General features: G+C 69.7%; 50 protein-coding genes (2 of these 50 only partly in view). 39 read left to right on the forward strand and 11 right to left on the reverse strand.

Features of this window, described 5'->3' with window-relative positions; genetic code table 11:
* From secA to M0L44_RS03185, 4 genes are all read left to right on the forward strand, one after another.
* On the forward strand, nt 1-1,886 hold the 3' portion of the coding sequence (gene secA / locus M0L44_RS03170; protein WP_290429030.1) for a preprotein translocase subunit SecA. Its footprint begins 865 nt before the window's first position; 1,886 of the gene's 2,751 nt are visible here — the last part of the coding sequence; its start codon lies off the left edge, out of view; it ends in the stop codon at nt 1,884-1,886.
* 87 nt (nt 1,887-1,973) lie between these two features.
* Nucleotides 1,974-2,999 carry a recombination-associated protein RdgC gene (locus M0L44_RS03175; protein ID WP_252768166.1) on the forward strand — a complete coding sequence of 342 codons (1,026 nt, stop codon included), beginning with the start codon at nt 1,974-1,976 and terminating at the stop codon, nt 2,997-2,999.
* A 36-nt stretch (nt 3,000-3,035) separates the two neighbouring features.
* Complete coding sequence (locus M0L44_RS03180; protein ID WP_252768167.1) at nt 3,036-6,539, forward strand: hybrid sensor histidine kinase/response regulator; 3,504 nt, start codon at nt 3,036-3,038, stop codon at nt 6,537-6,539.
* On the forward strand, nt 6,517-7,479 hold the full coding sequence (locus M0L44_RS03185; RefSeq protein ID WP_252768168.1) for a response regulator: 963 nt from the start codon (nt 6,517-6,519) through the stop codon (nt 7,477-7,479). The genes M0L44_RS03180 and M0L44_RS03185 overlap by 23 nt, the downstream gene beginning before the upstream one ends.
* A 21-nt stretch (nt 7,480-7,500) precedes the next feature.
* On the opposite strand, the gene M0L44_RS03190 is transcribed toward M0L44_RS03185, so the two are convergent.
* A complete protein-coding gene (locus tag M0L44_RS03190) occupies nt 7,501-8,088 on the reverse strand; it encodes a hypothetical protein (protein WP_252768169.1) in 588 nt (195 codons plus the stop codon).
* A gap of 201 nt (nt 8,089-8,289) precedes the next feature.
* Here M0L44_RS03190 and urtA point away from each other — a divergent pair, with 201 nt between their 5' ends.
* The 5 genes from urtA to urtE all read left to right on the forward strand — a co-directional run bounded on the left by urtA (nt 8,290) and on the right by urtE (nt 13,984).
* The gene (gene urtA, locus M0L44_RS03195) at nt 8,290-9,555 is read left to right on the forward strand and encodes an urea ABC transporter substrate-binding protein (protein WP_252768170.1); all 1,266 of its coding nucleotides are present in this window, start codon (nt 8,290-8,292) and stop codon (nt 9,553-9,555) included.
* 112 nt (nt 9,556-9,667) lie between these two features.
* Entirely contained in the window at nt 9,668-11,254 is a 1,587-nt protein-coding gene (gene urtB / locus M0L44_RS03200) for an urea ABC transporter permease subunit UrtB (RefSeq protein ID WP_252768171.1), read from the forward strand.
* Nucleotides 11,255-11,261: 7 nt separating this feature from the next.
* On the forward strand, nt 11,262-12,392 hold the full coding sequence (urtC, locus tag M0L44_RS03205; RefSeq protein WP_252768172.1) for an urea ABC transporter permease subunit UrtC: 1,131 nt from the start codon (nt 11,262-11,264) through the stop codon (nt 12,390-12,392).
* Complete coding sequence (gene urtD, locus M0L44_RS03210) at nt 12,389-13,267, forward strand: urea ABC transporter ATP-binding protein UrtD (protein ID WP_252768173.1); 879 nt, start codon at nt 12,389-12,391, stop codon at nt 13,265-13,267. Before urtC ends, urtD begins: the two co-directional genes overlap by 4 nt.
* A gap of 24 nt (nt 13,268-13,291) precedes the next feature.
* Nucleotides 13,292-13,984, forward strand: a complete 693-nt coding sequence (gene urtE, locus M0L44_RS03215) for an urea ABC transporter ATP-binding subunit UrtE (RefSeq protein ID WP_252768174.1) — start codon at nt 13,292-13,294, stop codon at nt 13,982-13,984.
* 7 nt (nt 13,985-13,991) lie between these two features.
* On the opposite strand, the gene M0L44_RS03220 is transcribed toward urtE, so the two are convergent.
* Entirely contained in the window at nt 13,992-14,420 is a 429-nt protein-coding gene (locus tag M0L44_RS03220; RefSeq protein ID WP_252768175.1) for a hypothetical protein, read from the reverse strand.
* A 472-nt stretch (nt 14,421-14,892) separates the two neighbouring features.
* On the opposite strand from M0L44_RS03220, the gene M0L44_RS03225 reads away from it, so the two are divergent.
* Genes M0L44_RS03225 through M0L44_RS03250 form a run of 6 tightly spaced genes read left to right on the forward strand, consistent with a single transcriptional unit; the run spans nt 14,893 to nt 23,242 of the window.
* A complete protein-coding gene (locus M0L44_RS03225; RefSeq protein WP_252768176.1) occupies nt 14,893-15,771 on the forward strand; it encodes a M15 family metallopeptidase in 879 nt (292 codons plus the stop codon).
* Between the two features lie 52 nt (nt 15,772-15,823).
* Nucleotides 15,824-16,090, forward strand: a complete 267-nt coding sequence (locus tag M0L44_RS03230) for a PAAR domain-containing protein (RefSeq protein ID WP_252768177.1) — start codon at nt 15,824-15,826, stop codon at nt 16,088-16,090.
* A gap of 43 nt (nt 16,091-16,133) precedes the next feature.
* Nucleotides 16,134-17,552 (forward strand): hypothetical protein, encoded by a 1,419-nt coding sequence (locus tag M0L44_RS03235; protein ID WP_252768178.1) that lies wholly within the window; start codon nt 16,134-16,136, stop codon nt 17,550-17,552.
* A gap of 47 nt (nt 17,553-17,599) precedes the next feature.
* Nucleotides 17,600-21,454 carry a type VI secretion system membrane subunit TssM gene (gene tssM, locus M0L44_RS03240; RefSeq protein ID WP_252768179.1) on the forward strand — a complete coding sequence of 1,285 codons (3,855 nt, stop codon included), beginning with the start codon at nt 17,600-17,602 and terminating at the stop codon, nt 21,452-21,454.
* Entirely contained in the window at nt 21,451-22,443 is a 993-nt protein-coding gene (tagF, locus tag M0L44_RS03245) for a type VI secretion system-associated protein TagF (protein ID WP_252768180.1), read from the forward strand. The genes tssM and tagF overlap by 4 nt, the downstream gene beginning before the upstream one ends.
* Nucleotide 22,444: 1 nt before the next feature.
* Nucleotides 22,445-23,242 (forward strand): OmpA family protein, encoded by a 798-nt coding sequence (locus tag M0L44_RS03250; RefSeq protein WP_290429031.1) that lies wholly within the window; start codon nt 22,445-22,447, stop codon nt 23,240-23,242.
* Nucleotides 23,243-23,276: 34 nt separating this feature from the next.
* On the opposite strand, the gene tssA is transcribed toward M0L44_RS03250, so the two are convergent.
* The 6 genes from tssA to M0L44_RS03280 all read right to left on the reverse strand — a co-directional run bounded on the left by tssA (nt 23,277) and on the right by M0L44_RS03280 (nt 29,957).
* On the reverse strand, nt 23,277-24,365 hold the full coding sequence (gene tssA / locus M0L44_RS03255) for a type VI secretion system protein TssA (protein WP_252768181.1): 1,089 nt from the start codon (nt 24,363-24,365) through the stop codon (nt 23,277-23,279).
* A gap of 104 nt (nt 24,366-24,469) precedes the next feature.
* On the reverse strand, nt 24,470-24,898 hold the full coding sequence (locus M0L44_RS03260; RefSeq protein WP_252768182.1) for a hypothetical protein: 429 nt from the start codon (nt 24,896-24,898) through the stop codon (nt 24,470-24,472).
* A gap of 163 nt (nt 24,899-25,061) precedes the next feature.
* Nucleotides 25,062-25,697: a bifunctional 4-hydroxy-2-oxoglutarate aldolase/2-dehydro-3-deoxy-phosphogluconate aldolase gene (gene eda, locus M0L44_RS03265; protein WP_252768183.1), complete on the reverse strand. Its 636-nt coding sequence runs from the start codon at nt 25,695-25,697 to the stop codon at nt 25,062-25,064.
* Nucleotide 25,698: 1 nt separating this feature from the next.
* Complete coding sequence (gene edd / locus M0L44_RS03270) at nt 25,699-27,540, reverse strand: phosphogluconate dehydratase (RefSeq protein ID WP_252768184.1); 1,842 nt, start codon at nt 27,538-27,540, stop codon at nt 25,699-25,701.
* Between the two features lie 4 nt (nt 27,541-27,544).
* Entirely contained in the window at nt 27,545-29,014 is a 1,470-nt protein-coding gene (gene zwf, locus M0L44_RS03275; protein WP_252768185.1) for a glucose-6-phosphate dehydrogenase, read from the reverse strand.
* Nucleotides 29,015-29,099: 85 nt separating this feature from the next.
* Complete coding sequence (locus M0L44_RS03280) at nt 29,100-29,957, reverse strand: MurR/RpiR family transcriptional regulator (protein WP_252768186.1); 858 nt, start codon at nt 29,955-29,957, stop codon at nt 29,100-29,102.
* Nucleotides 29,958-30,009: 52 nt separating this feature from the next.
* Here M0L44_RS03280 and M0L44_RS03285 point away from each other — a divergent pair, with 52 nt between their 5' ends.
* From M0L44_RS03285 to gloA2, 9 genes are all read left to right on the forward strand, one after another.
* Nucleotides 30,010-30,699 (forward strand): response regulator transcription factor, encoded by a 690-nt coding sequence (locus M0L44_RS03285; protein WP_252768187.1) that lies wholly within the window; start codon nt 30,010-30,012, stop codon nt 30,697-30,699.
* Nucleotides 30,692-32,179 carry a sensor histidine kinase gene (locus M0L44_RS03290; RefSeq protein ID WP_252768188.1) on the forward strand — a complete coding sequence of 496 codons (1,488 nt, stop codon included), beginning with the start codon at nt 30,692-30,694 and terminating at the stop codon, nt 32,177-32,179. The genes M0L44_RS03285 and M0L44_RS03290 overlap by 8 nt, the downstream gene beginning before the upstream one ends.
* Before the next feature lie 150 nt (nt 32,180-32,329).
* Nucleotides 32,330-33,538 (forward strand): maltoporin, encoded by a 1,209-nt coding sequence (locus tag M0L44_RS03295; RefSeq protein ID WP_252768189.1) that lies wholly within the window; start codon nt 32,330-32,332, stop codon nt 33,536-33,538.
* 80 nt (nt 33,539-33,618) lie between these two features.
* Nucleotides 33,619-34,893: an ABC transporter substrate-binding protein gene (locus M0L44_RS03300; RefSeq protein WP_252768190.1), complete on the forward strand. Its 1,275-nt coding sequence runs from the start codon at nt 33,619-33,621 to the stop codon at nt 34,891-34,893.
* Between the two features lie 96 nt (nt 34,894-34,989).
* A complete protein-coding gene (locus M0L44_RS03305; protein ID WP_252768191.1) occupies nt 34,990-35,871 on the forward strand; it encodes a carbohydrate ABC transporter permease in 882 nt (293 codons plus the stop codon).
* A gap of 125 nt (nt 35,872-35,996) precedes the next feature.
* Entirely contained in the window at nt 35,997-36,767 is a 771-nt protein-coding gene (locus tag M0L44_RS03310; protein WP_252768568.1) for a carbohydrate ABC transporter permease, read from the forward strand.
* A 24-nt stretch (nt 36,768-36,791) separates the two neighbouring features.
* Nucleotides 36,792-37,910: an ABC transporter ATP-binding protein gene (locus tag M0L44_RS03315; RefSeq protein ID WP_252768192.1), complete on the forward strand. Its 1,119-nt coding sequence runs from the start codon at nt 36,792-36,794 to the stop codon at nt 37,908-37,910.
* Between the two features lie 5 nt (nt 37,911-37,915).
* Nucleotides 37,916-38,890, forward strand: coding sequence for a glucokinase (locus M0L44_RS03320; RefSeq protein WP_252768569.1), 975 nt, complete (start codon nt 37,916-37,918; stop codon nt 38,888-38,890).
* On the forward strand, nt 38,880-39,317 hold the full coding sequence (gloA2, locus tag M0L44_RS03325) for an SMU1112c/YaeR family gloxylase I-like metalloprotein (protein ID WP_252768193.1): 438 nt from the start codon (nt 38,880-38,882) through the stop codon (nt 39,315-39,317). Before M0L44_RS03320 ends, gloA2 begins: the two co-directional genes overlap by 11 nt.
* Nucleotides 39,318-39,335: 18 nt before the next feature.
* Here the strand turns inward: gloA2 and ychF are convergent, their stop codons facing one another.
* Nucleotides 39,336-40,430 carry a redox-regulated ATPase YchF gene (ychF, locus tag M0L44_RS03330; RefSeq protein WP_252768194.1) on the reverse strand — a complete coding sequence of 365 codons (1,095 nt, stop codon included), beginning with the start codon at nt 40,428-40,430 and terminating at the stop codon, nt 39,336-39,338.
* Nucleotides 40,431-40,521: 91 nt separating this feature from the next.
* Between ychF and M0L44_RS03335 the strand changes: the two genes are divergently transcribed.
* From M0L44_RS03335 to M0L44_RS03365, 7 genes are all read left to right on the forward strand, one after another.
* Nucleotides 40,522-41,631 (forward strand): FAD-dependent monooxygenase, encoded by a 1,110-nt coding sequence (locus tag M0L44_RS03335; protein WP_252768195.1) that lies wholly within the window; start codon nt 40,522-40,524, stop codon nt 41,629-41,631.
* A gap of 15 nt (nt 41,632-41,646) precedes the next feature.
* The gene (locus M0L44_RS03340) at nt 41,647-42,399 is read left to right on the forward strand and encodes a DsbC family protein (RefSeq protein ID WP_252768196.1); all 753 of its coding nucleotides are present in this window, start codon (nt 41,647-41,649) and stop codon (nt 42,397-42,399) included.
* 107 nt (nt 42,400-42,506) lie between these two features.
* On the forward strand, nt 42,507-42,983 hold the full coding sequence (locus M0L44_RS03345) for a DUF3429 domain-containing protein (protein WP_022980078.1): 477 nt from the start codon (nt 42,507-42,509) through the stop codon (nt 42,981-42,983).
* A gap of 31 nt (nt 42,984-43,014) precedes the next feature.
* The gene (locus tag M0L44_RS03350; protein ID WP_252768197.1) at nt 43,015-44,745 is read left to right on the forward strand and encodes a M61 family metallopeptidase; all 1,731 of its coding nucleotides are present in this window, start codon (nt 43,015-43,017) and stop codon (nt 44,743-44,745) included.
* 106 nt (nt 44,746-44,851) lie between these two features.
* Complete coding sequence (locus M0L44_RS03355) at nt 44,852-45,889, forward strand: DUF3108 domain-containing protein (RefSeq protein ID WP_252768198.1); 1,038 nt, start codon at nt 44,852-44,854, stop codon at nt 45,887-45,889.
* Between the two features lie 51 nt (nt 45,890-45,940).
* Nucleotides 45,941-46,729 (forward strand): enoyl-CoA hydratase, encoded by a 789-nt coding sequence (locus M0L44_RS03360; protein WP_252768199.1) that lies wholly within the window; start codon nt 45,941-45,943, stop codon nt 46,727-46,729.
* 99 nt (nt 46,730-46,828) lie between these two features.
* A complete protein-coding gene (locus M0L44_RS03365) occupies nt 46,829-47,428 on the forward strand; it encodes a protein phosphatase CheZ (protein WP_252768200.1) in 600 nt (199 codons plus the stop codon).
* A 34-nt stretch (nt 47,429-47,462) separates the two neighbouring features.
* On the opposite strand, the gene M0L44_RS03370 is transcribed toward M0L44_RS03365, so the two are convergent.
* Together M0L44_RS03370 and lysS are read right to left on the reverse strand one after the other, a co-directional pair.
* Entirely contained in the window at nt 47,463-48,023 is a 561-nt protein-coding gene (locus tag M0L44_RS03370) for a pyridoxamine 5'-phosphate oxidase family protein (RefSeq protein WP_252768201.1), read from the reverse strand.
* Nucleotides 48,024-48,111: 88 nt separating this feature from the next.
* Nucleotides 48,112-49,629: a lysine--tRNA ligase gene (gene lysS, locus M0L44_RS03375; RefSeq protein WP_252768202.1), complete on the reverse strand. Its 1,518-nt coding sequence runs from the start codon at nt 49,627-49,629 to the stop codon at nt 48,112-48,114.
* Between the two features lie 173 nt (nt 49,630-49,802).
* Here lysS and M0L44_RS03380 point away from each other — a divergent pair, with 173 nt between their 5' ends.
* The 8 genes in view from M0L44_RS03380 to M0L44_RS03415 are tightly spaced (at most 20 nt apart) and all read left to right on the forward strand, a layout consistent with a single transcriptional unit that may run on beyond the window.
* Nucleotides 49,803-51,086: a nucleotide sugar dehydrogenase gene (locus M0L44_RS03380; RefSeq protein ID WP_252768203.1), complete on the forward strand. Its 1,284-nt coding sequence runs from the start codon at nt 49,803-49,805 to the stop codon at nt 51,084-51,086.
* 16 nt (nt 51,087-51,102) lie between these two features.
* Nucleotides 51,103-52,053 (forward strand): Gfo/Idh/MocA family oxidoreductase, encoded by a 951-nt coding sequence (locus M0L44_RS03385; protein WP_252768204.1) that lies wholly within the window; start codon nt 51,103-51,105, stop codon nt 52,051-52,053.
* Between the two features lie 10 nt (nt 52,054-52,063).
* Nucleotides 52,064-52,645, forward strand: coding sequence for an acyltransferase (locus M0L44_RS03390; RefSeq protein WP_252768205.1), 582 nt, complete (start codon nt 52,064-52,066; stop codon nt 52,643-52,645).
* A gap of 2 nt (nt 52,646-52,647) precedes the next feature.
* Nucleotides 52,648-53,826, forward strand: coding sequence for a DegT/DnrJ/EryC1/StrS family aminotransferase (locus tag M0L44_RS03395; RefSeq protein WP_252768206.1), 1,179 nt, complete (start codon nt 52,648-52,650; stop codon nt 53,824-53,826).
* Nucleotides 53,827-53,846: 20 nt separating this feature from the next.
* On the forward strand, nt 53,847-55,130 hold the full coding sequence (locus M0L44_RS03400; protein ID WP_252768207.1) for a lipopolysaccharide biosynthesis protein: 1,284 nt from the start codon (nt 53,847-53,849) through the stop codon (nt 55,128-55,130).
* Nucleotides 55,127-55,732, forward strand: coding sequence for an acyltransferase (locus M0L44_RS03405; RefSeq protein WP_252768208.1), 606 nt, complete (start codon nt 55,127-55,129; stop codon nt 55,730-55,732). Before M0L44_RS03400 ends, M0L44_RS03405 begins: the two co-directional genes overlap by 4 nt.
* Before the next feature lie 2 nt (nt 55,733-55,734).
* The gene (locus M0L44_RS03410) at nt 55,735-56,811 is read left to right on the forward strand and encodes a glycosyltransferase (RefSeq protein WP_252768209.1); all 1,077 of its coding nucleotides are present in this window, start codon (nt 55,735-55,737) and stop codon (nt 56,809-56,811) included.
* On the forward strand, nt 56,808-57,174 hold the start of the coding sequence (locus M0L44_RS03415) for a glycosyltransferase family 4 protein (RefSeq protein ID WP_252768210.1). 866 nt of this gene lie beyond the right edge of the window; only the first 367 of its 1,233 coding nucleotides appear in the window; the start codon lies at nt 56,808-56,810; the stop codon falls past the right edge of the window. The genes M0L44_RS03410 and M0L44_RS03415 overlap by 4 nt, the downstream gene beginning before the upstream one ends.

Consider the following 57,174-nt stretch of genomic DNA (forward strand, 5'->3'; position numbering starts at 1 on the left):
TGCTGGCCGAGGCCGGCCTGCTGGTGGAGGGCGCCAGCCTCTACGACCCGGCCAACATCACGCTGATGCACCATGTGTACGCGGCGCTGCGGGCCCACTATCTCTACCACCGCGACCAGCACTACGTGGTGCAGAACGGCGAGGTGGTGATCGTCGACGAATTCACCGGCCGCCTGATGAGTGGGCGCCGCTGGTCCGACGGCCTGCACCAGGCTGTTGAGGCCAAGGAAGGTGTGCAGATCCAGAGCGAGAACCAGACCCTCGCCTCGATCACCTTCCAGAACTACTTCCGCATGTACGCCAAGCTGGGCGGCATGACCGGCACGGCCGACACCGAGGCCTACGAATTCCAGGAGATCTACGGCCTCGAGACGGTCGTCATCCCGCCCAACAAGCCGGTGATCCGCCAGGACGAGAACGACCTCGTCTACAAGACGGCCAAAGAGAAGTACGACGCCGTGATCGCCGACATCCGCGACTGCCACGAAAAGGGGCAGCCGGTGCTGGTGGGCACGACCTCGATCGAGAACTCCGAACTGCTGGCCCAGCTGCTCACCCAGGCCAAGCTCCCGCACCAGGTGCTCAACGCCAAGCAGCACGCCAAGGAGGCGGAGATCGTCGCCCAGGCGGGCCGGCCCGGCGTGATCACCATTGCCACCAACATGGCCGGCCGCGGTACCGACATCGTGCTGGGGGGCAACGTCGAGAAGCAGGTCCAGTTCCTGGAGGCCGACGAGGCGGTTCCCGAGGACGAGAAGGCCCGCCGCATCCAGCAGCTCAAGGACGAATGGGCCGGGCTGAATGCCCAGGTCAAGGCCGCGGGTGGTCTGCGCATCATCGCCACCGAGCGCCACGAGTCCCGCCGCATCGACAACCAGCTGCGTGGTCGTGCCGGCCGCCAGGGTGACCCGGGCGCCTCGCGTTTCTACCTGTCGCTGGACGATCCGCTGATGCGCATCTTCGCGGGTGACCGCGTGCGCGCCATCATGGACCGCCTGAAGATGCCCGAGGGTGAGGCCATCGAGGCCGGCATCGTCAACCGCTCCATCGAATCCGCCCAGCGCAAGGTCGAGGCCCGCAACTTCGACATCCGCAAGCAGCTGCTGGAGTACGACGACGTCAGCAACGACCAGCGCAAGGTCATCTACCAGCAGCGCAACGAGATCCTGGTTGCCGACAGCCTGAGCGAGCAGATCACCAACCTGCGCCAGGCCACCATGACCGAGGTGGTGCGCACCTATGTGCCGGCCGACAGCCTGGAAGAGCAGTGGGATCTGCCGGCGCTGGAGAAGACGCTGCGCGACGAGTGGCAGCTGGAAGTGCCGCTGGTGGCCATGGTCGAGGCCAGCGACAGCGTCACCGACGAGGACGTGCTGGCCAAGGTGCTGGCCGCGGCCGACGCCGCCTTCCAGGCCAAGCTGGACCTGGTGGGCGAGGCCCAGTTCAAGCCCTTCATGCGCATGGTGCTGCTGCAGTCCATCGACACCCACTGGCGCGAGCACCTGGCCGCGCTGGACTACCTGCGCCAGGGCATCCACCTGCGCGGCTACGCCCAGAAGAACCCCAAGCAGGAATACAAGCGCGAGGCCTTTGAACTCTTCGCCCAGCTGCTGGATCTGGTCAAGATGGAGGTCACCCGTGTGCTGATGACGGTGCGCGTGCAGACCCAGGAGCAGGTCAGTCAGGCGGCCGAGGCCCTGGAAGACCAGGCCGAGCGCATCAGCAACGTCAGCTACACCCATCCGACCGAGGATGGCGGTGTCAGCTCCGAGCAGGCGCCGCAGGCCGCTGTCGCTGGCGACGAGATGCCGCGCGTGGGTCGCAACGATCCCTGCCCCTGCGGCAGCGGCAAGAAGTACAAGTCCTGCCACGGCCGTCTGGCCTGAGGCCAAAGGGGCCGAGCGCCCCAACCTTTCTTCACGGCCCCGCCGCGCCCCTGGTCCGGCGGGGTTCTTCATTCAGGGACGCACACCGTGTTCAAGAATCTCATCGTCTACCGCATCGGCCCCGAGTGGGTGCCGGACCTGGCCGTGGCCGAACAGGCCCTGGCCAAGGAGCCTTTCGTGCCTTGCGCGCCTTCGCAGCCGCTGTCGCTGGGCTGGGTGCCGCCGCGCGGCGTCGAGCATGCGCCCTTTGTCGAGTCGATCGGCGGTCAGTGGCTGGTCAAGCTCAAGCTCGAGCAAAAGATGCTGCCCGCCTCGGTGGTCAAGCGCCGCACCGATGAGATCGCGACCCAGATCGAGCAGACCACCGGCCGCAAGCCGGGCAAGAAGCAGAGCAAGGAGCTGAAGGAGCAGGCCACGCACGAGCTGCTGCCCATGGCCTTCACCAAGCAGGCCCATGTGCTGGCCTGGATCGATCCCGAGCGCCGTCTGCTGATGGTGGATGCCGGCAGCACCAAGCGCGCCGAGGCGGTGGTCACCCCGCTGATCAAGGCCTGGGAACACTTCGCGCTGCGTCCGCTGCAGACCCGCCTGTCGCCCGCCGTGGCCATGGCCGCCTGGCTGACCCAGGGCGAGGCGCCGGCGGGCTTCAGCATCGACCGCGAGTGCGAGCTCAAGTCCCAGGACGAGATGAAGTCGGTGGTGCGCTATGCCCGGCATGCGCTGGACATCGACGAGGTGCGCGAGCACATCGCCCAGGGCAAGGCGCCCACGCGCCTGGCCATGACCTGGGCCGGCCGCGTCGGCTTCACGCTGACCGAGCAGGGGGTGATCCGCAAGCTGGCCTTCGAGGACGTGGTGTTCGAGGGCCGCCAGGGCTCGGCCGACCGGCCGGAGGAGGCCTTCGACACCGATGCGGCCATCGCCACCGGCGAGCTGTGCCAGCTGATCCCGGATCTGGTCGAGGCCCTGGACGGTGAGTTGCAGCCGGGTGAACTGCCCAGCGATCTGGTCGGCAGTGCCCCGGCGCCGACCCCGCCGGTTGCAGCCCCGGCGCCCGTGTCCGCCGCCCACGTCCCCGCCGCCGCCACCGACGAACTGCCGCCCTGGGCGTGAATCCGGCATGGGGCCGTGGGATGATCCGGCCCTGAGATGAACCCGTCGCCATCCGCCACCGAGCCAGCCACGCCGTCCACCTCGCTGCCTGCCTCCCAGCAGGTGGTGAAGATCCGGCGTGACTACAACCTCTGGGTGGTCAGCGAGACCATGGAGGACTACGCGCTGCGCTTCACGCCGCGCGCCTTCCGCAAATGGTCCGACTGGCGGGTGGCCAACACGGCCTTCGGCGCCGCCTCCTTCCTGGTGCTGGAGGCGGTGGGCGCCACGCTGCTGGTGCGCTACGGCTTCGTCAACGCCTTCTGGGCCATCCTGGCCACCGGGCTGATCATCTTCCTGGCCGGCTGGCCGATCAGCGTCTACGCCGCCCGCCACGGTGTGGACATGGACCTGCTGACCCGTGGCGCCGGCTTCGGCTACCTGGGCTCCACGATCACCTCGCTGATCTACGCCAGCTTCACCTTCATCTTCTTCGCCCTCGAAGCGGCGGTGATGGCCTATGCGCTGGACCTGGCCTTCGACATCCCGCCGGCCTGGGGTTACCTGGTCTGCGCGCTGGCGGTCATCCCCCTGGTCACCTACGGCGTCACCCACATCAGCCGGCTGCAGGTGTGGACCCAGCCGCTGTGGCTGGCCATGCTGGTGCTGCCCTATGTCTACGTCTTTCGCGAGAACCCGGGCCTCATCGAAGGCCTGATGCGCTACCCCGGCGAGAGTGGCCAGTTCGGCGCCTTCCACCTCCAGGCCTTCGGCGCCGCGATGACGGTGGGCGTGGCCCTCATCACCCAGATGGGCGAGCAGGTGGACTACCTGCGCTTCATGCCCGAATGCCGGCCCGGTCACCGCCTGCGCTGGTGGACGGCGGTGCTGGTGGGTGGGCCGGGCTGGGTGCTGCCGGGGGTGCTGAAGATGCTGGGCGGCGCGCTGCTGGCCTACCTCGCCATCGGCCACATGGTGCCGGTGGAGCGGGCGGTGGACCCGAGCCAGATGTACCTGGCGGCCTACGAGTTCGTCTTTCCGCACTACGGTGCGGCGGTGGCGGCCACGGCGCTGTTCGTCATCGTCTCCCAGCTCAAGATCAACGTCACCAACGCCTACGCCGGCTCGCTGGCCTGGTCCAACTTCTTCTCCCGCGTCACGCACAGCCACCCGGGTCGGGTGGTGTGGATGGTGTTCAACATCCTGATTGCCCTGATGCTGATGGAGCTGGACGTGTTCCAGGCCCTGGGCGGGGTGCTGGGCCTGTTCTCCAACATCGCCATCAGCTGGATCATGGCCGTGGTGGCCGACCTGGTCATCAACAAGCCGCTGGGTTGGAGTCCCAAGGGCATCGAGTTCCGCCGGGCCTATCTGCATGACGTCAATCCGGTGGGCGTGGGCGCGATGGCCCTGGCTTCGGCCTTGTCGATCGCGGCCCACCTGGGCGCCTTCGGGCCGACTGCCCAGGCCTTCTCGGCCCTGATCGCGCTGGTCACGGCGATGCTCACCTCGCCACTGATCGCCTGGGCCACCCAGGGGCGCTATTACCTGGCCCGCCAGCCCGAGCCGGTGCCGGCGGCGGGTCTGGGGCTGGCCGATGGCGAGGGCAGTTACCGCCGCCTGCAGCGCTGTGTGGTCTGCGAGCGCGACTACGAGACCGAGGACATGGCGCGCTGCCCGGCCTACGGGGGCTTCATCTGCTCGCTGTGTTGCACGCTGGAGGCCCGCTGCGCCGACCGCTGCAAGCCCCAGCCCCGGCTGGTGGACCAGGTCTGGGCGGCCTGGCGGCGGCTGCTGCAGCGCGCATTGCCCCGGCGCCTGGCGCCCCAGGTGGACACGGGCCTGGGCCAGTACCTGCTGCTGATGGGCGTCATCGTGCCGGCCCTGGGGGCCCTGTTCGGCCTGCTGTACCACCAGGAGATGAAGGTGCTGGCCGAGCGCGGCGCGCAGTTCGTGCCGCTGCTGGCGCCCTCGTTGCGTGCGGGGTTCATCAAGGCCTATGCGGCCCTGCTGCTGGTGGCCGGCGTGGTGGCCTGGTGGCTGGTGCTGGCCCACAAGAGCCGCCAGGTGGCGCAGGAAGAAACCTCCCGCCAGACCGAGGCGCTGATGCGGGAGATCGACTCGCACCGCCAGACCGACCTGGCCCTGCAGGCCGCCAAGCGCGCCGCTGATACCGCCAACCAGGCCAAGACGCGCTACATCACAGCCATCAGCCACGAGCTGCGCACGCCGCTCAACAGCATCCTGGGCTATGCCCAGCTGCTGGAGGAGGATGCGGCCATGCCGGCCCACCGCCGCCATGCCGTGTCGGTCATCCGGCGCGGGGGCGACCACCTGCTGGGCCTGATCGAGGGCACGCTGGACCTGGCCCGCATCGAGGGTGGCAAGCTCACGCTGGACCGCAAGCCCATGCGCTTTCGGGACTGCATGGGCGAGATCGCCGGCCTGTTCGAGCTGCAGGCGGCAGCCAAGGGCATCCGCTTCCGGGCCGAACTGGCGGCCGACCTGCCGGAGGTGGTGCGCGCCGACGAGCGGCGGCTGCGCCAGATCCTGATCAACCTGCTGGGCAACGCGGTGAAGTTCACCGCCCAGGGCGAGGTGGTGTTCCGCGTCCACTACGCGCGGGAGATGGCCCGCATCGAGATCAGCGACACCGGGCCGGGCATGACGCCCGAGGAGCTCGAACGCGTGTTCGAGCCCTTTGCCCGCGGCTCCTCGGCCGGCACAGCAGCCACCGGCGGCACCGGGTTGGGGCTGACCATCGGCAAGATGCTGACCGACCTGATGGGTGGCGAGATGACGGTGCGCAGCACGCCGGGGCAGGGCAGCACCTTCGGCCTGCGCCTGTTCCTGCCGGCGCTGCCGGCCGACACGCCCAGCGCCGCGCCGCCGCAGCGCCTGGCCCGCGGTGGCTATGCCGGGCCGCGTCGCATCATCCTGGTGGTGGACAACGAGGAGGCCGACCGCATGCTGCTGGCCGATCTGCTGCAGCCACTGGGCTTCCAGATCGAGCAGGCGGCCTCCGGCGAGGAGTGCCTGCTGCGGCTGCAGACGCTGCAGCCCGACGTGATCTTCCTGGACCTGGCCATGCCCGGCATCGACGGCTGGGAGACGCTGCGCCGCATCCGCGCCCAGGGCCTGAGCCAGGCGGCGGTGGCCATCATCTCGGCCAACGCCTTCGACAAGGGGCTGGACAACGACCTGGGCCTGCCGGCCAACGATTTCCTGGTCAAGCCGGTGCGGCTGGGCGAGTTGCTGGACTGGCTGGGCCAGCACCTGGGCCTGACCTGGCTGCCCGGCGAGGCGGCGGTGGCCGAGGCCCGGGAGGCTGCGCAGGCGGACCAGCACCTGCCCCCGCCTGCCGCACTGGCGGCCCTGCGCGAGGTGGTGGCGCTGGGCTATCCCCGTGGCGTGCAACGCCAGCTCGAGGTCATCGCCCAGGGCCACCCGGAGGCGGCGGTCTTCACCGAGCGGGCGCGCACCATGGCCCGCAACTTCCAGCTCGACACCCTCCACGACTGGTTGAAACGACTGCTCGATGAACCCCGATCTGATCGCTGATGCCCGCGACGGCGGCCTGGTGCTGATCGTCGACGACGTGCCCGACAACCTGGCGGTGCTGCACGACGCGCTGGACGAATCCGGCTACACGGTGCTGGTGGCCACGCATGGCGAGGCCGCGCTGCAGCGCGCGGCCCAGGCCCAGCCCGATGTCATCCTGCTGGATGCGGTGATGCCAGGGCTCGATGGCTTCGAGGTGGCCCGCCGGCTCAAGGCCGATCCGGTCACGGCCGGCATCCCGATCATCTTCATGACCGGCCTGACCGAGACCGACGCCGTGGTGGAGGCCTTCGCCGCGGGCGGGGCTGACTACGTGACCAAGCCCCTGCGCCCGCGCGAGGTGTTGGCCCGACTGGCCACCCATCTGCGCACCGCGCGCGACCAGCGCCAGGCCCGCAACGCGCTGGACGCCTTCGGCCATGCCACGCTGGTGGTGCGCGAGCGCGACGGCCGCCGCCTCTGGCAGACGGCGCTGGCGCGGCGGCTGATGGCCGAGGTCTTCCCGGAGATTCCCGAGCTGCTGCTGCCGGCCGAGGTCTCGGCCTGGCTGGCCCGCGAGGGTGAGCGTAGGCGCGCCGGGGGCGAGGCGACGGCGCTGCAGATCACCCGTGGCGACCGGCGCCTGGGTTTCGATCTGCACCCGATGCCGGGGGACCAAGGCAGCGAACGCGAATGGCTGTTGGTGCTGCGCGAGACCTCGGAAGCCGCGCTGACCCAGGCCCTGATGCAGGCCCTGCCGCTGACCGCCCGGGAGGCCGAGGTGCTGCACTGGGTCATCCAGGGCAAGACCAACCGCGACATCGGCGAGATCCTGGGCACCAGCCCCCGCACGGTGCACAAGCACCTGGAGCACGTCTTCGAGAAGCTGGGGGTGGAGACGCGCACGGCCGCCGCGGCCCTGGCCCTGGGCAAGCTGCGCCGGGGCGGCGAAGGCACCTGAAGACGGCGGCGCCCGTCCTGCTCAGGCGAAGCGGCGTGCCTCGGTGGGCAGAGGCGTCACCATGCGCCGCTGCCGGGCTTCCAGCACCCGCTGCACCAGCTTGCAGACCAGGCGGGCCTGGTTCTCGTCGATCTCGGCACCCTCGACCACCGACTTGCGAAAGCGCAGCCGGCAGACCTGGCCGCTAGTCGTGACGAAGCCCAGCACCAGGGTGCGGGCCATCAGCCCGTAGCCGGCGGCAAACAGCAGGCCCAGAAGGGCCACACCCACGCCCAGCAACTGGTTGGACGGCTCCACCATCAGCGGGGCGGCCACCAGGCCGAACAGCAGGGCGATGGCCACGACCATGCCCCAGGGCCGCTCGTGCCCATAGTGGCTGGAGGCGATGCTCTCCAGCGGCACGAGCATGCCCCATTGCCCCCACATCGACGATTGCGTGAGTTCCAGGCGCTCGATGCCGATGGCCAGCCGCACGGTCGGGGCCAGCCGGTGCCGAAACAGCCAACGCGACAGCAGACCGCTGCGCCGGCCCACGATGTGCACGTAATGGCCTTCGTCATCGACGGGGCGCTGGCCGCACCGCCAAGACTTGATGACATACACCCCCACGACGACCCCTTGTTGTGCCTTGTGTTGTGTTCTGGCAGCCCAGTGGCGTTGATTGTGGCAGAGGCGGGCGCCGGCGCCCGGCTACGCAGGATGGCGTATTGGTGCGCATGGACAGCGCTCCTAACCTTGCGTCAGCCCGTCAGGCACGGGACAACGCCTCGGCAAGAGGCTCGACAACCCCTCGGTTTGGAGCACCCACCCATGAAGATTTCCCGCCGTTCCGTCACCGCCCTGGCCGCTGCGGCCTGCGCGCTCGGCTTCTCCTCGCTGGCCCAGGCGGCCGACACCATCAAGGTCGGCGTTCTGCACTCGCTGTCGGGCACGATGGCAATCTCCGAGACCGTGCTGAAGGACGTGGCCCTGATGACGATCGACGAGATCAATGCCAAGGGCGGCGTGCTGGGCAAGAAGCTCGAGCCGGTGGTCGTGGACCCGGCTTCGAACTGGCCGCTGTTCGCCGAGAAGGCCAAGCAGCTGATCGACCAGGACAAGGTCGCCGTCACCTTCGGCTGCTGGACCTCGGTGTCGCGCAAGTCGGTGCTGCCGGTCTTCGAAGAGAAGAACTCGCTGCTGTTCTACCCAGTGCAGTACGAGGGTGAAGAGCTGAGCAAGAACGTGTTCTACACCGGTGCCGCGCCCAACCAGCAGGCCATTCCCGCGGTGGAATACCTGATGAGCAAGGACGGCGGCTCGGCCAAGCGCTTCGTGCTGCTGGGCACCGACTACGTCTACCCCCGCACCACCAACAAGATCCTGCGCGCCTTCCTGCACAGCAAGGGTGTGGCCGACGCCGACATCATGGAGGAGTACACCCCCTTCGGCCACGCCGACTACCAGTCCATCATCGCCAAGATCAAGAAGTTCGCTGGCGAAGGCAAGAAGACCGCGGTGGTCTCGACCATCAACGGCGACTCCAACGTGCCCTTCTACAAAGAACTGGGCAACCAGGGCCTGAAGGCGACCGACGTGCCGGTGGTGGCCTTCTCGGTGGGTGAGGAAGAGCTGCGCGGTGTGGACACCAAGCCGCTGGTGGGCCACCTGGCCGCCTGGAACTACTTCATGTCCATCAAGAACCCGACCAACGCCGCCTTCATCAAGCAGTGGTCCGAGTACGCCAAGGCCAAGAAGATCCCGGGCCAGATGGACAAGCCGCTGACCAATGACCCGATGGAGGCCACCTACATCGGCATCCATATGTGGGCCCAGGCCGTCGAGAAGGCCAAGTCCACCGACACCGACAAGGTGATCGCGGCGATGGCCGGCCAGACCTTCAAGGGCCCGGATGGCTTCACCATCGAGATGGACAAGAAGAACCACCACCTGCACAAGCCGGTGTTCATCGGCGAAGTGAAGGCCGATGGCCAGTTCAACGTGGTGTGGAAGACCCCGGGCCCGATCAAGGCCCAGCCCTGGAGCCCCTACATCCCCGAGAACAAGGGCAAGAAGGACGAGCCCGAGAAGAAGTAAGCAGCGCCGGGCCCGTGCCGCCTTGGCATGACGGGCCCCCTGCTGACACGGGCCGGCCGGTGACGGACCGGCCCGTTCTCTTCTTGTCCCCAGCCCCCGAGGAAAGTCTTCCATGCGCTTGTGCAGAACGCTGCTGCTGGCGGGCCTGACCGCCCTGGCCGCCGCGGCCCACGCCCTCACGCCCGAACAGGCGCGGGCCATCGCCAGCGGCGAGACCGACGACCGCATCACGGCCCTGGACCAGGCCGTGGCCCGCGGCGACACCGGCTTGCCGGCCCTGGTCAATGCCCTGCTGGACGATGCCGTCAAGCTCACCCCCAAGCAGGTCCTGATCGTCCAGGGCGAATCGGTGGTGGACGCCGCCACCGGCGCGCCCGCGACCCTGCCGGAAGACGCCGAGGACGTGGTCAACAACAACCGCATGCGCAGTGCGCTGCAGGCGGCCCAGGCGGCAGCCCAGCTGCTCTCGCCCGATCTGGCGGTGCGCCGGGAGGCTGTCGCGGCCCTGGGCAAGCAGACGCTGGAGATGACCCAGCTGCCCCTGATCGACAAGGCGCTGTCGGCCGAGAAGGACCTCGAGCTGCAGGAGGTGCTGGGCCGCATGAAGGCCTCCATCCTGGTGGCTGCACCGGACAAGGCCCAGCGGCTGGAGGCCGTGCGCTTGCTGGGCGCCAGTGGTCGCACCCAGGTCAAGAGCTTGCTGCAGGAGCGCCTGGCGCCCGGCGCCGAGACCGACCCCGAGGTGCGTGGCGCGCTGCTCGCCTCGCTGGACAAGGTGTCGGCCCGGCTGGCCTGGGGCGAGCGCCTGGGCGTGCTGTTCACCGGCCTGAGCCTGGGCAGCATCCTGCTGCTGGTGGCCCTGGGCCTGGCCATCACCTACGGCCTGATGGGCGTGATCAACATGGCCCACGGCGAGCTGATGATGATCGGCGCCTACGCCACTTACGTGGTGCAGAACCTCTTCAAGACCTACGCGCCCGGCGCGGTGGACTATTACCTGTGGCTGGCGGTGCCGGCCGCCTTCCTGGCCGCGGCCGTGGTGGGCGCGGTGCTGGAGCGCCTGGTCATCCGCTGGCTCTATGGCCGGCCGCTGGAGACGTTGCTGGCCACCTGGGGCATCTCGCTGGTGCTGATGCAGGGCGTGCGCAGCCTCTTCGGGGCGCAGAACGTGCCGGTGGAGAACCCGGCCTGGCTGTCCGGCGGCATCGACGTCATGAGCAACCTGACGCTGCCCTACAACCGCATCGCCATCATCGCCTTCGCCTTCCTGGTGCTGGGTGGCGTGGCGCTGCTGATCGCCAAGACCCGGCTGGGCCTGTTCGTGCGGGGCGTGACGCAGAACCGCCGCATGGCGGCCTGCATGGGCGTCAACACCGCCCGCATCGACACCTACGCTTTCAGCCTGGGCGCGGGCATTGCCGGCTTGGCCGGCTGCGCGCTCAGCCAGGTCGGCAACGTCGGCCCCGATCTGGGCCAGGGCTACATCGTGGACTCGTTCATGGTGGTGGTGCTGGGCGGGGTGGGTCAGCTGGCCGGCACCGTCTACGCCGCCCTGGGCCTGGGCGTGCTGAACAAGTTCCTGGAGGGCTGGGCGGGTGCCGTGCTCGCCAAGATCATGGTGCTGGTCGTCATCGTCGTCTTCATCCAGAAGCGGCCGCAAGGGCTGTTCGCGATGAAGGGCCGCAGCGCAGAGGCTTGAGAACCGCATGAGCTCCCCCCAACTTACCTCTCTTCCCACGCCGCGCCGCGGCCTGCTGCTGGGCACGGCCGGCTGGACGGCGGTGGCCGCCGCCACCGCGCTGGTGGCCGTGCTGGTGCCCGTGCTGAACCTGCTGGTGCCCGAGGGCAGCCCGCTGCACCTCAGCGACTACGCCGTGGCTCTGGTCGGCAAGATCATGTGCTATGCCATCTGCGCGCTGGCCATGGACCTGATCTGGGGCTACACCGGCATCCTCTCGCTGGGTCACGGCGTGTTCTTCGCGCTGGGCGGCTACGCCATGGGCATGTACCTGATGCGCCAGATCGGCCGCGACGGCAACTACCAGAGTGATCTGCCGGACTTCATGGTCTTCCTCGACTGGAAGACGCTGCCCTGGCACTGGGCGGTGTCCGACAGCTTCGTGGCCCAGCTGTTGCTGGTGCTGCTGGTGCCTGGCCTGCTGGCCTTCGTGTTCGGCTTCTTCGCCTTCCGCTCGCGCATCAAGGGCGTGTACTTCAGCATCATCACGCAGGCCATGACCTTCGCGGCGATGCTGCTGTTCTTCCGCAACGAGACGGGCTTCGGCGGCAACAACGGCTTCACCGATTTCAAGCGCATCCTGGGCATCCCCGTCGCCCAGCCCTCCACCCGCATGGTGCTGTTCGTGCTGACCGGCCTGACGCTGATCGGCTTCTACCTGATGGCCCGCTGGATCGTGAACAGCAAGTTCGGCCGCGTGCTGCAGGCCATTCGCGATGCCGAGAACCGCGTCATGTTCACCGGCTACAACCCGCTGGCCTACAAGCTGGCCATCTGGACCCTGTCGGCCGTGATGTGCGGCGTGGCCGGAGCGCTTTACGTGCCGCAGGTGGGCATCATCAACCCCAGCGAGATGAGCCCCGCGGCCTCGATCGAGATCGCCATCTGGGCGGCCGTGGGCGGACGGGCCAGCCTGATCGGCCCCATCGTCGGCGCCTTCTTCGTCAACGGCGCCAAGAGCTGGTTCACCCAGGTCTTCCCCGAGTTCTGGCTCTACTTCCTGGGGGCCTTGTTCATCGCCGTCACGCTGTTCCTGCCCAACGGCATCGTGGGCCTGGCCGCCAAACTGAACGGCCGCAAGAAGGAGGAACGCGCATGACCCCCGACCTGATGGAGGCCGGCGCCAAGCGCGTGGCCGAACACGAAGCCCTGCTGCAGTCCGCCTCCTCGGGCGACCGCGAGGCCAGCTTCGGCCGCGTGCTGAACGGGGCCGAGCCGGATTTCGCCCACGGCGTGGCGCTGTACCTGGACGGCATCACCGTGAGCTTCGATGGCTTCCGGGCGCTCAACAACCTCAGCCTGGCCGTCAACGTGGGCGAGCTGCGCTGCATCATCGGCCCCAATGGCGCGGGCAAGACGACGATGATGGACGTCATCACCGGCAAGACCCGGCCCGACCTGGGCACGGCGTCCTTCGGCTCCAACATCGACCTGCTGCGCCTGCGCGAGAACGAGATCGCCCAAATCGGCATCGGCCGCAAGTTCCAGAAGCCCACGGTGTTCGAGGAACTCCCGGTCTTCGAGAACCTGGAGCTGGCGCTCAAGGCCGACCGCCGGGCTCGGGCCGGCCTGTTCGCCCGCCTGAGTGGCGCCCAGCTGGACCGCATCGCCGAGACCCTGCAGCTCATTCACCTGCTGCCCCAGGCCCAGCGCACCGCCGGCCTGCTGAGCCATGGTCAGAAGCAGTGGCTGGAGATCGGCATGCTGCTGATGCAGGACCCCAAGCTGCTGCTGCTGGACGAGCCGGTGGCCGGCATGACCGACGAGGAGACCGAGCGCACTGCCGAGCTCTTCCTCAGCCTGGAAGGCAAGCATTCGCTGGTGGTGGTCGAGCACGACATGAAGTTCGTCGACGAGCTGACCGAGGGCCGCAAGACGGTCACCGTGCTGCACGAAGGCAGCGTGCTGGCCGAGGGCCTGCTGTCCGAGGTGCAGGCCAATGAGAAGGTCGTCGAGGTCTACCTGGGCCGCTGAGCAGCGCACACAAGGAATCACACGATGCTGAAGGTCGAGGGACTGAACCAGTACTACGGTGGCAGCCACATCCTGCGCGGCCTGGACTTCGAGGCCAGGCAGGGCGAGGTGACCGTGGTGCTGGGCCGCAACGGCGTGGGCAAGACCACGCTGCTCAAGAGCCTGATGGGGGTGGTGCCGATCAAGACCGGCACCATCGGGCTGGATGGCCAGGACATCACCCACGACACGCCCTATGAGCGGGTCCGCAAGGGCGTGGGCTATGTGCCCCAGGGGCGCGAGATCTTCGGCCGGCTCACGGTGGAGGAGAACCTGCGCATGGGCCTGGCCTACAAGCCGGGCGGCACGCCCATCCCGGCCGAGCTCTTCGAGCTGTTTCCCATCCTGAAGCAGTTTCTGCACCGCCGCGGGGGCGACCTCTCCGGCGGCCAGCAGCAGCAGCTGGCCATCGCCCGCGCCTTGGCGGCCGGGCCCAAGCTGCTGATCCTGGACGAGCCCACCGAGGGCATCCAGCCCAGCATCATCAAGGACATCGGCCGGGTCATCCGCATGCTGGCCGATCGTGGCGACATGGCCATCGTGCTGGTGGAGCAGTACTACGACTTTGCCGCGGAGCTGGCCGACCAGTACCTGGTGATGGAACGCGGCGAGATCGTCCAGCGCGGCCGTGGCGCCGACATGGAAGCCGAGGGTGCCCGCCAGCGGATGTCGATCTGAAGGGCGCTCAGGGCCGGCGGCTGGCCGCCTGCGAGGCCGGCTTGGCCGCCGCCGCTGCGGCCTGTCGGTCCATGCTGGCCATGATGGCGGCCACCACATCGGCGTCGGGATCGGGTTCGGCACGCTGACGGGCTGCCTTGGTGCGCGCCTTGGCGCCATGGCCGCTGTCCGCAGTCTCGCCGCCCTTTGTCCCGCCAGCCGGCTTGACCGTCGGCTTCTTCGGCGGCGTCTTGTGCATGGCCTTGTGCTCGGTCGGGGTGTCGCCCGGGTTGGCCGCAGGCCGCTCGGCCAGCGACTCGGCTGCCAGCGCGTTGACCGCTCCGGGGGCGGGGGGCGTGTTGCTCTCGCCGGACCGGGCGCTGGCATCGGACGGCGCCGCCATGGCGACGATCTGGGCCGGCGTGGCGACGACCTGCGGCGCCGACGCTGCCGCCAAGGGCTGTTCGCCGGACGATGCTGGCGCTGAGGCTGGGGCCGGCGGGGTAGGCACCGCGCGTGCCACCTGCGAGAGCGCCGAGGGCCCGCTCGGCTGCCCTGGGGAAACCATCCAGGCGGCCAAACCACCCAGAAAGACAACGCCGGTCAGGCCCCACAGCACTTTCGTGCGCGAGCTTCCATGCGCCGGCGGTGGTCCGGCGGGCGAATCGATTGCATCCAGCAGCCGCACCCCCGGTGCTCCAGGGGCAGTCGAGGTGGGGGAAAGCAAGCTGGGGCGAGCGCCCGACGGGCTCACCCCTTGATCTTGTGGTGTCGAATCCATGTCAGGGGAGGTTCCCGGGTCCCGGCGTTTCGGGCTGGCTCATTCTATGGACCACACCACCTTTTGGGTGATCCACTTTGTACGCAAGTGAAAGCAGAATGGCCCGCATCCGTCGCCCCGTCGGGCGTCCGGGTTCCTCACCCATTGCATGCTGTCTGTTCTTGCACTGTTGTTCCTGCTCGCCACCGGGGGGGCGGCCCTGGCCTTCTTCCCGGATCTGCGTCACCACCTGTCCCAGCGCCTTTGCGCCTGGGCACAGCAGGCGCGGCGCCAGGGTCGGTCCTCGGGAGAGGCTCTGCGTGCGCGCACCGGCGTCGCCGGGGAGGCCGTGAGCGAAGAAATCGGGCGCTGGAGTGGGATAGCCTGGCGTCGACGGCAGCTTCTGATGCTGTCCATGCTGGCCCTTCTGGTGTTGCCCGGTCTCGCCGTGTGGTGGCGCCTGTCGCATCGCGTCGACAGCTACGACCACACCGTCGCACAGGATGTGGATGAGCATGTAGCAATGTTGTTACAGGGGGAACAGCTTGTGCCGCCGCCGCCGCTGCCTCCCGTGCTGTTTTCGACGCCGGAGGTCAACGAGTGGCATCCGCTGGCTCAACAGGCGAGCCGGCAATGGGAGCTGCTGGATGGAGCGTTCCGACAGAGGCTGCTCCAGGTGTTTCGCGTCATGGAGGAGCGTTACGGATACCGCATGGTGCTGGTGGAGGGCTATCGCAGTCCGGAGCGCCAGGCCCAGCTGGCAGCCCTTGGCCCGACCGTTACCTTGGCGGTTGCGGGTGCCAGCTACCATCAATACGGGCTCGCTGCCGACTGCGCATTCATGCGTGACGGCAAGGTGGCCATCTCCGAGCGCGATCCTTGGGTCGCCCGCGGTTACGAGCTTTACGGCGAGGTCGCGGCTTCCTTGGGCATGACCTGGGGCGGCAGCTGGCGAAGGCTGCGCGACCTGGGGCACGTCGAGCTGAGACGTCCCGGCGTGCTGCGCGCCACAGGCCAAGGCGCTGGCAACGCCGTCGAGCCGTCTTGAGTTTGCTGCCGAATCGATATGAGCATCGCCAAAGGTGCCATCAGGAGGATCGATGTCCAGACCATTCATCGTCGTGGGTGACACAACCAGCCACGGCGGAACGGTGCTCGAAGGGGCGCCGTCCACGACCACCGGGGGCAAGCCCATCGCGCGCGTGGGGGACAAGGTGAGCTGTCCCAAGCGGGGGCATGGCGGCACCACGGTGATTGCCACCGGGGACCCCAGTTGCCTGATCGATGGCAAGCCCGCCGCACGCCACGGAGACACCACGGCCTGCGGCGCCACGCTGATCTCCACTCAAGCGGTCAGTACGGACTGAGGTCGGACGGGGCGCATCAGCGCCGGTCTGAAGGTCGTGTGAAATGAAGTTCTGGTTCAAGGGCCTGGCGTGGCTGGTTGCCGTGACCTGTGTGGTGTGGATCGCCGTGCTGTGGCACTGGCGCTCCCAGGCGCGCGACATCGCGGCGGCCGACCTGTGGGTCTACCTGGTGGCACTGCCGCTGGTGATCACGGGGCTGCTGCTTGCCGGGCGCTGGGCATTCGGTGCAGCGGTGCGCAAGCAGTCGCAAGCGGATGCGGAGCGCGCCGCTGCGGGTGAGCAGCCCGCGGATTCGTCAACGCCCGGGCTCGCGCCGCTGCGATGGCAGGTGCTGGGGCAATGGGTGCACCTGGCCCTGGGCAGCAGCCCGGAGGAGGTGCTCGAGGCGGTTGCAGCGGGGACACCCCGGCCGAGCCCCGATCCGGCGCTGCGCGATGACCAGGGGCTGCCGGTGCTCAGCGCCCGCTGCGCCACCATGGATCCCGAGGCAGTGGCGGTGGACCTGCCCCAGCCTCAGCAGTTCGATGCCGCGGGTCTGCGGGCCCTGGCCGGCCTGGTGCCCGTGGTCGATGCGCTGTCGTCCGTGTGGGGGCCCTGGGCAGAGCGCTTTCAGCCGAGTTCGACTGTGGGCGCAGCGGGTGACCCATTGCGCCGCGTGCGGGTCTTGGCCCACTGGCCCTTGCACTGGTCTGAAGCCGCCCGGGCGCAGGCCATGGACTGGCTGCGCCGGCGGCTCACGGCTGCCGCAGGCGAAGCGATCCCGCCCTCCGCCTGGTGGGTTCAGGACGTTCCGGGTGACGGAGTCGCCTTGTTGGTGGCGGCTGACAAGCTGCTTGAGACGCTGCACCGCCAATCCTGTGACGATCTGGTGCTGACGCTGGCCTGCCACAGCGATCTGGACATGCCGGCGGTGGACCGTTTGCTGCGCGAGCAGCGGCTCTTCCAGAGCGAACGCCAGCCGCGCGGGGTGATGCCCGGCGAGGGGGCGGTCGCCATGCTCTGGGCCACCCAGCCCTGGCCCCTGACCGAGGACCGGCCGCCGGTGCAAGCCTCTCGAATGCAGGCTGTGTGCCGGGAGCAGTCCATCGACGCACCTGGCCGCACCCGGGCCCGTGAGCTGTCGCAAGCCGTGGGCAATCTGCTGGAACAGTCTGCTCAAGCGCCTCAATCCCTGTGCGCCCTGGTGAGCGATTCGGACCAGCACACGGCCCGCGCCACCGAGCTGTTTGCGGTGTCGCTCAGCCAGTTGCCCCAGCTCGAGCCGGCCGAGGACATGCGGCTGGTGGGGGCGCTGACGGGCCACCTGGGCGGAGTCTCGCCCCTGGCCACGCTGGCCCTGGCCGCGGCCTGGGCCGGGCAGGGGCGAGGGCCACTGCTGGCCGTGTCCGTGGGGGACCGGTACTGGCGACTGATTGCCCATCTGCATCTTCTTTCCGACGAGGTCGCTGCGGCGGCCACCTGACCTTTTGCGGGCACTTGCAGTCCGCCTTCTGCATCAACGGTCTGACCATGAATCGATTCCTTCAACTGCTGCTGGACCCGCGGGTCCTGGGGGTGCTCGGGTTGGCGGCCCTGGCGGCCTTCCTGTTCCTCGGGGCGGATGCCCTCCAGTGGGGCCTCACCCTGGCAGCCATCGTGTTCGGGCTGGTCCTGCTGACGATGGCGATCGTTTGGGCGGTGCGCCGCTGGCGCGCCCGTCGGGCGGCCCAGCGCATGGAGCAGGAACTCGAGAGCACCCTGGGTGAGACAGACCGGAGCGCACGTGCAGGCAAGGAGGGCGCCGAGACGGCGGTGATCCGCGAACGCCTGGTGGAGGCCCTCAAGACCATCAAAACCTCCAAGCTGGGGCAGACCACCGGGCAGGCCGCGCTGTATGAGTTGCCCTGGTACATGGTCATCGGCAACCCCGCGGCGGGCAAGAGCACAGCCATCGTCCAGTCGGGCCTGCACTTTCCCTTTGCCCGCGGCACCGACAACATCCTGCGCGGCATTGGCGGCACCCGCAACTGCGACTGGTTTTTCACCAGCGAAGGTATCCTGATCGACACCGCCGGCCGCTATGCGGTGCACGAAGAGGACCGCGGCGAGTGGCTGAGCTTCCTGGGCATGCTCAAGCGCAACCGGCCCAAGGCGCCGATCAACGGCATCTTGATCGCCGCCAGCCTGGCCGAGCTGATCGAGGCCAAGCCCGATGCGGTGATCCGGCTGGCCAAGAGCCTGCGCCAGCGGGTGCAGGAGTTGACCGAGAGCCTGGAGGTGTTTGCGCCGGTCTACGTGGTGTTCACCAAGGCCGATCTGATCCCCGGCTTCGTGGACTTCTTCGAAGATCAGGATGCCAAGGAACGCGAGCGGGTCTGGGGGGCCACGCTGGCCTACCGCCCGGAGACGCCGGTCGATGCGGTCGAACAGTTCGACGCGCATTTCGACGAGCTGCAGGACGGTTTGCGCGAACTCGCGATGGCCCGCATGGCGCTGAACCGCGGTCGGCCGCTGTCCCCGGCGGTGCTGGCCTTCCCGCTCGAGTTTGCGGCCATGCAGAACGTGCTGCGCAGCTTCGTGGCCACGCTGTTCGAGGACAACCCCTACCAGTACCGGCCGGTGTTCCGCGGCTTCTACTTCACCAGCGCGGTGCAGCAGGGCGTGGTGGGAGACCGCTCCCGCAACGGTGTGGCCCAGCGCTTCGGCCTGGGCGCACCTGCGGGGCCAGCGCCCACGCCGCTGCAGACCGAGAACGGCTTCTTCCTCAAGGATCTGTTTTCCAAGGTGCTGTTCGCCGACCGCCAACTGGTGCGGCAGCACGCCAGCAAGGCCAAGGCCCGTCTGCGCATCGCCACCTTCGCGGGGGGGGTGGGCGTGCTGGCCCTGGCCCTGGCCGCCTGGAGCTGGTCCTATGTAGGCAACCGCCAGCTGGTGCAGAACGTGCAGGCCGATCTGGACAAGGCGATTCAGCTGCAGCAGGGGCAGACCGACCTGGCCTCCCGTCTGCAAGCCATGGAGCTGCTGCAGAACCGGGTCGAGCAGCTCAACGCCTGGCGTGAGGGCCACCCGTGGTCGGTGGGCCTGGGCCTCTACCAGGGCGAGGCGTTGGAGCGCAAGCTGCGCGCCGAGTACTTCCATGGTGTACGCGAGCTGATGCTCAAGCCGGTGGCCCAGGCCCTGGAGGGCTATCTGGGCGAGGTGAACCGCCACGCGGCCGACCTCAAGCCGGTGAAGGCGGTGGATGCGGCGGTCCAGCCGGTGGCCTTGTCGGCCTCGGCCGCCCAGGCTGCGGCCAGCGCCGCCAGTGCCGGTGGCGGCGTCACCACGGCTGTTGCCGCGGCACCATCACGCTATGTCCAGGCCTCAACCACCGATGTGGAGGATGCCTACAAGGCGCTCAAGACCTACCTGATGCTGGCGGAGCGCCAGCGCATGGATGCCGGCCACCTGACGGACCAGATCACCCGCTTCTGGCGCAGTTGGCTGGAGGACAACCGCGGCAACCTGCCGCGCGAACAGATGATGCGCAGCGCAGAGCGCATGGTCAGCTTCTCGATGGCCAATCTGAACGACCCGGCCTACCCCGTGCTGGACAACAACTTCAGCCTGGTGGATCAGACCCGCGAGAACCTGCGCCGCGTGGTGCAGGGCGCGCCTGCGCTGGAGCGCGTCTACGCCGAGGTGAAGGCGCGGGCCTCCACCCGCTTCCCGCCGATGACGGTAGCCCGCATCGTGGGCGACGCCGGCAAGGACACCGTGCTGGGCAGCCAGGTGGTCTCGGGCACCTTCACCCGCGAGGCCTGGCAGGGCTACGTCAACGAGGCCTTCCAGCAGGCGGCCGAGCACGAGCTGCAGAGCGTGGACTGGGTGCTCAAGACCGACTCGCGCGACGACCTGTCGCTGCAGGGCAGCCCGGAGGACATCCGACGCAAGCTGACCGAGCGCTACAAGAACGAGTACGTGGCCGAGTGGCAGCGCTTCATCCAGGGCATCACGGTGGCCGACTTCACCAGCTTCGACGCGGCGGTCGGCCACATGAACCGCCTGGGCGACAAGGCCGACTCGCCCATCCGCAAGCTGCTCTCGGTGCTGTACGACCAGACCTCCTGGGACAACCCGTCCATCCTGAACGAGCGCCTGGCCAAGACCCAGCAGGGCTTTGTCGAGTGGTTCAAGCAAAGCATCCTGCGCATGTCGCCCTCCAGCGTGGAGCTCAAGGTCGATGTGGCGGGCGGGGACAAGGGCATTCCGATGGGCCCGGTGGGCCGCGAGTTCGCGGTGCTGGCCCGCTGGATGGATGCGCGCGATGGCGGGCAGGCACCCCTGGACGGCTACCTGCAGTCGCTCAGCAAGCTGCGCACGCGCTTCAACCAAATGAAGAGCCAGGGCGATCCGGGCCCGGCCTCGCGCGAGCTGATGGCCGCCACCCTGTCAGGCAGCGGCTCTGAGCTGGCCGACGCGTTGAAGTTTGTCGACGAGCAGATGTTCACCGGCGCCACCGATTCGGCCAAGGCCACGCTCAAGCCCATGCTGGTCCGGCCGCTGATGCAGTCCTTCGCTGTGCTGGTGCCGCCGGCCGAGACCGAGCTGAACCGCCTGTGGACGGCCCAGGTGCTGCAGCCCTTCCAGCAGAACCTGGCGGGCAAGTACCCCTTCGACACCGGTTCGCGCATCGAGGCCAGTGCGACCGAGGTGGCCCGGGTGTTCGGGCCGTCCGGCGCGGTGGCCAAGTTCGCCAGCGAGTCGCTGGGGCCCTTGGTGACGCGGCGGGGCGACGCCATCACGGTCCGCCAGTGGGCCGAACAAGGTGTGCGTCTGCGGCCCGAGTTCGTGGATGGCTTCCCGGCTTGGGTGGCCGCGCTGGACGGGGCCGAGGGGGGCGCCGCCACGACACCCACCGGTGCCGCTGCCGGGCCTGCGCAGAGCGCCTTCCAGCTCATGCCCATGGGCGCCCCTGGCTTCCTGGAATACACCATTGAGATCGACGGGCAGGTGCTGCGCTACCGCAATGGCGCAGCCCAGTGGACCAACTTCGTCTGGCCCAACCCGGGTGGCACGCCGGGGGTACGCATCACCGGGGTCACGCTCGACAGCAAGACGGTCGAGGTCTTCAGTGCACCAGGAGCCTACGGCTTCGAGCGCCTGGTCGCGGCGGCCCAGGTCAGCAAGCTGGCCGATGGCGTGCGCGAGCTGCGCTGGGGTGAAGGGCGCAACGCCGTCACCGTCCATTACCGGGCCATCACCATGCCGGGCGCCTCTCAAGCAGCCAGCGGTGGCAGTGGTGCGCCGCGCGGCAAGGGTCTGCGCGGGTTGAACCTGCCTGCGCTGGTGGCCGGCGCCGCACCAGCCGAGGCGACGGTGGCCCAGACGGGAGCGGCACCGTGAGCGCCCGCGCCTTTCCCGTGACGCTGGCCTGGTTCGGCAAGCTGCCCGGCCACGGTGACTTCCTGCGCAGCAGCCAGCAGGGGTTGTTGACCCAGCGGCTGGACCAATGGCTGGCCCAGGGCCTGGACCTGATGGCCAGTGACAGCCGCTGGAAGCAGATCTACGACCAGGCGCGGGGCACGCCCTTTGCATTGTTCGGGGTGCAGGGGCGGGCCATGCTGGTGGGCTATCTGCAGCCCAGCACCGACCTGTCGGGCCGGCGCTATCCCTTCGTGCTGACCGGTGCGATCGAGATGGACGGCGCCGCGGGACAGTGGGTGCTGATTCCCTTGCTGCTGGAGCGGTTCTGGGGCGAGCTGGAGCAGCTGTGCCGGTCCGCGCATGACCACGCCGAACCGGTGCGCCATCTGGCGGAAGCCGCCCAGCGTGAATGGCAGCTGGTGGTCGATGCGGCAGGCCAGCAGGCCGCCTGGCGGGACTTCCTGGAGGACCAGACGCTGGGGGGACTGGAAGGGTTGCTGCGCCGGGGGGGCCATCCTGCGATGGACCTGCACCGCGCGATGGTGGCGCTGGGTCTGCTGCTGCAGCCGGTGCCGGCCAGCGGTGTTTCCAGCCTGGACAAGGGGTTGAGCCTGCCGCTGCCGGACGACCCGCTGTACCGCGCGGCCGTGGCCAGCTTCTGGCTGGGCCTGATCGCCCCTTTCGTGGCGCGCGGCAATTTTGAGCTGTCCCTGCACTTCGGCCAGGACGTTGCGGGTGGCGCCTGCCTCTCGGTGGGCTTTGCCGGGGCCTCGGCCTCGGCGCTGCAGGTCATGCTGGACCGGCTCAAGGCCGAGGAACTGCGGGTGTCCCTGGTGGCACCCGAATGGGTCGATGCCCAGCTGGAGGATGGCTTTGCCATGCGCAAGCTCTCCAGCTACCTGCGCCAGCCGCAGCTGTCGCTGGCGCAGGCCGTGTCGACCTTCAAGGAATGTTTTCTGGGGGAATGAGATGAAGCCGCAGTGGATTCGGATGCCGCGATGGGCCCTGCCTGTGCTGTGCCTGTCCTTGGCCGGGGTCGCCGGCCTGGGCTGGTCGGCCGAAACGGCCGCCCCCGCCAAGGTGGTGCTGGCCGGGGTGGTGCCTGACCAGGCGACCAAGGCAGCGCTGCTGGCGCGGGCGCGCGAGCTCTATGGCGCCGACCGGGTGGTGGATCAGCTGGGTGTGGATCACCTCGTGGCGCCGCCGCAGTGGCTGGACCATGTGCAGCGGGTGCTCACGCCGGAGCTCAAGAAGGTCAGCAACGGCCAGCTGCGCGTCACCGGCAACACGCTCGAGCTGACCGGTCAGGTGGACAGCGAGGCCACCCACCAGCAGCTGGTCAGCACCCTGGCCACCCAGCTCAACAACCCCACCTATGCGGTGCGCGATGGCCTGACCGTGGGCGGCACGGGCCAGGCGGCGCTGGACGATGTGCTGACCCGGCGCACCATCGAGTTCGAGCCGGGCAACGCGCAACTCACCCCGCGTGGCGTGGCGGTGCTGGAGGAGTTGCTGCCTCTGCTGCAGAAGATGCCAGGCCGGCGCTTCGAGGTCATCGGCCACACGGACGATGTGGGTGCGCGGGAGGCCAATGTGGCCCTGTCCGAAGCCCGTGCTCGGGCTGTCAAGGACTACCTGGTGGGCAAGGGCCTGTCGGCCGCCGACATCGTCACCTCCGGGGCCGGGCCGGATCGCCCGGTGGCGGACAACTTGAGCCCCCAGGGGCGGGCCCGCAACCGCCGCATCGAATTCCGCGTGCTGGCCTGAGGGGCGGTCTGGCGGACCGGCCCCGCCCCGGCGTTCAGTAGCCTGGTTCTTCCCGACGCTCCACGCCCAGCAGCTCTTCGACATGGGCCAGGGCGCCCGGGTCCTTCAGCACGGTGCGCAGCCAGTCGTGCAGCGGCATGGTGCCCCAGCGCGCCGCCTTGTCGGCCAGGTAGGCCACCGGGCTGTGCGGTTCGGTCACGCGGAAGTACTCCGCCACCTGGCGCAGCTGTTCCAGGGCCTGGGCCCGTGACTGGATCGGGCCGGCCGCCATTGCCTGCATGGGCATGGCCGCCAAGCCGGGGCGTGTGGCCTCGGAGGGGGCCAGCGCCGGGCCTTCGGTCGCCGTGCCGGAGGGTCCGGTCAGACCGGCGTCCCGGGCCAGACGTTGCAGGGCGTCCTGCGCACTGTCCAGCGCGCGGCGGGCATCGGCAAAGGATGGCGCTTCCTCGCCCAGGGCCTGGTCGGCCAGGGTCACCAGGTGTTCCCAGGCGGCCAGGGCAGATGCCACCGCCGCGGCCTGGGCTTCGTGTGCGCGCAGACCGGCCTGCGCCAGGCCGCGGACGATGGCGTCCAGTCCCGGCGGGGCCTCGGCGGCATTCGGCGTGGAGGCAGGCTCCGGCTCCCCCGCCAAGCGGCGGGCCCGGGCGGCCTCGACATCCAGCAGGCTCACCGGCCGACCGCCCAACACGGCACGGGGCAACAAGGGGATGCGCCGTGCCTGCTCCTCCACTTTGCTGTTCAGCCAGCGAAGGTTGCCGACCCGGGGTTCCAGGTCGCCGTCCTCGATGAGGGGATGGAGGTCGGTCCAGAAGTGTTCGATCAAGCCGGCGCACAGGGTCAGGCCCCGAGCCAGGCCCTCGAAGCCCTGGGTGTGGGCCAGGGCCTCGGCGCACCAGCCGGCCACGCGCAGGTCCTTGCTCTGCTGGCGCAGCAGCTGCTCACAGGCACGAGCCGCACCAGGCCAGTCGGCCACCTTGAGGTGGGCCACCCACTCGCCCTGGTCCAGCGTGGGGTCGTCCTCCCGCCGCAACTCCTGGATGACGTCGACCTCCGGCGAGAGGGACATGTCCGAGCCACCCGGCGCGGCCTCGGAGATCGGTGCCAGCAGGTCTTCCAATTCCATTCTTGTGGTACTCCCTGGTCTTTGCGCGCCATTGTGCCCGCCAGCCCTGCGGGCCGGCGAAGGGGGCAAGGCAGGTGAAACAGGCGCTTACGAAATGCCCAGGCTCACTTCCAGAGCCAGGGACTGGGCAAGCTGGAGGTCGACAGCCAGTGGGCCCAACCCCGCGGGTTGTCACGGCGCCGGACAGGTTCAGGCAGGGGCAGGTCGGAGGGCTCGCGGAACCACAGGCCATCGGCCAGGCTGCGGTAGGCGCGCCAACCCTTGGGCAGGTCGGCCACGAGTTGAAGAGAGGGATCGCGGGCCACAGCCCGCCCCAGCGTGACGATGCGGCAGCGGTCGTCTTCGTCGACCGGGCCGTGCAGGAACTGCCAGTCGCCATCCCGGCTGCGAACCACCAGCAGCACCGGATGTCCTTCGCCCAGCACCCGCGAGGAGGTGTAGGCCAGCGTCTGGGCCGGCTCGCAGAACGCCCACGAGTCATCACTGGGCTCGGAGCCGGATTCCGTGAGGGGAAAGGAAGAGCGGGAGGTCATGGCAGAGAGAACCCTGCCCGGAGATCGTGACAGCGGCGTGGCAGGCAGCGATCACCCGGGACCCGGGATGTGTTGCGCACGTTTACACGTTAACACCGGCCTGCGTTGCGCCCCAGCCCCCAATCGGGGGATATTCCCAGTTTTGTCCCAGTGCGAAGGCGGCTTAACCGGCGCTGAGTTCGGTCGCCTGACGGGCCAGTGCGGTGATCTGATTCCAGTCTCCGGCGCGCAGGGCGGCGGCCGGGGCCAGCCAGGAGCCCCCCACCAGGGCCACGTTGGGCTGCTTCAGGAAGCCGCCCAGGTTGTCCAGGCTCACACCGCCGGTGGGGCAGAAGCGCACATCGCCAAACGGCGAGGCCAGGGCCTTGAGCATGTCCAGGCCGCCAGCCACGGTGGCCGGAAACAGTTTCATCAGTCGGTAACCGGCTTCCCGGGCGGCCATCACCTCTCCCGGTGTCATCACGCCCGGCACGAAGGGCAGGCCGGCCTCGGCCACGGCGCGCAGCAGGGCCGGGCTGTGGCCGGGCGACAGGCCGAAGCGGGCGCCGGCGTCCTGGGCGCGCCGCACATCGTCGGCGCTGAGCAGGGTGCCGGCACCCACCTGCATCTCGGGGACCTCACGCGCCACTGCCGCGATGGCCTCCAGGGCGCAGGGGGTGCGCAGGGTGATCTCGATCACGTCGATGCCACCGGCCAGCAGAGCCTGGGCCAGGGGCACGGCATGGGCGGCGTCCTGCAGCACCACCACGGGCACGACACGGGAGCGGAACGCAGGCAGGGCGGGCAGAGAGGTGCTCACGTCAGATCTCCGGAAAGAGGGCGCTGCCACCGGCCTCGGCGCGGGAGGCCTGGCGGCGGAAGGTGGCGAACAGCTCGCGGCCGCAGCCGCGCTGGTGGGCGGACAGGTCCGCCGTCTCGAGGGGCCGGGCGGCCAGTTCATCATCGCTCAGTTCGACGACCAGCCGGCCGGCGTGGGCATCGAGCTCGATGATGTCGCCGTTGCGCAGGCGGGCGATGGCGCCACCGGCCAGGGCTTCGGGGCTGAGATGGATGGCCGCGGGCACCTTGCCCGAGGCCCCCGACATGCGCCCGTCGGTCACCAGCGCGACATGGAAGCCGCGGTCCTGCAGCACGCCCAGCACCGGGGTCAGGGTGTGCAGTTCGGGCATGCCGTTGGCCTGCGGACCCTGGTGGCGCAGCACGGCCACTAAGTCGCGTTCCAACTGGCCGGCCTTGAACTGGGCGATCAGCTCGGCCGGGTCGTCCACCACCACGGCCGGGGCGCGCACATGGCGGTGTTCGGGCTTGACGGCCGAGACCTTGATGACCGAGCGGCCCAGGTTGCCCTGCAGCAGCTTGAGCCCGCCGTCGGCACTGAAGGGCTCGCGGGCCGGCCGCAGCACGGTCAGGTCGCCGCTGTCGGCCGGCGTGTCGCGCCAGGCCAGGCGGCCGTCCTGCAGCCAGGGCTCGCGGGTGTAGTGGGCCAGACCCGGGCCGGCCACGGTGGCCACGTCCGGGTGCAGCAGGCCCGCGTCCAGCAGCTCGCGGATCAGGAAGCCCATGCCGCCGGCGGCGTGGAAGTGGTTCACGTCGGCCGTGCCGTTGGGGTAGATGCGCGTCATCAGCGGCACCACCTCGGACAACTCGGCGAAATCGGTCCAGTCGATGCGCAGGCCGGCGGCGCGCGCCATGGCCACCAGGTGCAAGGTGTGGTTGGTGGAGCCACCGGTGGCCAGCAGGCCGACGATGCCGTTGACGATGGCGCGCTCGTCCACGATCTGGGCCAGCACGGTGGGCTCGGCGCCCTGGGCCGACATGGCCAGGGCGCGGCGGGTGGCCTCATCGGTCAGCGCGGCGCGCAGCGGGTCGTCCGGCGGCACGAAGGCCGAGCCGGGCAGCTGCAGGCCCATGATCTCCATCAGCATCTGGTTGGAGTTGGCCGTGCCGTAGAAGGTGCAGGTCCCGGCGCTGTGGTACGAGGCGGACTCGGCCTCCAGCAGCGCGGCGCGGTCCACCTTGCCCTGGGCGTACTCCTGCCGCACCTTGGCCTTGCGGTCGTTGGGCAGGCCCGAGCGCATCGGCCCGGCGGGCACGAAGACCACCGGCAGGTGGCCGAATTGCAGCGCCCCGATCAGCAGGCCCGGCACGATCTTGTCGCAGATGCCCAGGCACAGCGCGGCATCGAAGGTCTGGTGCGACAGGGCCACCGCGGTGGCCATCGCGATCACGTCGCGCGAGAACAGCGAGAGCTCCATGCCCTCGTTGCCCTGGGTGATGCCGTCGCACATGGCCGGCACGCCACCGGCCACCTGGGCCACGCCGCCGGCGGCGCGGGCCGCGGCCTTGATCTGGTCCGGGTAGCTGGCGTAGGGCTGGTGGGCCGACAGCATGTCGTTGTAGGCCGTGACGATGCCGACGTTGGGTGCCCGCAAGGCCTTGATCGCCAGCTTGTCGTCGGCCGGCGAGGCGGCGAAGGTGTGGGCCAGGTTGGCGCAGCTCATGTGCTCGCGCTGGGTGCCCTGGCGCTGCCAATGCGCCACGGTGTCCAGATAGGCCTGGCGCAGGTCCTGGCTGCGGGCGCGGATGCGCTCGGTGACCTCGGCGATGTGGGGATGCAGCGGGGAGCGTGTGGTGGCGGTCATGGGGTCAGGCCTCCTCGGACCATTGCATGTCGTGGCGGGCCATCAGGGCCGACGAGGCGGCCGGGCCCCAGGTGCCGGCGGCATAGGGCCGGGGGGCGTCGCCCTGGGCGGCCCAGCCGTGCAGGATGGGCTCCACCCAGGCCCAGGCGGCTTCCAGTTCGTCGTGCCGCATGAAGTGGGTCAACCGGCCGCGGATGACGTCGATCAGCAGGCGCTCGTAGGCCTCGGCGCGGCGCTCGGTGAAGGCGGTGTGCAGGTCCAGGTCCAGGCTGACCGGGCGGCGGCGCATGCCGCTGCCGGGTTCCTTGGCCATGATCTGCAGCTGCACCGACTCCTCGGGCTGCAGGCGGATGACCAGGCGGTTGCCGGCGCTGCGGTAGGTGTCGGGGAACAGCGAGAAGGGCTGGCCGGCGAAGTCGATCACGATCTCCGAGCAGCGCTCGGCCAGGCATTTTCCGGTGCGCAGGAAGAAGGGCACGTTGCCCCAGCGCCAGTTGTCGATGTGGGCCTTGAGCGAGACGAAGGTCTCGGTGCGGCTGTCCGGGGGCACGCCATCTTCCTGCAGATAGCCCGTCGCCGCCCGCTGCTGCACGGCGCCGGCTGTGTACTGGCCGCGGATGACGTCGCGCGCGATCTCGGCCGGGCCCATGGGCCGCAGCGAGCGCAGCACCTTGAGCTTCTCGTCGCGGATGGCGTCCGGGTCCAGCGACACGGGCGGCTCCATCGCCACGATGCACAGCATCTGCAGCAGGTGGTTCTGCACCATGTCGCGCAGCGCGCCGGTGCCGTCGTAGAAGCCGGCGCGGCTGCCCACGCCCACCGTCTCGGCCACGGTGATCTGCACGCTGCGGATGAAGGGGGCGCGCCACAGCGGCTCGAAGATGGCATTGCCGAAGCGCAGCACCATCAGGTTCTGCACCGTCTCCTTGCCCAGGTAGTGGTCGATGCGGAAGATCTGCTGCTCCTCGAAGAAGCGGCCGACCTCGGCATTGATGGCCCGAGCCGAGGCCATGTCGTGGCCCAGGGGCTTTTCCAGCACCACGCGGGCCTGGGCATCCACCAGCCCGGCGCCAGCCAGGTGGGCGCAGATGCGGGTGAAGAGAGCGGGGGCCGTGGCCAGGTAGAACACCCGCTGGGCGCCGGCCCGGCTGTGGCGGGCCAGGCGGGCGAAATCCTCCGGCGCGGTGGCGTCCAGCGCCACGTAGTCGATCAGGGCCTCGAAGCGGTCCCAGGCCTCGGCCTGCAGGCTGCGGGCCTCGATGAACTGGCGTGCGCCGCCCAGCACCTGCTGGATGAAGGCCTCGCGCGACAGGGCCTGGCGCCCGACGGCCAGGATGCGGGCCCCGGTCGGCAGGTTGCCGTGCAAATGGGCCATGTACAGCGCGGGCAGCAGCTTGCGCACCGACAGGTCGCCGGTGGCGCCGAAGATGAACAGGTCCAGGTCGGGATCGGAGGCGGAAACGACAGGGTCCATGGCGAGCGTCCAGTCAGGGAAGTCGCTAGTGTAATGAAATTACCTAAAAATTAGTAATCAGATTACATCCCATGAGAACCCTGACTCAGTCGTCCCGGTAGCGCTTGGCCTGCAGGTTGCGCTTGAGCGCGTGCAGGCGGGCCGGCAGGTCCGGGCCCAGCTGCAGCGCCACCTCGGTGGCCAGGATGTCCACGATCACCAGGTGCAGCAGGCGCGAGACCATGGGGCTGTACTCCTCGTAGGACTCGGGGTGGTCGGCTGCGATGTGGATGTCGGTGGCAGCGGCCAGCGGCGAGCCGCTGGCGGTGACGGCCACCGTGGTGGCCTTCTGCTGGCGGGCCAGTTCGGTGGCGTCCAGCAGGTCGCGGCTGCGGCCGGAGTTGGAGAACACCACCACGCAGTCCTCGGGCTGCAGCAGGGTGGCACCCATCACCTGCAGGTGGCCGTCGGCATAGGCGGCCGTGTGGCAGCCCATGCGGAAGAACTTGTGCTGGGCGTCCTGCGCCACGATGCCCGAGTTGCCCACGCCGTAGAACTCGATGCGGCGCCCGGCCCGGATGGTGCGCACCAGGGCCTGGCTGGCCCGCTCCAGCGGACGCAGGCCGGCGTTCTGGCGGAAGTCGGCCAGGGTCTGCTGCACCTGCTCGACGATCTTGTCCACCACCGCTCGGCTGCCGTCGCCCGGGGCCACCGACTGGTGCACATAGGGCAGGCCCTGGCCCAGGTTGCCGGCCAGCTTGAGCTTGAAGTCGGCCCAGCCGCCAAAGCCCAGGCTGCGGCAGAAGCGCACCACCGTCGGGTTGCTGACCTGGGCCTGGCCGGCCAGCTCGGCCACGGTGCGGGCCAAGGCGGCGCGCGGATCGGCCAACACGGCCTGGGCCACGCGCTGTTCGGCGGCGGGCAGGGTGCTCAGGGTGCGCTGGATCTGGTCGGTGAGGCTCATGGGAGAATTCTCCGCGTTCGTCGACCCCATGCTGCACGGCAGCCCATGTTCCATGCGATTGTTGCTTGCCGAGGACGATGCCATCCTGGCCGACGCCCTGTCGTCCAACCTGCGTGCTGCCGGCTTCGAAGTGGAGCTGGCCGACAACGGGGCCGTGGCCGAGTATCTGCTGCTCAAGCAGCCCTTCGACCTGGGTGTGATCGACCTGGGCCTGCCCCTGGTCGATGGGCTCACCGTGCTCAAGCGGGTGCATGCGGCCCGGCCCACGCTGCCGCTGCTCATCCTGACCGCGCTGGACAGCCTGGACAGCCGGGTGGCGGGCCTGAACGCGGGGGCCGACGACTACCTCACCAAGCCCTTCGACTTCCCGGAACTGGAGGCTCGCATCCGCGCGCTGCTGCGCCGGGCGCGCCTCTCCGGCGCCGCCGACGGGCGCACGCCGGTGCAGCTCAGTGGCCGGCTGAGCTTTGACCGCGAGGCCCGGCGGGCCAGCGTGGACGGCACGGTGCTGGAGCTCTCTCCGCGCGAATGGCTGCTGCTGGACGCCCTGCTGACCCAGAAGGGCCGCGTGGTGACCAAGGAGCAGATCGCCCAGGCCTGGGCCGGCGACGCCGCCGAGCCGGCCAGTTCGCCTGCGGGCACGCTGGAGGTCTACATCCACCGCCTGCGCCGCAAGCTGGAGGATTCCGGCCTGGGCATTCGCACCGTGCGCGGCCTGGGCTACCTGCTCGAAGATGTCTGACACCCCGCACCGCAGCCGCCTGCGCTGGCTGGCCTGGCTGGCCCCCGGGGCCGGACCGTTGCGGCGCTACCTGCTGCTGTGGCTGCTGGTGCCGCAGCTGGTGCTGTGGCTCGGGGCGGCGGTGCTGTCCTACACCGTGGCGGCCCGCTACGCCAACCTGGCGCTGGACCGCAGCCTCTACCAGGCCTCGCGGGCGCTGGCGCGGCAGGTCAAGCCCATGGGCAGCGGCCTGCTGATCGACTTTCCCAAGGCGGCGCGCGACATCATCGAGACCGACCCGGACGACCGGGTCTACTACATGGTCAGCGCGCCGCCGGGCCAGCTCATCCTGGGCAACCAGCGCCTGCCCGAGCCGCCGCCCGAGGTCAGCTCGCCCAACGGCTTGGGGCCGGTGCTGGACAAGCCGCGCTTCTACGACGCCATGCTGAAGGAGCAGGGCGGCGCGGTGCAGGTGCGGGTGGTGGCCCTGTACTTGGCCTGGGGCGACGCCGACGCGCCCCAGACCATGCTGGTGCAGCTGGCCAAGAGCCGCATCGGCCGCGACACCCTGGCCACCCAGATCCTGCACGACACCGCGCTGCCGCTGACCGGTCTGGTGCTGCTGATGTCGCTGATCGTCTGGGCCAGCCTGCGGGCCGGGCTGGCGCCCCTGGCGCGCCTGCACCAGGCCGTCATCTCGCGCGCGCCCAGCCACCTGGACCCGATCCAGCTGGGGCGAGCCCCCGAGGAAGTGCAAGCCCTGACCGACGCCCTGAACAAGCTGCTGCAGGCGGTGCGCGAGAGCGTGGGGCAACAGCAGCGCTTCATCAGCGACGCCGCACACCAGCTGCGCACCCCGCTGGCCGGCCTCAAGAGCCAGACCGAGCTGGCGCTGCGGGAAGCGACCGATCCCGCCCTGCGTGCGCGCCTGACCCGGGTGCACGAGAGCGCCACCCGCAGCGCCCATCTGGTGACGCAGTTGCTGACGCTGGCCCGGGCCGAACCCGAATCCAGCCATGTGATGGCCCGCAGCCTCTTTGACCTGCGCCGCCTGGCTGAGGAGCTGACGGCCGAGCTGGTGCCGCGGGCCCTGCAGGCCGGTGTGGACCTGGGCTGGGCCGATGACGATCCGGAGGCTGCCGGGGATGGGCCGCTGCGGGTCATCGGCCATGCCCTGCTGGTGCGCGAGGCCCTGTCCAACGTGATCGACAACGCCATTCGCTACGCCGGCCGCGGGGCCGAGGTGACGGTGCGGGCGCGGGCGGAAGACGGCCAGGCCGTGGTCGAGGTGGACGACACCGGGCCAGGCATTGCACTGGCCCAGCGCGAGGCCGTGTTCGAGCGTTTCTACCGCGGCACCCAGGAAGGCCTGGGTTGCGGCCTGGGCCTGCCCATCGTCAAGGAGATCATCGAGCGCCATGCCGGCACGGTCACCTTGCTGGACCGTCCGCCCCATGGCCTGCGGGTGCGGGTGCGGCTGCCGCTGGCGGCGCGCGTGTAATTAATGAATTGTTAGGACTCTGTCCATAGGCTGTTGTCTCAAGTTCATAGACATTAATAAAACATTAATCTTCGGCCGCACCTGAACACAGGGGGCCGCTGGGTCTCCTGCCGCGTCGGGGCATCTCACCAAGACGAAGAGGAGACAAACATGAAACATTCCCTGCGCCCGGCCCCGCTGCTGGGCTTGCTGCTGGCCGCGCTGGCTGGCGGCGCCCAGGCCCAGATCGCCCTGGACTCGACCGGCTACTTCCGGGCCGGCCCCGGCGCCACCTCGAAGAATGCCAACCGGGCCTGCTACGGTCTGTCGGGGGCGGACTTCAAGTACCGCCTGGGCAACGAATGCGACTTCTACGGCGAGTTCCTGTTCAGCGGCACCGTGGCCCGCAAGGACAGTGGCGACACCTACAAGATCCACTTCATGCCCACGATCTTCAAGGGCAACGCCAGCGACTCGGGCGATGCCAAGTGGGAGACCGCGCAGATGTGGGCCGAGGCCACCGGCCTGGACTTTGCGCCACAGGCCAGCTTCTGGGCCGGCAAGCGCTACCACCGCGGGGCCGACATCCACATCGTCGACACCTTCTTCGAGAAGCTGGACGGCACCGGTGCCGGCGCCAGCCTGCCGGCCCTGGGCGGCAAGCTGGACCTGGCCTTCTACCGTGCTGACAGCAGCACCCAGGACGCCAACGGCCATGACAACCCCGGCAGCCGCCTGAACGCCTGGCTGCGCGACGTGCCGGTCAACGAGAACGGCACGATCAATCTGCTGCTGACCGCCACCAAGGGCGAGTTCACCGGCGGAGAGTCGGGCGCCGGCGTCAGCCTGCGCCACACCCAGGACAAGCTGCCCTTCGGTGCCAGCAACAACCTGTGGTTCCAGTACGCTCAAGGTTCGGCCGGCCTGGCCGGCGGCTTCGGCAGCCTGACCGATGGCTCCGACGTCAAGAAGTGGCGCATCGTCGACGGCTACCAGTTCCAGGCCAACGAGAACTTCGGCGGCCAGCTGATCGCCATGCTCGAGAAGAAGAAGGCCGATGCCGGCGACGCCACGGTCAAGTCCATCGGCGGTCGCGTGGGCTATGCCTTCACCCGCAACTTCAAGATCCTGGCCGAAGTGGGCGTGGACCGCGTGAGCCCGCAGGGCCAGTCCAGTGCCAACCTGACCAAGTTCACGATCGCCCCGACGATCAGCGCGGGCAAGGGCTTCTGGGAGCGTCCCGAATTGCGCTTCTACGTGACCCGTGCCAAATGGAACCAGGCGGCCAACGCGGCGGCCGGTGCCGATGGCCTGACCGGCCTGGCCGATGGCAAGACCAGCGGCACCAGCTACGGCATCCAGGCCGAAGTCTGGTGGTGAACCGAGCCACCGGCGTGAATGCATGAACATCGGCACCGGGCCCCTGGGCCCTGTGCCTGTCAAACCCGAAGGATGCGAGCATGAACAAGACGATGACCCTGCGCAGCACGTTGCGCCTGAGCGCCCTGGGCCTGGCCGCCACTGCGGCCCTGGTGACCGGCGTGGCCCGTGCGGGCGAGGTGGAGGTGCTGCACTGGTGGACCTCCGGTGGCGAGGCCAAGGCCGCCCAGGCCCTGGCCGCCACAATGAGGGCCAAGGGCCACACCTGGAAGGACTTCGCGGTGGCCGGCGGCGGTGGCGATTCGGCCATGACGGTGCTGAAGTCGCGCGTGGTCTCGGGCAACCCGCCCGCGGCCGCCCAGATCAAGGGCCCCTCCATCCAGGAGTGGGCACGCGAGGGTGTGCTGACCAACCTGGACGACGTGGCCGGCCCCGAGAAGTGGGACCAGCTGCTGCCGCCGCAGATCGCCGCCGGCCTGAAGTACAAGGGCCACTACGTGGCCGCGCCGGTCAATGTGCACCGGGTGAACTGGCTGTGGGTCAACACCGCCGTGTTCCAGAAGGCCGGCCTCAAGCCGCCGACCACCTGGGCCGAGTTCTTCACCGCCGCCGAGGCGCTGAAGAAGGCCGGCGTGATCCCGCTGGCCCACGGCGGTCAGAGCTGGCAGGACTTCACCACCTTCGAGGATGTGGCCCTGGGCGTGGGCGGCACCGCCTTCTACAAGAAGGCCCTGGTGCAGCTGGATCCGACCGCGCTCAAGAGCGACACCATGAAGGAGGTGCTGACTACCTTCAAGAAGATCAAGGGCTACACCGACAAGAACGCCCCCGGGCGTGACTGGAACCTGGCCACCGCCATGGTCATCCGCGGCGAGGCCGGCATGCAGCTGATGGGCGACTGGGCCAAGGGCGAGTTCCTGGCCGCGGGCAAGACCCCGGGCAAGGACTTCGAGTGCGTGGCCTCGCCGGGCACGGCCAAGGACTTCAGCTACAACGTGGACAGCCTGGCCATGTTCCAGCTGAAGAACCCGGCCAATGCCAAGGCCCAGCGCGACCTGGCCTCGGCCTTGATGTCGCCGGACTTCCAGGAGTTGTTCAACCTGAACAAGGGCTCCATCCCGGTGCGCCTGAACATGCCGATGGACAAGTTCGACGCCTGCGCCAAGCAGTCGTCCAAGGACTTCGTCGAGTCGTCCAAGGGCGGCACCCTGGTGCCCTCGATCGCCCATGGCATGGCCGTGCCCTCGGCCGTGGAAGGCGCGATCAAGGACGTGGTCTCGCAGTTCTGGAACAGCGACAAGGCCACGGTGGACGACACCATGAGCAAGCTGGTGGCTGCCGCCAAGGCCCAGTGATGGGCGCCGCCCCGCCCCGCGCGCGGGGCGGTTGACCTGCCACGGGGCTGGCTCGCCGGCCGGCCCCTTCTTGGTCCTCTTTTTTCCCTGCGCACCATGAGCACCGTTTCCCCCCTCCGGCGCATCGACTGGCTGCCCAAGCTCGTGCTGGCGCCATCCTTCGTTGCGGCCTTCCTGTTCATCTACGGGCTGATCGCCTGGAACGGCTACCTGTCGGTGACCGAGTCCCACCTGCTGCCGAACTACGAGTTCGCCGGGCTGGATGCCTACCGCGCGCTGATGGACAGCGACCGCTTCCATGTTGCGGCCTGGAACCTGGTGCTTTTCGCGTTTCTCTTCATCGCCGGCTCGCTGGTGGTGGGCGTGCTGCTGGCGGTGCTGCTCAACCAGAAGATCCGCGCCGAGGGTGTGCTGCGCACCGTCTACCTCTACCCGATGGCGCTGAGCTTCATCGTCACCGGCACCGCCTGGAAGTGGATCCTCAACCCCGGCCTGGGGGTGGAGCACACCGTGCGCGCCTGGGGCTTCGAGTCCTTCAGCTTCGACTGGCTGGTCAACCCGGACCGGGCCCTGTACTGCATCGTGATCGCCGGCATCTGGCAGAGCGCGGGCTTCGTGATGGCCCTGTTCCTGGCCGGTCTGCGCGGCATCGACGAATCCATCATCAAGGCCGCCCAGGTCGATGGCGCCTCCATGCCGCGCATCTACCTGCGCATCCTGCTGCCCAGCCTGCGGCCGGTCTTCTTCTCCACCGTGATGGTGCTCTCGCACATCGCCATCAAGAGCTTCGACCTGGTGATGGCGCTGACCGCCGGCGGCCCCGGCTACGCCACCGACTTGCCGGCCACCTTCATGTACGCCATGGCCTTCACCCGCGGCCAGATCAACCAGGGCGCGGCCTCGGCCACGCTGATGCTGGCGGCCGTCGCCGCCATCGTCGTGCCCTACCTCTACAGCGAACTCAGGAGCCGCCGATGAGCGCCCCCACCCTGACCGCGCCGGCCCTGCCGGCGGCCGAGGCCCCCCGCATCGATGGTCTGCGCATCGCCCTGTGGGCCGCGCTGCTCGGGCTGGCGCTGTTCTTCCTGGGCCCGCTCTACGTGATGCTCTCGACCTCGCTCAAGAGCATGGACGAGATCCGCCAGGGCAGCCTGCTGGCCATGCCTTTCTCGCCCAACTTCGCGGCCTGGGCCAAGGCCTGGTCCGGGGCCTGCACCGGCACCGATTGTTCGGGCCTGCAACCCTTCTTCTGGAACTCGGTGCTGATGGTGGTGCCGGCCGTGCTGATCACCACCGCGCTGGGCGCCATCAACGGCTACGTGCTGAGCAAGTGGCGCTTCCGCGGCAGCGAGCTGATGTTCGCGCTGATGCTGTTCGGCGTCTTCATGCCCTTGCAGGTGGTGCTGCTGCCCATGTCCCAGGTGCTGGGCTGGTTGGGCCTGGCCAGCTCGATCTGGGGCCTGACCCTGGTGCACATCCTGTGCGGGCTCTCCAGCACCACGCTGTTCTTCCGCAACTACTACGCCGGCCTGCCCGATGAGCTGATCAAGGCTGCGCTGCTGGACGGCGCGGGCTTCTGGCGCATCTTCTGGCGCATCGTGCTGCCGCTGTCCGGCCCCATCCTGGTCGTCACCTTCATCTGGCAGTTCACCCAGATCTGGAACGACTTCCTCTTTGGCGTGGTGTTCTCTGACGCGGGCACCAAGCCCATCACCGTCGGCCTGAACAACCTGGCCAACACCTCCAGCGTGGTCAAGGAATACAACGTCGACATGGCCGCGGCCATGATCGCCGGCCTGCCCACGCTCTTCGTCTACATCGTGGCCGGCAAGTACTTCGTGCGCGGCCTCACCGCCGGTGCCGTCAAGGGCTGAAGCCGGGCTGAAAGGACCACACCCATGGGAGCCCTCTCCATCCGCCAGGTGCGCAAGAGCTACGGCGCGCACGAGATCCTCAAGTCCATCGACATCGACGTCGAGAAGGGCGAGTTCCTCATCCTCGTCGGCCCCTCGGGCTGCGGCAAGTCGACGCTGCTGTCGATGATCGCCGGCCTGGACACGCCCACCTCGGGCCAGATCCTGCTGGGCGACCGCGACATCACCCACGCCTCGCCCAAGGACCGCGACATCGCCATGGTGTTCCAGAGCTATGCGCTCTATCCCAACATGACGGTGGCGCAGAACATCGCCTTCGGCCTGGAGATGCGCAAGGTGCCCAAGGCCCAGCGCGAGGAAGCCATCGCCCGCGTGGCCAAGATGCTGCAGATCGAGCACCTGCTGGACCGCCGGCCAGCCCAGCTCTCGGGCGGCCAGCGCCAGCGCGTGGCCATGGGCCGCGCCCTGGCACGCAACCCCTCGCTGTTCCTGTTCGACGAGCCGCTGTCCAACCTGGACGCCAAGCTGCGCGTGGAGATGCGCGCCGAGATCAAGCTGCTGCACCAGCGCACCCGCACCACCACCGTCTACGTCACCCACGACCAGGTGGAGGCCATGACCCTGGGCGACCGCATCGCGGTGATGCGCGAGGGCGTGCTGCAGCAGCTGGGCACGCCGGACGACATCTACACCCGCCCGGCCACCGTCTTCGTGGCGCAGTTCATCGGTTCGCCGGCCATGAACCTGATGTCCGCCCAATGGATGGGTGGCACCCTGAGCATGCAGGGCACGGCCCTGCCGCTGGGCGAGGCCCAGGTCCGGACCCTGGCCGCGCGCCAGGTGTCCTCGGTGATCTACGGCCTGCGGCCCGAGGCCCTGCGCCTGTCCGACCGCGGCCTGCCGGGCCAACTGCGCATGGTCGAGCCCACCGGGCCGGAGACCTATGCCTATGTGGACACCGCCGTGGGCCCCGTGGTGCTGCGGGTGCCGGGCCGGGTGGCCCAGCCGGTGGGCAGCAATGTGCTGCTGGACTGGAACGAGGCCGAGGTCCATCTGTTCGACGGCCAGACCGAGCAGCGCATCGAAGTCGCCACCCCCAGCGCCGGCGCCAAGGTCACGCCGCTGTACGCCCAGGGCGCATGAGCGCGATGGATTCACCCCGCCTGCTGGCGGATGTCGGCGGCACCAATGCGCGCTTTGCCTGGCAGGCCGCGGCCGGTGCGCCGCTGCAGGACGTGCGGACCTTGCCCTGTGCCGGGCACGACAGCCTGGAGGCCGCGATGCGGGCCTACCTGGCCGAGACCGCCCACCCGGTGCCGGCCCTGGCGGCCGTGGGCATCGCCAACCCGGTCACCGGTGACCGGGTGCAGATGACCAACCACCACTGGTCCTTCTCGATCGAGGCGCTGCGCCAGGCCCTGGGCTTCGAGCGCCTGCGGGTCATCAACGACTTCACCGCGCTGGCGCTGGCCCTGCCGCACCTGCCGGCCCACGAGCTGCGCCAGGTCGGGGGCGGTGCGGCCCAGCCCGGGGCGGCCATCGGCCTGGTGGGCGCAGGCACCGGCCTGGGTGTGTCCGGCCTGCTGCCGCTGGGCCCGCGCTGGCTGCCGCTGGCGGGCGAAGGCGGCCATGTGAGCCTGCCGGCCGAGACGCCGCTGGAGGCCGAGGTGGTGGCCGTGCTGCGCGAGCGCCATGGCCGGGTGTCGGCCGAGCGGGTCTTGTCCGGCCCGGGGCTGCGTGCGCTGCACCATGCCCTGGGCGTGGTCCGGGGCCAGCCGCTCACCCCCCAGGATGCGCCCGAGGCGGCCGCCATCGTGGAAGCCGCGCTGGGTGGCCGGGATGCGCACTGCGCCCAGGTGTTGGACCTGTTCTGCGGCTGGCTGGGCACGGTGGCCGGCGATCTGGCGCTGACGCTGGGCGCCCGCGGCGGGGTGTACATCGGCGGCGGCATCGTGCCCCGGCTGGGCACGGCTTTCGACCGCTCGCCCTTCCGGGCCCGCTTCGAGGCCAAGGGGCGCTTCGAGTCCTACCTGAGAGAGATCCCGGTGCAGCTCATCCTCTCGCCCACCTCGCCAGCCCTGCGCGGCGCGGCCGAGGCGCTGGAGATGCCCGATGGGGTCTGAGGTCTGTCTGAGGCCGCCACTGCTGGGCGTGCACCATGTGGCGCTGATCTGCAGCGACTACGCCCGCTCCCGGCAGTTCTACACCGAACTGCTGGGCCTGCCGGTGCTGGCCGAGCACTTCCGGGCCGAGCGCCAGTCCTGGAAGCTGGACCTGGCCCTGCCCGATGGCACGGCCCTGGAGCTGTTCTCGTTTCCGGCGCCGCCGCAGAGGCCCTCGCGGCCGGAGGCCTGCGGCCTGCGCCACCTGGCCCTGCGCGTGGTCGCGCTGGCGCCCTGGGTGGACCACCTGCAGGCCCACGGGGTGGCCGTGGAGCCGGTGCGGGTGGACGCCTTCACCGGCCGGCGCTTCACCTTCTTCGCGGATCCGGACGGCTTGCCGCTGGAGTTGTACGAAGACGGGGGCGCCGGGCCGGAAGAGGGCGCTTGAGCGGCGCCCTGGGGACGCTTACACGTTGAACAGGAAGTTCAGCACGTCGCCGTCTTTGACGATGTACTCCTTGCCTTCGGCGCGCATCTTGCCGGCATCCTTCGCACCCTGTTCGCCCTTGTAGGTGATGAAGTCCTCGTAGGCGATGGTCTGGGCGCGGATGAAGCCGCGCTCGAAGTCGGTGTGGATCACGCCGGCGGCCTGGGGGGCGGTGTCGCCGATGTGGATGGTCCAGGCGCGCACTTCCTTCACGCCGGCGGTGAAGTAGGTCTGCAGGCCCAGCAGCTTGAAGGCGGCGCGGATCAGGCGGTTCAGGCCCGGCTCGTCCTGGCCCATCTCGGCCAGGAACATCGCGCGGTCCTCGTCCTCCATCTCGGCCAGTTCGGCCTCGGTCTTGGCGCAGATGGCCACGACCTCGCCCTTTTGGGCGGTGGCGTACTCACGCAGGCGGTCCAGGAAGGGGTTGTTCTCGAAGCCGTCCTCGGCCACGTTGCCCACGAACATCGCCGGCTTCGCGGTGATCAGGCACAGCGGCTTGAGAATGACCAGCTCTTCCTTGCTGAAGTCGATGGAGCGCACCGGTTGGGCCTGGTCCAGCGCGGCCTGGCACTTCTCCAGCACCTTGACCAGGGCGGCGGCTTCCTTGTCGTTGCCGCTGCGGGCGGCCTTGGTGTAGCGCTGCAGGCTCTTCTCGACCGTGGTCAGGTCGGCCAGGCACAGCTCGGTCTGGATGACCTCGATGTCGGCGATCGGGTCGACCTTGCCGGCCACGTGGATCACGTTCGGGTCCTCGAAGCAGCGCACCACGTTGACGATGGCGTCCGTCTCGCGGATGTGGCTGAGGAACTGGTTGCCCAGGCCTTCGCCCTTGGAGGCGCCTGCCACCAGGCCGGCAATGTCCACGAACTCGACGATGGCCGGCAGGATCCGCTCGGGCTTGACGATCTCGGCCAACTTGGCCAGTCGCGGGTCCGGCACTTCCACCACGCCCACATTGGGTTCGATGGTGCAGAAGGGGTAGTTCTCGGCGGCGATGCCGGCCTTGGTCAAGGCATTGAACAGGGTGGACTTGCCGACGTTGGGCAGGCCGACGATGCCGCACTTGAGGCTCATGAGGGGCTTTCGGAGGAAGAGGAGTCGGGTGCCAACGGGGGCTTCCCGGGCGCGGAACCGGCAATTTTAGGTCCGTCCCTACAATGCCGTCATGACCCCCTTCGACGTGCGCATCCTGGGCACCGGCATCGTCAGCCGGGCGGCCGCGCTGAGCCTGGCCCGCATCGGGCTGAACGTGGCCCTGCAGGCCCGGCCGGCGGGCGCACCTGTCAGTGACGATGTGCGCACTTATGCGCTCAATCCGTCCTCGGTCCAATTGCTTGAAGGGCTGCGGGCCTGGACGGCCCTGCCAGAAGATGCCCGCACCGCGGTGCTGGACATGCAGGTGCAGGGCGATGCCCACGCCTCGCGCATCGAGTTCTCGGCCTGGCGCCAGGCCGTGCCGGCCCTGGCCTGGATCGTCGACGCCGGGGCGCTGGAAGACGTGCTGGATGCCGCCGCCGGCTTCGCGCCGCAGGTCACGCTGCTGGCCGAGCCGGGCCCGGCGCCGCTGACCCTGGTCTGCGAGGGCAAGGCCTCGCTCAGCCGCGCCCAGCTGGGGTCGCGCTTTGTGCGCCATGCCTATGGCCACACCGCGGTGGCCGCCCGGCTGGTGGCCGACCGGCCGCACGCCGGCTGCGCGCGGCAGTGGTTCCGGGCGCCGGACATCCTGGGCCTGCTGCCCTTTGACCGGCCCGAGGCCGGGTGCAGCTACGGTCTGGTGTGGTCGCTGCCGCAGAGCGAGGCCCAGCGCTGGCTGGCGGCCTCGCCGGAAGAGTTCGAAGCCGGGCTGATGGCCGCCACTGGCGGCGAGGCCGGGCAACTGCGGCTGGCCGGCGAGCGTGCCGCCTGGCCGCTGGCCCTGGGCCATGCCGAGCCGGTCACCGGCCCGGGCTGGGCCCTGCTGGGCGACGCCGCCCACCAGGTGCATCCGCTGGCCGGCCAGGGCCTGAACCTGGGCCTGGCCGATGTGGCGGCCCTGGCCGAAGTGCTGGCCGACCGCGAGGTCTGGCGCGACCTGGGCGACCTGGCCCTGCTGCGCCGCTACGTCCGTCGCCGGGCCCTGCCGACCTGGGCCATGGCCCGGGTCACCGATGGCCTGTGGCACCTGTTTGCCCATGAAAACGTGGGATGGCGGGAACTCCGCAACCACGGCCTGAGTCTGGTCAACCATCTGGCGCCAGTGAAGCGCTGGCTGGCCAGCCAGGCGCTGGATGTCTGAATCCGAGGAACCTCGATGAAATCGTTCTCTTCCACCACCGGCCGCCGCCTGCAACAGGGCGCCGTGGTGCTGGCCCTGGCCGGCGCGGCCCTGTCGTCCGCCCTGGCCGACGAGGCGGCCATCCGCAAGAACCTGGCCGAGCGCATGCCGGGCCTGCCCAAGATCGACGAGGTCAGCAAGACGCCGATTGCCGGCCTGTACGAGGTCCGCATCGGCACCGACATCCTCTACACCGACGAGCTGGCCAACCACATCATCGAAGGCTCGCTCTACGACACCCGCACCCACACCGACCTGACCAAGGCCCGGGTGGACAAGCTCACCGCGATTGACTTCGCCCAGCTGCCCCTGAAGGACGCCATCGTTCTGAAACAGGGCAGTGGCAGCCGCAAGCTGGTGGTCTTCGCCGACCCGAACTGCGGCTACTGCAAGCGCCTGGAAAAGGACCTGGTCAACGTGAAGGACGTGACCATCTACACCTTCGTCATCCCCATCCTGGGGGCCGACTCGGCGGTCAAGGCCCGTGACATCTGGTGCGCCAAGGACAACGGCAAGGTCTGGCGCACCTGGATGACCACCGGCGCGGTGCCGCCCAAGTCCATGGACCCGAAGTGCGACACCTCGGCCCTGGACCGCAACCTGGCCATGAGCCGCAAGTACAAGGTCAACGGCACCCCGGCCCTGGTGTTCGAGAACGGCACCCGGGTGCCGGGCGCCATCGGTGTCGACCAGATCGAGAAGCAGCTGGCCAGCGGTCAGAAGTCCTGACCGGACGGCTCCCGCACGGGGCCGCCCCTCGAAAAAGCCTCACACCACGGTGGCGGCGATGTCACACCACCGCCAAAGAGAGGCCGCTGCCGCCACAATGACGGCTCATGAACGCGACCAATCCTTCCGGCGTGGTGCACCACGTCGCGCCGCCCATGCCGGCGGAGCCGCCCCTGCGGGCGCGCCAGTACGGCCATGCAGGGCTCATTCCCTTCATCGTCGGCACCTTGCTGCTGTGGCTGGTCTATCCGGACCTGCAGCCCTGGGTGGCGCTGGGCCTGGCCGCCTACGGAGCGCTGATCGTGGCCTTCCTGGGCGGCATCCACTGGGGGCTGGCCATGGATTCGCATGCCAGCGGGCAGCGCGCCTTCGGCTGGGCCATGGTGCCGCCGCTGGTGGCCTGGCTGGCTCTGGTGATGCCGGCCCATGCCGGGCTGGTGGTGCTGGGCGTGATGCTGGTGGTCTGCTACCTGGTGGACCGCCGCCTGTACCTGGAAAAGGGCATGAGCGCCTGGCTCACCCTGCGCTTTCGCCTGACGGTGATCGCTGCCCTGTGCTGCTTCCTGGGTGCCGCGGGCACCTGAGGCGTCCCTCCCTCTTTCGCCCCACCTGCGCATGATCCACTTCCGCATCGACGTGGCCGACGTGGCCACCCACCGCTACCGCGTCACGATGACGGTGCCGGCCCCCGCGGCCGAGACCGTCGTCAGCCTGCCGGTGTGGATCCCGGGCAGCTACATGGTGCGTGAGTTCGGCCGCCACCTCAGCCGCCTGCAGGCCCGTCAGGGCAAGCAGGAGCGCCTGCCCGAGCAGCTGGACAAGACCAGCTGGCGCCTGCGCTGCGAGGGGCGGGCCGCCCTGGTGCTGAGCTACGAGGCCTATGCCTTCGACACCTCGGTGCGCACCGCCTTCCTGGACGACAGCCGCGGCTTCTTCAACCCCACCAGCCTGTGCCTGCGCACCCATGGCCGCGAGGCAGAGCCCCAGCAGGTGCAGATCGGCAGCCTGCCCAAGGGCTGGGACGTGGCCACCGGCATGGATGCCGTCAAAGGCGGCCGCCACCTCTACCAGAGTGCCGATTACGACGAGCTGGTGGACCATCCCTTCGAGCTGGGCACCTTCTGGCGCGGCCAGTTCGAGGCCGGCGGGGTGCCGCACGAATTCGTGGTGGCCGGCGCCTGGCCCGGCTTTGACGGCAAGCGCCTGCTGGCCGACACCCAGCGCATCTGCGCCGCCCAGATCGCCTTCTGGCACGGCCGGCGCAAGCCGCCCTTCGGCCGCTACGTCTTCATGCTCAATGCGGTGGAGGACGGCTACGGCGGCCTGGAGCACCGGGCCAGCACCGCACTGATCGCCAAGCGGGCCGATCTGCCGCGCCAGGGCATGGGCAGTCCCGTGCCCGAGGGCTACATGACCCTGCTGGGCCTGATCAGCCACGAGTACTTCCACACCTGGAACGTCAAGCGGCTCAAGCCCGCCGAATTCCTGCACTACGACTACACCCGCGAGAACTACACCGAGCTGCTGTGGTTCTTCGAGGGCTTCACCTCCTACTACGACGACCTGATGCTGGTGCGCGCCGGCCTGCTGGATGCGCCGCGCTACCTCAAGCTGCTGGCCCGCACCCTCAACGGCGTGATGGCCACTCCGGGCCGCAAGGTGCAGAGCGTGGCCGAGGCCAGCTTCGACGCCTGGGTCAAGTACTACCGCCAGGACGAGAACACGCCCAACAGCACGGTGAGCTACTACACCAAGGGCTCGCTGGTGGCCCTGCTGCTGGACCTGCGGCTGCGCCAGGCCGGCGCCTCGCTGGACGAGCTGATGCGCGGGCTGTGGTCCGACTGCCTGGCCAGCGGCCTGAGCGAGGTGGCCGTGCTGGCCGCGGTCGAGCGCCTGGGCGGCGCCACGCTGGCGGCCGATCTGCGCGACTGGGTGCATGGCCACGACGACCTGCCGCTGGCACCGGCCCTGGCGGCCGCGGGCATCCAGGTGGGCCAGGAGCCGCCCTCCTGGACGGCTGCCCTGGGCCTCAAGCTCAGCGAAGGCCCGGTGACCGGCGTGCAGGTCAAGTCGGTGCTGGCGGGCAGCGTGGCGGCCCGCGCCGGTCTGTCGGCCGGCGACGAGCTGCTGGCGGTGGACGGCTGGCGCATCCGTCGGCTGGACGATGCGCGGCAGTGGCTGCCGCCCGAGCCGGCGCCCTTCGAGCTCACCTACGTGCGCCAGCAGCGCCTGCGCAGCCTGACGCTGCGCCCGGACCCGGTGGTGGCCGATGTCTGGACGCTGGCCCTGGGCGAGCGCCCGGCAGCCAAGGCCCTGGGTCTGCGCAAGGCCTGGCTGGGTCGCTGAGCCCCCACTCACTGATGCGCCGGTAGAGCAGGTGAGGGACAGCAGTCGGCGTCGGTGGCCGTCCTCGTGGCGGCGATCTGCCGCGCTGGGTCTGCTGGTCGTCCTGGTGGTCGTCCTGCACCTGTGGGTGGTCCAGCGGGTCTGGCAGAGCCGCCTGGGGGCGGGCGCGGCCGACAAGCCTCCGGCCACCATCGATGTGGCCTTCGTCCAGGCGCTGGCGCCCATGCAGCCGCCAGTGGCGGCCGCCCCTGCACCGCCGCGGCCCCGCCGGTCAGCCCTGGCTGCGCCCCGCCGGGCGGCGTCTTCTCCAGAGGTGCCGGCGTCCGCGCCTGAGCTGGGCGCTTCGTCCGTCGCGGCAGAGGCGCCGGGCGCGGTGGATGTGGTGCAGCGGGAGCCCGAAATGCCTGCCCCCGAGGTGAACGAGCCGGCCCCGGCTGCGTCCGCCGCTGCCAGCCCGGCCTCGGCGGCCAGCGCCGCCCTGGCCTTCGACTGGCCGCCTTCCACGCGGCTGAGTTACACCGTCAGCGGAAGCTACCGGGGGCCGGTGGAGGGGGCGGCCAAGGTCGAATGGCGTCGCCAGGACAGCCACTACCAGGTGCGCGTCACCGTGGGCGTGGCGGCGGTGGTGGAGCGCCGCATGCTCAGCGATGGTGAGCTGACGCCGGAGGGCCTGAAACCGCACCGCTACGACCAGGAGACCGACATCCCGCTGCGGGGCACCCAGCGCGAGACCGTGCGCTTCGAGGGCGACACCATCGCCCTGGCCAACGGCAAGACGGTGCCGACGATGCCCGGGGTGCAGGATGCGGCCAGCCAGTTCGTCCAGCTCACCTGGTACTTCCTGACCCATCCGGAGCGGCTCCAGCCGGGCCAGGAGGTGTCCTTTCCGCTGGCCCTGCCGCGGCGGGCCGCCAGCTGGCGCTACCAGGTGCTGCCGCCCGAGCCGCTGGCCCTGAAGGTGGGGGCGCTGTGGGCCTATCCGCTCAAGCCCCTGCCGGGCAGCCTCAAGCCCAACGAGGTGGCGGTGCAGATGTGGATCGCCCCCACCCTGCAGTACCTGCCGGTGCGCATCACGATGAACTGGCGCGACGAGGCCATGCTGGACATGGTGCTGGATGGCGCACCCCTGCAGGCGGCGCATTGAGCGTCATATAGTCCGTTCATCATTCCCCAAAAGAACCGAGAGGAAGACACCATGAGCTATGAATGCATCCTGACCGAGGTCCGGGGCGAGGGCGCGCGCAAGACCGGCCTGATCACCCTGAACCGGCCCAAGCAGCTCAATGCCCTGAACGGCCAGCTGATGGACGAGCTGGGCGCGGCGCTGCTGGCCTTTGATGCCGACGAAGGCATCGGCTGCATCGTCATCACCGGCAGCGAGAAGGCCTTTGCGGCGGGTGCGGACATCGCGGCCATGGCCACGCTGGGCTACATGGAGGCCTACACGGGGGGCTTCATCACCCGCAATTGGGAGACCATCCGCCAGGTGCGCAAGCCGGTGATCGCCGCGGTGGCGGGCTTTGCGCTGGGCGGTGGCAACGAGCTGGCGATGATGTGCGACATCATCCTGGCCGCCGACACCGCCAAGTTCGGCCAGCCCGAGATCAAGCTGGGCACCATTCCCGGGGCCGGCGGCACCCAGCGCCTGCCGCGCGCGGTGGGCAAGGCCAAGGCCATGGAACTGCTGCTGACCGGCCGCATGATGGGCGCCGAGGAAGCCGAGCGTGCCGGCCTGGTGGCCCGCGTGGTGCCGGCCGCCAGCCTGCTGGACGAGGCCCTGGCCGTGGCCGGGCAGATGAACGAGCTCTCCGGCCCCAGCCTGATGATGATCAAGGAGTGCGTGAACGAGGCCTTCGAGAGCGGCCTGTCCACCGGGGTGCGCACCGAGCGCCACATGTTCCAGTCGTTGTTCGGCACCGAGGACCAGCGCGAGGGCATGGCGGCCTTCCTGGAGAAGCGCAAGCCGGCATTCCGTCACCGTTGATGGGGCCGTGGGGGAGGCCGGCGCGCCGCCCCCTCAATTTGGGCCGGGCCCGGTCGATAACTGACCTCAACAGAGACCGAGACCTGGAAGATCCCAGCCATGCCGGCCCAAGACACGCTAGAAACCCCCAGCCTGACCCCTTCCGCCGCAGCCGCGGCTGCACGCCCGCGGGTGGCGGCGGAACTGCGCCAGGTCAGCCTGGAAATGCCGGACGCCTGCGAGCGGCTGGAGTACGTTGGCAAGATGACCGAGCGTGCGGCCAACCGCGTGCTCGAATCGGTCGACGAGGCCAAGCCACTGTGCGAGAAGCTGATCAGCCGGGGCGACGAGCTGGTGGCAGTGATGCGCCGCCAGGCGGAATCCCCCGAGATGGACGTGGCCCGCGCGCGCGCGCTCATGCGGATGTGCGCCGACTACGTGGCCAGCACCACCGATTTCGCCCGCCAGCAGAACGGCCACCTGACCACCATCATGATGGCCCAGGACTTTCAGGACCTCTCGGGCCAGGTGATCAAGAAGGTCACCGACATCCTGCTGCGGGCCGAGGCCGAGTTGCGCCACGTGGTGGAGGAGCTCCCGGCCGCTGGCGTGGAAGAAACCTCGGCCGAGGATGGCCATCAGCTTGAAGGCGTGCAGGTGCCCGACCGGGCCATGCAGCAGGAAGACGTGGACGACCTGCTGGCCTCGCTGGGGTTCTGAACGGCGGAAGGCCCAGCGGCCATCCCGGGCCTGTTCAGGGCTGCAGCCAGACCGGCGGTTGACCGGCCGTCAGGCGGGCACGCCGGTGGCCTTCGGCGCCCAGTTCCAGCCAGTCCATCTCCAGCACCTGGGCCTGCACCACCGCGAAGTGCTCGCGCGCGGCCAGGCCGCTGGGCGTTGCATCCGTCGGGCTGCCGGGGGGCAGCGGCGCCAGGTAATCCTGGGCGGCGGGCGTGGAACGCAGCCGTGCCCAGCGCGACGACACTGCCAGACCGCTGGCCTCGACCCGACAGTCCACCTGGATGCGCAGTTGCCAGCTCAGTTCAGGCGACCACATGACCAGCACCCCGCGGGGTTGGGCTTTCAGCTGGGCCACCTTGGGGGAGCGGGCATCGGTGAAGAAGACCAGCCGTTCCTGATCAGGATCCACCTCGCGCAGCACCACGGTGCGGGCATCGGGCAGGCCGTCGGGTGAGACCGTGGCCAGGCTGGGGGTGCGCCAGGGGTGGCCCCGCAGGTCGGCGGCCACGGCCAATTCGCGCCACAGCTGCTGGTGCAGTGTGGCGCTGAGGGGGGTGGCCAGAACGGCGGACATGCCGCCAGTGTGTCAGAACGGCGCAGTGCCGCCCACCGGATTTGCCCGACCCCGGGCGCGTCAGACCTTCCGGCGCCGTGCCGGCGTCTTAGACCTCCCGGCGCAGGGCCGGGAACAGGATCACGTCGCGGATGCTGGGCGAGTCGGTCAGCAGCATCATCAGGCGGTCGATGCCGATGCCGCAGCCGCCGGTCGGGGGCATGCCGTACTCCAGCGCGCGGATGAAATCGGCGTCGTAGTACATGGCCTCGTCGTCGCCGGCTTCCTTGTTGGCCACCTGGGCCTGGAAGCGGGCGGCCTGGTCCTCGGCGTCGTTCAGCTCGGAGAAGCCGTTGCCGAACTCGCGGCCGGTGATGAACAGCTCGAAGCGCTCGGTGATGGCCGGGTTGGCGTCGCTGGCGCGGGCCAGCGGGCTGACCTCGACGGGGTAGTCGATGATGAAGGTGGGCTGCCAGAGCTGCTCTTCCACCGCGGCTTCGAACAGGCCGAACTGCAGCTGGGCCAGGCCCCAGTGCTTGGGCGGCTCCTCGCCCAGCTCCTTGAGCTTGGCATGCACGGCTTCGGCCGAATCGGCCTCGGCCTCGCTCAGGCCGGCATACTTCACCAGCGAGTCGCGCACCGACAGGCGGGCGAAGGGCTCGTCCAGGTGAACTTCCTTCTCGGCGTAGGTCAGCCGGGCCGAACCGGTGGCCGCGCGCGCGGCGTGGCGCAGCAGGGCCTCGGTGAAGTCCATCAGGTCGTGGTGGTTCCAGTAGGCCGCATAGAACTCCATCATCGTGAATTCCGGGTTGTGCCGGACGCTGATGCCTTCGTTGCGGAAGTTGCGGTTGATCTCGAACACCCGCTCGAACCCGCCCACCACCAGGCGCTTGAGGTAGAGCTCGGGCGCGATGCGCAGGAACATCTCCTGGTCCAGCGCGTTGTGGTGGGTGATGAAGGGCTTGGCGTTGGCACCGCCGGGAATCGGGTGCAGCATCGGCGTTTCCACTTCCAGGAAGCCGTGCTCAACCATGAAGTTGCGGATCGAGGCCACGCCCTTGCTGCGCGCGACGAAGCGCTTCTTGGCTTCCTCGTCCATCATCAGGTCGACATAGCGCTGGCGGTACTTCTGTTCCTGGTCGGTCATGCCGTGGAACTTGTCCGGCAGCGGGCGCAGGCTCTTGGTCAGCAGGCGCACCGAGCTGGCCTTGACCGACAGCTCGCCAGTCTTGGTCTTGAACAGCGTACCTTCGCAGCCGAGGATGTCGCCCAGGTCCCAGCGCTTGAAGGCGGCCAGGGTCTCGGCGCCCACCATGTCCTGGGTGATGTAGAGCTGGATGCGACCGGTGGCGTCCTGCAGGGTGGCGAAGCAGGCCTTGCCCATGACGCGCTTGAGCATCATGCGGCCGGCCACGCTGACCTGGATCCCTTGCGCTTCCAGGGCCTCGGCCTCGGCGCCGCCGTGCTGGTGGTGCAGGGCGGCCGCGCGGTGCTGGGGCTTGAAGTCATTGGGGAACACCGCTTGCCCCGCCTCTTGGGCCGTGGCGCGCAGCTCGGCCAGTTTCTCGCGACGCTCCGCGATCAGCTGGTTGTCGTCGGGCGAGGGCAGGGAGATGTCGGTGCTCATGGGCGCAAGGGGTTGCGGTGGTGGAGGGAAGCGCCGGCTGTGTGGGTTTTCCGGCGGCAAGCCCTCCATTTTAGGCTGCGGTGCCATCGGGGCGCCCGGCCCGGCGCCTAAAATTGCGGGTTTTGATCGCTGCCCCGACCGGCCGCAGGGCCTGTGCGCCGGGGTGCTCGTCCATGCATCGTCACATTGCCGTTGTCGGCCTGGGCTACGTCGGCCTGCCGGTGGCCGTCGCCTTCGGTCGCCAGCACCGCATCGTCGGTTTCGACATCAACCCCACCCGCGTCGCCGAGTTGAAGGCCGGCCATGACCGCACCGGCGAGGTCGCCGACGCCGATCTGGCCGCGGCCGACATCCTCTACACCGACCAGGTGGCCGACCTGCGCCGCAGCGACTTCTTCATCGTCGCCGTGCCCACGCCGGTGGACCAGGCCAACAAGCCCGACCTGACGCCGCTGATCTCGGCCTCGCGCAGCGTCGGCCAGGCGCTCAAGAAGGGCGACATCGTCGTCTACGAATCCACTGTCTACCCCGGGGCCACCGAGGAAGACTGCGTGCCGGTGCTGGAGCAGGTCTCCGGCCTGAAGCACGGCGTGGACTTCTTCTGCGGCTACAGCCCCGAGCGCATCAACCCGGGCGACCGCGAGCACACCTTCACCACCATCCGCAAGATCGTCTCGGGCTGCGACGCCGCCACGCTGGAGACGGTGGCCGAGGTCTATGCCTCGGTGGTGACCGCCGGCGTGCACCGCGCCAGCAGCATCAAGGTGGCCGAGGCCGCCAAGGTGATCGAGAACACCCAGCGCGACCTCAACATCGCGCTGATGAACGAGCTGTCGGTGCTGTTCGCGCGCATGGGCATCGACACCGCCGAGGTGCTGGCCGCGGCCGGCAGCAAGTGGAACTTCCTGCCCTTCCGGCCCGGCCTGGTGGGCGGCCATTGCATCGGCGTGGATCCTTACTACCTGACCTACAAGGCCGAGCAGCACGGCTACATCCCGCAGGTCATCCTGGCGGGCCGGCGCATCAACGACAACATGGGCCGCTACGTGGCGCGCAACACCGTCAAGCTGATGCTCAAGAACGGGCTGGATGTGCCGCGCTGCCGCATCGGCGTGCTGGGCGTCACCTTCAAGGAGAACTGCCCGGACATCCGCAATTCCAAGGTGGTGGACCTGGTGCGCGAGCTGCAGGACCACGGCACCACCGTGGTGGTGATGGACCCCTGGGCCGACGCCGACGAGGTGCGGCACGAATGCGGCATCACCCTGGCCCGGCTGGAGGACGAAGCCCCCTTCGACGCCCTGGTGGTGGCCGTGGCGCACCGCGAGTACCGCGCCCTGACCGCCGAGCAACTGCGCGCGCTGGTCCAGGGGGAGAAGCCCGTGATCGCCGACGTCAAGTCCCTGTTCGACCGCGAGGCCCTGGCCGCGGCCGGCGCCACCGTGTTCCGTCTGTGACTGCCTGAGCCCCGACATGACTGCCAAGAACTTTGCCCTGATCGGCGCCGCCGGCTACATCGCCCCGCGCCACATGCGGGCCATCAAGGACCTGGGCCACACCCTGGCCGTGGCCTACGACATCAACGACTCGGTGGGCATCATCGACAGCCTGCACCCGCAGGCCGAGTTCTTCACCCAGTTCGAGCGCTTCTACGAGCATGCCCAGGTGCTGCGCCGCGACCCGGCCCGTGCGCTGGACATCGTGGCCGTCTGCTCGCCCAACCACCTGCACCATCCGCACATCGCCGCCGGCCTGCGCCTGGGCGCGGATGTGATCTGCGAGAAGCCGCTGGTGCCCACGCCCGCCCTGCTGGACGAGCTGGCCCGGGTGGAGCAGGAGACCGGCCACCGGGTCTGCAACATCCTGCAGCTGCGCCACCACGACGCCATCCTGAAGCTGCGCGAGAAGGTGGCCGCCGCCCCGGCTGACCACAAGTTCGACGTCACGCTGACCTACATCACCTCGCGCGGCAAGTGGTACGCCGAAAGCTGGAAGGGCGACCCGCGCAAAAGCTTCGGCGTGGCCACCAACATCGGCGTGCACTTCTTCGACATGCTGCACTTCATCTTCGGGAAGCTGCAGGCCAATGTGGTGCACCACAACGGCGAGGCCAAGGCCGCGGGCTACCTGGAATACGAACGCGCCCGGGTGCGCTGGTTCCTGTCCATCGACGCCAACGACCTGCCGGCCGAGGTGAAGGGCAAGAAGCCCACCTTCCGCAGCATCGACATCTCGGGCGAGCAGCTGGAGTTCTCCGAAGGCTTCACCGACCTGCACACGGTGAGCTACCGCGAGATCCTGGCCGGTCGGGGCTACGGCCTGCCCGATGCACGGCATTGCGTGGAGACGGTCGACGTTATCCGCTCGGCCGCGGCCCAGCCCGCTGGCGCGCTGGGGCACCCCTTCCTGCAGCATCTGGCCTGAGGCCCCCGCCATGAACGTCACCATTCACCCCAGCGCCATCGTCGACGAGGGCGCCCAGCTGGGCGAGGGCACGGCCGTCTGGCATTTCAGCCATGTCTGCGCCGGGGCCCGCATCGGGCCGCGCTGCTCGCTGGGGCAGAACGTGTTCGTCGCCAACGACGTGGTGATCGGCGCGGGCGTGCGCATCCAGAACAACGTCTCGGTCTATGACGCGGTGACGCTGGAGGACGATGTCTTCGTCGGCCCCAGCGCGGTGTTCACGAATGTCTTCAACCCGCGTTCGGCCGTGCCCCGCAAGCACGAGTACCGCCGTACGCTGGTGAAGCGGGGCGCCACCCTGGGCGCCAACTGCACCCTCGTCTGCGGCACCGCCGTGGGCGAGTACGCCTTCATCGGCGCCGGTGCGGTGGTCACCAAGGACGTGAAGCCCCATGCGCTGATGACCGGCGTGCCGGCCCGCCAGACCGGCTGGATGAGCCGCCACGGCGAGAAGCTGGCGCTGCCGGTGGACGAGGCCGCCGACATGGAGGCTGCCTGCCCGGCCACCGGTGAGCGCTACCGTCTGCAGGGCGGTCGCCTGGAGGCCCTCTGACCATGCAGTTCATCGACTTGAAGGCGCAGTACACCTCGCTCAAGACGGACATCGACGCTGCCATCCAGCAGGTGCTGGACCACGGTCAGTACATCATGGGGCCGGAAGTGGCCCAGCTGGAGGTGGCCCTGGCGGCCCGCGTGGGCGTGGGCCACTGCGTCACCGTGGCCAGCGGCACCGAGGCCTTGCTGATCGCGCTGATGGCCCTGGACCTGCAGCCCGGCGACGAGGTCATCACCAGCCCCTTCACCTTCGCCGCCACGGCGGAGGTGATCGCGCTGCTGGGTGGCGTCCCGGTGTTTGTCGATGTCGAGCCCGACACCGGCCTGATCGACGCTGGGCGGATCGAAGCCGCCATCACGTCCCGCACCCGGGCGCTGATGCCGGTCAGCCTGTACGGCCAGGTGCCGGACATGGAGGCGATCAACGCCATCGCGGCGCGCCGTGGCCTGCCGGTGATCGAGGACGCGGCCCAAAGCTTCGGTGCCAAATACACCATGGCCCCCACGCCATCCTCAGGGATGGCTGCCCCCCAAGGGGGCTCGCCCGCTTTGGGGCGGCCCGGCGGCGGGCGGGTCGGGCACAGCTGCGGTGTCTCGACCATCGGCTGCACCAGCTTCTTCCCCAGCAAGCCGCTGGGCTGCTATGGCGACGGTGGGGCCCTGTTCACCGACGATGCCCGCCTGGCCCAGGCCGCGCGGGAGATCCGCGTGCACGGCCAGAGCGCGCGCTACACCCACACCCGCGTGGGCGTGGGCGGGCGCATGGACACGATCCAGTGCGCGGTGCTGCTGGCCAAGTTGCCCCGGCTGGACTGGGAGCTGCAGCGCCGCCGCGAGCTGGGTGCGCGCTACCACGCGCTGCTGGCCGATGTGAACGTGGGCCTGCTGACCGTGCGCGAGGGCCGCGACAGCGTCTGGGGCCAGTACACCGTGACGGTGGCGGACCGGCCGGCCGTGCAGGCGGCGCTGAAGGCGGTAGGCATTCCCACGGCCGTCCACTACCCGCGCCCGCTGCACCAGCAGGTGGCCTACGAGCGCTTCGCGCCCGCGGGCGGCTGCCCGGTGGCCGAAGAACTGGCGCAGCAGGTGATGAGCCTGCCGATGAGCCCCGACCTGGGCGAGCCCGACCAGGACCGCGTGGTGGCGGCGCTGGCCGCGGCCGTGGGCCGGCGCGGCTGAGGCCCGGTCCTACGGCATCCATGGCGTCAGCCCCGGACCACCGCGCTCCCTTGCAGGGGCTGGTGCGCGCCAGCCTGACCCTGGTGGCCGGCGGCGCGCTGGCCCAGGCCCTGCCGCTGCTGCTGGGGCCGCTGCTCACGCGCCTGTTCTCGCCGGCCGATTTCGGCCACTACCACCTGTTCGCCGCCGTGGCCGCCAACCTGGCGGTGGTGGCCTGCGCGCGCTACGAGTTCGCCCTGCCGCTGGCGGCCGATGCGGGCGAGGCCCAGGCCCTGCGGGTGCTGGCGCTGCGCATCGCGGCCCTGGTGACGGTGGCCAGCGCGGTGGGCGCGGCCGGCTGGTGGGCCTGGAGCCGCGAGCACTGGGTGGTCTGGCTGCCGCTGGCGGTGGCCAGCGCCGGTGCGGTGTCGCTGGCCACGCTGTGGGCCACGCGCGAGCAGCGCTTCAGCGCCCTGGCCGCGTCCCGGGTGCTGCAGTACGGCGGCGCGGCCCTGGCCCAGGCGGCCGCGGGGGCGCTGGGTTGGGGCGTGACCGGCCTGGTGGTGGCGCCCATCGCGGCCACCCTGCTGGCCACGCTGGCGCTGCGCCTGCCGCTGGGGAGCGCCGGCCTGCGCTGGGACACGCTGGCCGCGGTGGCGCGCCGGCACCGGCAGTTTCCGTTGCTCAACACGCCGCACGCCTTCCTGGGCGCGCTGCAGGACACGGCCAGTGTGGCCCTGATCGCCGCCAGCCTGGGGCCGGCGGCGGCCGGCTTCTGGGGCCTGTCGCTGCGCTACCTGAAGGCGCCGGCCACGCTGGTGGGCAGCGCGGTCTCGCAGGCGCTCTATCCCAAGCTGGCGGCCGCAGGGGCGCAGCCCACGCCGGCGGCGCGCCAGGCCCTGCGCCGGGTGATGGCGGCGCTGGCCGTGCTGGCGCTGGCGCTGGTCGCCGGGCTGTGGGTACTGGCGCCCTGGGCCTTTGCCGCGCTGTTCGGCGAGCCCTGGCGGGCCGCGGGCGAGTTGGCCCGGGCGCTGGCGCTCTACATCGGCCTGCACTTCGTGGCCGCGCCGTTGGCCGTGGTGACCATGGCCTGGCAGGCCCAGGCCTGGGCGCTGCGTCTGGCGGTGCTGGGGCAGGTGGCCTTTGTCGCCGCGCTGGCGGCGGGCCTGCACTGGGGCGGTCTGCAGGGGGCGGGCTGGGCCGTCTCGGCGGCCATGGCCGGCTATTTCGGCTACTACTTCTGGGCCCTGGTCACGTGGCCGGTGACGGCCCAAGGGCCGGCCGATGGACCGCCGGCTGCGGCAGGGGACAATCGCGCACCGTGAACTGGTTTCGATCCACCCTCAACCGTTGGCGCCGCCGCTGGGTGCGCGCGCTGCTCTACCGCATCGTCTTCGGCGAGCGTTCGCAGGGGCAGGACCTGCCGCATACCCGCATCTCGCCGGCCGCCTGCATCGAGCAGGAAGACAAGCTGGTGCTGGCCGACCATGTCTACATCGGCCCCTTCAACTACCTGGAGTGCAGCGGCGGCATCACGCTCGGCGAGGGCGTGCAGATCACCAGCCACTGCAGCATCGTGACCCACAGCTCGCACCGCGCCGCGCGGCTGCTGGGCGAGGGCTTCGTGCGCTGGCCAGCGGCCGGCTTTGCCGAGCGGCCGGGCTGGGTTGCCGGGCCGGTGGAGATCGGCCCCTACAGCTTCATTGGCCCGCATTCGCTGATCGAGGCCAACACCAAGCTGGGCAAGGGCACGCTGGTGTGCGCCGGCAGCTTCGTGCGCGGCGAATACCCGGACTTCGTGATCCTGGAGGGCCGGCCGGCCCGCGTGGTGGGCGACAGCCGCCGCGCCGACCGCAAGCTGCTGCAGCGCTACCCCGAGCTGCTGCCGCTGTACGAGGCCTGGGCCGGCCCGCTGGACGAGGACTGAGCGTGCGCCTGGTGCTGATCGGTGACGGGCAGAGCCCGCACCTGCTCAAGTGGGCGCGTGCGCTGGCTCCTCGGGTGGAGCTGTGGGCGATCTCCAGCCGCGGTTTCGACGCCGGCTTCGACGCCCTGGTGCCACCCGAGCGCCGGCTGGCCCTGGGCACCACACCGCGCTTCGAGGGAGGCAATGCCGGCCTGCTGCAGGCCCTGCCCACCGTGGTGCGCTGGCTCAAGGCCGCGCAGCCGGACTGGCTGGCGCCGCACTACCTCACCTCCCACGGCACGCTGGCCTGGCTGGCGGTGCGCTTCGGTGGGGTGAAAGCGCGCATCGCCGGCTCGGCCTGGGGCTCGGACATCCTGCTGACCCCGCAGAAGAGCCGGCTGATGGGCTGGCTGACCCGCCGCGTGCTGCAGGCCTGTGCGTTGACCACCAGTGACTCGCGCCACATGGCCGAGCGCATGCGGGCGCTGGGCGCGCGCGAGGTGATGACCTTTCCCTTTGGCCTGGAGGCCCTGCCGCCCTGGCCCGAGCACAAGGACGATGCCCTGTTCTTCGCCAACCGGGCTCTGGAAGCGCTCTACCGGCCCGAGCGGGTGCTGGACGCCTTTGCGGCCATCGCCCGCGACTGGCCCGAGGCCCAGCTGGTGGTGGCCCACGACGGCGCGCTGCGCCCGGCGCTGGAGGCCCGCGCCGCCCAGCCCGACCTGGCGGGCAAGGTGCGCTTCGTCGGTCGGCTGGACGCTGCGACGCAAGCCGGCTGGTATGCCCAGGCTCGCTGGTACCTGAGCCTGCCGGCCAGCGATTCGGTCTCCGTCTCGGTGCTGGAGGCCATGGGCCACGGCTGCATCCCCATCCTGTCGGACCTGCCGGCCAACCGCGAGCTGGTGGACGACGGCCACAACGGCCTGATCCTGGCCGACGGGGAACTGCCCACCCGCACCCGGCTGGCCCCGCTGGCGGCCCATGCCGACGCGGTGGGCGCCGCGTTGCAGGAATGGGTGGGCTTGCACGCCCTGTTTCCGGACAGCGTGCAGACCTATGTGCAGCGGCTCGAACAAATCAGCGGCGGGTCGCAGTCATGAACATCCTCTACCTGAACCACTACGCCGGCACGCCCGCGCTGGGCATGGAGTACCGGCCCTACTACCTGGCGCGCGAATGGGTGCGCGCGGGCCACCGCGTGACGATGGTGGCGGCCGACTTCTCGCATGTGCGGGCCCGCCAGCCCCAGGCCGGCACCGAGGGGGTGGACGGCATCAGCTACCACTGGCTGCCCACGCCGCCTTACCAGGGCAATGGCCTGGGCCGGGTGAAGAACATCTGGGCCTACCTGAAGCAGGTCTGGCAGCGCACGCCGGCGCTGATCGCCGAGGCCCGGCCGGACGTGGTGATTGCCTCCAGCACCTACCCGATGGACATCTGGGTGGCGCGGCGCATCGCCCGCC

Origin of the sequence: Ideonella oryzae (assembly GCF_024055665.1) — a bacterium.
GTDB classification, from domain to species: domain Bacteria; phylum Pseudomonadota; class Gammaproteobacteria; order Burkholderiales; family Burkholderiaceae_C; genus Ideonella; species Ideonella oryzae.

Bases quoted from the DNA above. Each gene is read 5' to 3' on its own strand.
- M0L44_RS03185 (WP_252768168.1), top strand. From the start codon at position 6,517: ATGAACCCCGATCTGATCGCTGATGCCCGCGACGGCGGCCTGGTGCTG.
- tssA (WP_252768181.1), bottom strand. From the start codon at position 24,365: ATGGAATTGGAAGACCTGCTGGCACCGATCTCCGAGGCCGCGCCGGGT.
- M0L44_RS03370 (WP_252768201.1), bottom strand. From the start codon at position 48,023: ATGTCCGCCGTTCTGGCCACCCCCCTCAGCGCCACACTGCACCAGCAG.
- edd (WP_252768184.1), bottom strand. From the start codon at position 27,540: ATGACCGCCACCACACGCTCCCCGCTGCATCCCCACATCGCCGAGGTC.
- tssM (WP_252768179.1), top strand. From the start codon at position 17,600: ATGAATCGATTCCTTCAACTGCTGCTGGACCCGCGGGTCCTGGGGGTG.
- M0L44_RS03350 (WP_252768197.1), top strand. From the start codon at position 43,015: ATGATCCACTTCCGCATCGACGTGGCCGACGTGGCCACCCACCGCTAC.
- urtD (WP_252768173.1), top strand. From the start codon at position 12,389: ATGACCCCCGACCTGATGGAGGCCGGCGCCAAGCGCGTGGCCGAACAC.
- M0L44_RS03260 (WP_252768182.1), bottom strand. From the start codon at position 24,898: ATGACCTCCCGCTCTTCCTTTCCCCTCACGGAATCCGGCTCCGAGCCC.
- urtB (WP_252768171.1), top strand. From the start codon at position 9,668: ATGCGCTTGTGCAGAACGCTGCTGCTGGCGGGCCTGACCGCCCTGGCC.
- urtE (WP_252768174.1), top strand. From the start codon at position 13,292: ATGCTGAAGGTCGAGGGACTGAACCAGTACTACGGTGGCAGCCACATC.
- M0L44_RS03290 (WP_252768188.1), top strand. From the start codon at position 30,692: ATGTCTGACACCCCGCACCGCAGCCGCCTGCGCTGGCTGGCCTGGCTG.
- lysS (WP_252768202.1), bottom strand. From the start codon at position 49,629: ATGAGCACCGACATCTCCCTGCCCTCGCCCGACGACAACCAGCTGATC.
- M0L44_RS03345 (WP_022980078.1), top strand. From the start codon at position 42,507: ATGAACGCGACCAATCCTTCCGGCGTGGTGCACCACGTCGCGCCGCCC.
- urtA (WP_252768170.1), top strand. From the start codon at position 8,290: ATGAAGATTTCCCGCCGTTCCGTCACCGCCCTGGCCGCTGCGGCCTGC.
- M0L44_RS03335 (WP_252768195.1), top strand. From the start codon at position 40,522: ATGACCCCCTTCGACGTGCGCATCCTGGGCACCGGCATCGTCAGCCGG.
- M0L44_RS03305 (WP_252768191.1), top strand. From the start codon at position 34,990: ATGAGCACCGTTTCCCCCCTCCGGCGCATCGACTGGCTGCCCAAGCTC.
- M0L44_RS03235 (WP_252768178.1), top strand. From the start codon at position 16,134: ATGAAGTTCTGGTTCAAGGGCCTGGCGTGGCTGGTTGCCGTGACCTGT.
- M0L44_RS03380 (WP_252768203.1), top strand. From the start codon at position 49,803: ATGCATCGTCACATTGCCGTTGTCGGCCTGGGCTACGTCGGCCTGCCG.
- M0L44_RS03230 (WP_252768177.1), top strand. From the start codon at position 15,824: ATGTCCAGACCATTCATCGTCGTGGGTGACACAACCAGCCACGGCGGA.
- M0L44_RS03300 (WP_252768190.1), top strand. From the start codon at position 33,619: ATGAACAAGACGATGACCCTGCGCAGCACGTTGCGCCTGAGCGCCCTG.
- M0L44_RS03310 (WP_252768568.1), top strand. From the start codon at position 35,997: ATGCTCTCGACCTCGCTCAAGAGCATGGACGAGATCCGCCAGGGCAGC.
- M0L44_RS03285 (WP_252768187.1), top strand. From the start codon at position 30,010: ATGCGATTGTTGCTTGCCGAGGACGATGCCATCCTGGCCGACGCCCTG.
- zwf (WP_252768185.1), bottom strand. From the start codon at position 29,014: ATGGACCCTGTCGTTTCCGCCTCCGATCCCGACCTGGACCTGTTCATC.
- M0L44_RS03365 (WP_252768200.1), top strand. From the start codon at position 46,829: ATGCCGGCCCAAGACACGCTAGAAACCCCCAGCCTGACCCCTTCCGCC.
- M0L44_RS03280 (WP_252768186.1), bottom strand. From the start codon at position 29,957: ATGAGCCTCACCGACCAGATCCAGCGCACCCTGAGCACCCTGCCCGCC.
- gloA2 (WP_252768193.1), top strand. From the start codon at position 38,880: ATGGGGTCTGAGGTCTGTCTGAGGCCGCCACTGCTGGGCGTGCACCAT.
- urtC (WP_252768172.1), top strand. From the start codon at position 11,262: ATGAGCTCCCCCCAACTTACCTCTCTTCCCACGCCGCGCCGCGGCCTG.
- M0L44_RS03295 (WP_252768189.1), top strand. From the start codon at position 32,330: ATGAAACATTCCCTGCGCCCGGCCCCGCTGCTGGGCTTGCTGCTGGCC.
- M0L44_RS03400 (WP_252768207.1), top strand. From the start codon at position 53,847: ATGGCGTCAGCCCCGGACCACCGCGCTCCCTTGCAGGGGCTGGTGCGC.
- M0L44_RS03250 (WP_290429031.1), top strand. From the start codon at position 22,445: ATGAAGCCGCAGTGGATTCGGATGCCGCGATGGGCCCTGCCTGTGCTG.
- M0L44_RS03225 (WP_252768176.1), top strand. From the start codon at position 14,893: ATGCTGTCTGTTCTTGCACTGTTGTTCCTGCTCGCCACCGGGGGGGCG.
- M0L44_RS03360 (WP_252768199.1), top strand. From the start codon at position 45,941: ATGAGCTATGAATGCATCCTGACCGAGGTCCGGGGCGAGGGCGCGCGC.
- M0L44_RS03340 (WP_252768196.1), top strand. From the start codon at position 41,647: ATGAAATCGTTCTCTTCCACCACCGGCCGCCGCCTGCAACAGGGCGCC.
- M0L44_RS03315 (WP_252768192.1), top strand. From the start codon at position 36,792: ATGGGAGCCCTCTCCATCCGCCAGGTGCGCAAGAGCTACGGCGCGCAC.
- M0L44_RS03395 (WP_252768206.1), top strand. From the start codon at position 52,648: ATGCAGTTCATCGACTTGAAGGCGCAGTACACCTCGCTCAAGACGGAC.
- M0L44_RS03385 (WP_252768204.1), top strand. From the start codon at position 51,103: ATGACTGCCAAGAACTTTGCCCTGATCGGCGCCGCCGGCTACATCGCC.
- ychF (WP_252768194.1), bottom strand. From the start codon at position 40,430: ATGAGCCTCAAGTGCGGCATCGTCGGCCTGCCCAACGTCGGCAAGTCC.
- M0L44_RS03390 (WP_252768205.1), top strand. From the start codon at position 52,064: ATGAACGTCACCATTCACCCCAGCGCCATCGTCGACGAGGGCGCCCAG.
- M0L44_RS03320 (WP_252768569.1), top strand. From the start codon at position 37,916: ATGGATTCACCCCGCCTGCTGGCGGATGTCGGCGGCACCAATGCGCGC.
- M0L44_RS03180 (WP_252768167.1), top strand. From the start codon at position 3,036: ATGAACCCGTCGCCATCCGCCACCGAGCCAGCCACGCCGTCCACCTCG.